Genomic DNA, 57,089 nt, shown 5'->3' on the forward strand with positions numbered 1-57,089 from the left:
ACCGGACGCGCGCAGTGCTGCGCGGAACGCGGCCGCCTCCTGATGACCGGCCACTGGCATGTGCAGTGTGTCGACAACGAGCAGGCGCAGCCGGAACACGGCTTGTTCGCTGCCGGCGAGGAAGCGTAACGAAGCAGCGTAAAACGCCGGCTGGCGCCGGCCACCCGCTCGCGGCGCGGTGCCGACCACCGCGCTTACCCTACGTTTACGTATCGCCGTTGCGCGTCGGATTGAGCAAGAGCACAAAGCACGCGACACCGCCAATCACGGCCGCGACACCGTAGTGGAAGAACTGCGGCGCATCGAACAGCAAACCGCGGATCGACGCAGCAATGCCCGCCAACGCCACGAATACGGCAATGGCCGAAAAAACGATTCTGCTTTCTGAGCGGACCATGATGCCCTCCACGGAGCCTGGACGGAGTGATAAAGACATCATCGCTCTCGCGGGCTGATTTCGCTTGACCGATATCAACATAGTCGGCATGCGCCGGAAAGAACGCGAAACCGGCAGGCCATGGCGTCTCCCCGATGACCTCACGAAGCTCGATGCGATCGTCGCATCGCGGAGCAATTTGCCGGTTTTCCGTGTAAGGCAATCCTGATTCCCATATAGGGAATCCCTGTTTTTTTCATTGCGCCTTTGTATTAATGCAATTGAAAACCGGCGACCGGCCCGATCCAATAAAATAGCGCCCGGCTTTGCTCTTCAGAACCCCTCGTCGTGGCCGTCTACCTTGGATACGCGCTTGGGATACGCGCCTCTTATCGCTCGACAGGATTGGAGCGATATCCGAATTCCATTCATCGCAGCAGCACGAGCCGCGCATTCATGTAAGCGAATGGAAAGCGAATGCCGGCAAATCAGTTTTATACGAATTAACGCGTATGTCGCAAATCGCGAGTCACTAAACCGCAGCACGAATAAGCCACGATGATGTCGTTCGCCGGCGCATGCCGGCAACACGGATCGCGGCCGCAAGAGCAAACGTTTGCCAACCATCGGCGGCCACCGCAAGGGTTCATGAACCCACCCCGGAGCCGTCCTAATCAGGAGCGGAGAAGCGCATGAAGCGGGCGAAATCGAGCAAGGCCGTTGCACCAGAGGCACACATGAATTCAGCTTCGCCTGATCCGTGGTTTGAACCATCGGAGAGCCTCGCCAACGAGGCGGACATCGCCGAAGGCATGTCGCGCCGCACCTTCCTCTACAGCCTCGGCGCGTTGGCGCTGTCCGCCTGCGGCGGCGGCGCGGAAGGCGGCGCGTCCGCGGCGACCTCGGCGCAGTCGTCGACCCAATCATCGGCGCAATCGTCGCCGCGGTCGCTGCAAGCCGTGGCGAACAGCGCGTCATCCGGCGCGTTCGTGCATCCCGGCCTGCTGCATACCCAGGCCGACTTCGACCGGATGAGCCAGAAGGTCGCGGCGCAGGCGTCTCCGTGGGTCGACAGCTGGAACATCCTGATCGCGAACAGTCACGCGAGCCTGTCATGGACGCCGCGTCCGCAAGCGGTGGTCTACCGCGGCGACGACGGCGTTCACCCGCAGAACTACTCGCTGCTGTTCAACGACATCGCGGCGGCCTACGCGTGCGCGCTGCGCTGGAAAGTGACGGGCAACACGGCGTATGCGGACAAGTCGGTGCAGATCATGAACGCGTGGTCCTCGACGTTGACCGGCCTCGGCGGCTCCACGGACGTCGATCTCGCGGCCGGCATCTACGGCTATGAATTCGCCAACGCCGGCGAAATCATGCGCACGTATTCAGGCTGGGCCGCCGCCGACCTCGCGCGCTTCCAGGCGATGATGCGCAACATCTTCTATCCGATCAATCACGACTTCCTCAACCGGCACAACAACACCCAGGCGACCCACTATTGGGCCAACTGGGATCTGTGCAACATGGCGTCGATCATGGCGATCGGCGTGCTATGCGACGACCAGGCCCTGTTCGACGAAGCCGTGTCCTACTTCAAGAGCGGCGCGGGCAACGGCGCGATCTTCAACGCGGTGTACTACGTGCACCCCGGCTATCTCGGGCAATGGCAGGAATCGGGACGCGACCAGGGGCACAACACGCTCGGCATCGCGCTCGGCGGCGCGATCTGCGAGATGGCCTGGAACCAGGGCGTGGACCTCTACGGCTACGACAACAACCGCTTCCTGATGGGCGCGGAATACGTCGCCAAAGGCAACCTGATCGAATCGGGCACGACGTATTACACCGTGCCCTATGTGCGCTACAACAATGTCGACAACGTCAATCAGACGGTGTTCTCGACAGCCTCTCAAGGCACGATCCGGCCCTGCTGGGCGCTCGTTTATAACCACTACGTCAACCGCAAGGGCCTGGCCGCGCCGTACACGCAGAAATTCGCGGCGCTGGTTCAACCGGAAGGCGGCGGCGGCAACTACGGCCCGAACAGCGGCGGTTACGACCAGCTCGGCTACGGCACCCTCACCTGCACGCGCGATCCGATCGCGAGCGGCGCAGCGCCGAGCGGACTCACCGCGACCGTCAGCGCGGGGCAAGTCATCCTGTCGTGGTGGGGAACCGCCTATGCGACGAGCTACAACGTGAAGCGCGGCAGCACGGCGGGCGGTCCGTACACGTCGATCGCGAGCGGCGTCACGGATCTGCTCAGTTACACGGACAGCGCCGTGGCGGCCGGCACCTGGTACTACGTCGTCACGGCCACGACGCCGTCCGGCGAAACGGCCGCGTCGAACGAGGCGGTGGCGGTCACCGCGGTGCAACTGCAAACGTGGCTCGCCTTCGACGAAACGAGCGGCACGAGCGCGGCCGATTCGAGCGGCAACGGCCATGCCGGCACGCTCGTCGGCGGGGCGAGCCGGGTGCCCGGCAAGAAAGGCAATGCCGTTTCGCTCGACGGCAGCACCGGCTATGTCAGCTTGCCCGTCGATCTGGTCGCCGACGTAGCCGACTTCACGATCGCGGCCTGGGTCTACTGGAACGCGGCGCGAACCTGGGAGCGCGTGTTCGATTTCGGCGCCGGCACGGGCCGCTACATGATGCTGACGCCACGCGCCAACAACGGGCTCGCGCGCTTTGCGATCACCTTGAACGGTGGGGCCGGCGAGCAGGATATCAACGGCAATGTGGCCCTGCCCACCGGACAATGGGCGCACGTCGCGGTGACGCTGTCGGGCGGCGTCGGCACGCTGTACCTGAACGGCGCCGCGATCGGCACCAACACGGCGATGTCGTTCGCGCCGTTCCGCCTGGAAAGCACGAGCCAGAACTGGATCGGCCGTTCGCAATTCGCCGATCCGTATTTCAACGGCTCGATCGACGAGTTCCGCGTCTATCGCAACGCGCTCAGCGCCGAGCAGATCACGGCATTGATCTCCGCGTAGCGACGGGCCGGCATCTCGACGGGCACCTCATCGACGCAGCGTTAGCATTGAGCGCCCCGCCTCGGGCGCATTCAATGCGCGCTGCGTTGATTCAGGTCAATCCCTGGGTTGCGTTCAGGAACAACATGCAACGCATGGGCCGCGCATGAACCAGCATTACGCGGCCCAAAAAATCGCGAACTGGCGCGCGATTTGCTTTAAGCGATGTGCCCATACGGTTCTGGCGATCGACCAGACCTGACCAGCAGGAGGAGACAAATGCGCGATGCCGTTCATCACGCCATGACCCCAATCGCCCCGCATGAAGCGGGCTGGCTCACGCCATCCATTCAGAAGTCCCACGAGCGTTCGCAGACGTTCGGCCTCAGTTCCCTGATGCGGCCCGACTACGACGTCCTGCCGGCCGCCGAACTCGCGTTGCGGCTGGAACAGAGCCGCATTCTGTGCGCGCATGCCACGCCGGTGATGGAAACGCTGCATGAGCAGATCGTCAACACGCAAAGCATGATCGTGCTGACCGACGCAGAAGGGCTGATTCTTCATTCGATCGGCGACGACGAGTTTTTGCGCCGCGCGGAGAAAGTGGCGCTGCGCCCCGGCGCGAATTGGGCCGAGGACCGCCAGGGCACCAACGCGATCGGCACCGCGATCGCCGAATGCTCGCCGACCGTCGTGCATGGCGAGCAGCACTATCTGGCGGCCAACCGCTTTCTGACCTGTTCGAGCGTGCCGATCCTCGATCCATATGGCGATCTGATCGGCGTGCTCGACGTGAGCGGCGACCATCGCAGCTACCATCAACACACGATGGCGCTCGCCAAGATGTCCGTGCAGATGATCGAGAATCATCTGTTCACCAATACCTTCCGCGAGACCTTGCGGATCGCCTTTCACGGCCGGCCGGAGTTTCTCGGCACGCTGATGGAAGGCATCGCCGCGTTCACCTGCGATGGCCGCTTCCTGTCCGCCAACCGCAGCGCGCAATTCCAGTTGGGCCTGCCGCTCACCGCCTTGCGCGCGCATACGCTGTTCTCGTTGTTCGGCCTGACGAGTCCGCAGTTGATCGACCGTCTGCGTGCGGGCGGCGACCGGAATCTGTCGTTGAACCTGCATAACGGCGCGGTGGTTTGCGCGCGCGTCGAATTCCGCCGCGCCACGCTCGCCGAGGACGGCGTGCCGCCGCCTGCGCCGCGCGCGGAGAAGCCCGCGCCGCGCCCCGACGCGCCGCCGCCGGCGGTGGCCGCGGGCGCGCTGTCGAGACTGAGCTATCTGGACACCGGCGATCCGCAGATTGCCACGGTCATCACCAAGGTCCGCAAGGTGCTCGGCAAGGACATCCCCATTCTGATCACCGGCGAGACGGGCACCGGCAAGGAACTGCTCGCGCAGGCGATCCACAACGATTCGCCGCGCAGGTCGGGGGCGTTCGTCGCGGTGAACTGCGCTTCGATACCGGAAAGCCTGATCGAATCCGAACTGTTCGGCTATGAAGAAGGCGCCTTCACCGGCGCGCGCCGCAAGGGCGCGGCCGGCAAGCTGCTGCAGGCGAACGGCGGCACGCTGTTTCTCGACGAGATCGGCGACATGCCCTACCCGCTCCAGGTGCGGCTGCTGCGCGTGTTGCAGGAGCGTCTCGTCAATCCGCTCGGCTCGACCAAATCGATTCCCGTGGATATCGCGATCATCTGCGCGACCCATCGCGATCTGCGCGAGATGATCGCGCAGAACTGTTTCCGCGAGGACTTGTACTACCGCCTGAACGGTCTGGTGGTGAAACTGCCGCCGCTGCGCGAGCGCACGGACCTGCTAGCCGTGATCCAGAAGATGCTGCATTGCGCATCGCTCGATGAGCCCGACGGCCGGCGTCTGAGCGTCGCCGCCGACGTGATGGCGCTGTTCGAGCAGTGCGCGTGGCCGGGCAACTTTCGTCAGCTCGGCAATCTTCTGCGCACCGCGGCCGCAATGGTGGACGAGGACGGCGAGATTCGCCGCGAGCACTTGCCCGACGACTTCTTCGACGACTTGCGCAGCGCCCCGTCGCCCAGCGCGCGCCCCGCCGAAGCCGCTCCCTTGCAGGGCGAGCGCTTGCGCGACGTCACCACCAGCGCGATCGCCGCGGCCATCGCGCAGCATCGCGGCAACGTGTCGGCGGCGGCCCGCGCGCTGGGCGTGTCGCGCAATACCATCTACCGCAAATTGCCGGCGCTAGCCAGCACGGACGGCACCGCGGGCGAGGCCTGACAACGGACCGAGCGGTACGGACGTGGCGCGACGGCACGTGTTCAACGGTGTTCCATATTGCAACAGGCGTGTTCTTCGATTGAACAGCGCGCGGTTCAGCGCTGCGCTGTTCGATGCGCCAGATCCGCGCAAGCAGCAGGCAAAAGCGGTTGATGCCGCGTTGATTCCAACGGCCGCGTCATCGCTGCGCGGCTAACCGCTTCGATGCTCCGTTTCGCTCCATCCGGCATGGACATTGCGTTTAATGACGCGGCCGCTTAGCTTCAACCATGCGGTTTTTCCCATCACATGCCATACCCAAGGAGACAGCCATGCAGTGGACCACCCCCGCCTATACCGATCTGCGCTTCGGTTTTGAAGTCACGATGTACATCGCCGTTCGCTGAAGCAACGATGAAGCGCCGCGCGCACGTTGCAAGTCGTCATCGTGCGCGGCGGCGCCCTGCTCATCGTTCAGCCACACCCCGCTTCCCATGACCGCCCCGAACATCCGGCGCTACCTCAGCTTGCGGCCGCGCCTGCGCGCGATATTCCGCCTGCAATGGGAAGCCGGGCAGCATGCCTATGTGTTGCTCCATCCCGAAGGTCGGGTGACGCTCAACCCGAGCGCGGGCGAAATTCTCTCGCGCTGCGATGGCACGCGCGAACTGGACGACATCATCGGTGAACTGGAGGATCTGTTTCGGGCGTCCGATCTGGCCGCCGATATCTATCGTTTCATCGACCATGCACGGCAACGCGGCTGGCTCGATTGACTCGATTGACAGGGGCTGATGCGGGCATCGTGGGAGGGCCGAGCGGTCTTTGCTCTTGCAGGTCGTCATGGCTGTTGATAAGGCTCACCCGACCTCTCGCATCGCGTGTGTTTTCATGCGCCGCGCACGGCATCTTCTCTAACACGCAATCGCTCTTGAACCCGACCCCCGGCGCTCGCCGCACACCCACACGGCGAGCGCCGGGCCTTCGCACTATTGCGCGGCGCGCGCGTTGAGCGGCGTCGTCGACGCTTTCGCGGCGTCGTCGGTCAGCTTCGTCTTGCCGGCTCCATAGCCGTTCGAATACAGCAGGAACGCCATGATGTCGGCGTAATCCTGCGGCTTCATCTTGCCGGGACGATCCGCCGGCATATTGCTCGCCATGTAGCCGTACACCCCGCCGATCGTGAGCTTCGCATTCGCGGCCGGCGCGAACGACGGCCCGCGCAGCGCGGGCGCATTCAGCCCTTGCAGATCGGGACCGTGGCACTTCGCGCACGAACTGGAGTACAGCGTCTTGCCGTGCGCGACCTGGGCGCGGTCGAAGCCGGGCGCCTCGGCGGGTGCGCTCGCATCGACCTTGATGAAGCGGCCTTGCGGCGACTCGCGGCCGCCCGCGCGCATCATCCGCCCGACGTCGTTGCCGCGTGCGGGGCCGTCGCGATAGGCGAACGTGGCCGCCGGTCGCGCGGCGGCCAGCGCCGTTTCCGGCAGACACCATACGCGGGTCAAGGCGGCGAGCCTGCCGTCGGTCGTCATTTTCTCCAGCGCGGCGTCGATACGCGGGCGCAACGCGGCGCCGTTCGTGCCGAACGCGAAGGTCAGATGCCAGTCCGCATACGGCGAGTGCGTGCCGGCGATCTGGAAATGCCGCTCGGGATGCGCGATCGAATAAGCGACGACCGCCGGATACCAGACGATCGCGCGCCGCGCATGTCCGCGTGCCACGGCGTCGACGGTCAGTTCCGCCGTGTTCTCCAGGTCGAGTTCGACACCGGGTTGCTGCACGGCGATCAGTTGCGCGGGACTCGCGTAAGTCGCCGCGACCACCTCGGCGTCGCCGGCCTGCGCCGAGGAGCCGCGCGACGTGACGCTCACATACCCCGACTGTAGATAACCGCGCGAGAACGTGAGCTTGCCGGCGGCGCCGTCCGCGACCTCGGAGCGCGGGAAGCCCGCGATCACGTCGCATTTGCGCGCCAACGCCTTGTCGAGTTCCTTCAGCGACACGCCGTCGTCGTCGCTGCTGGCGAAGCCGCCCGGCGCGAGCGACAGCGCGATGCCCGCGGTGCGGAACGCTTCGCGCGCCACCGCCTCGTCGAGCGCCGTGGAGGGACTGCCGGGGAACGTGCAGACGCGCACGCTGGCCGTCCCGGCAAGAGCGGATTGAGGCGCGAGCGCGCCGGTCGCCAGCAACGCGCTGGCGAGAGCAAACGAATGGAGTGAAGTCTTCATGATCCTGCTTTCCGGAAAAGGCCCGGCCGCCGCGATCGAAGGGCGCACGCAAGCTGCGTGTCGCAAACCGGCGCGGCGGCCATGTGGAGTTCAACCCTTGTTGAGCGCGAACACGTACAGCGTGCCGCCGCGTGGCACCTTGTCCGCCGCCTTGGACATCGGGCCGCCCCAGATCGGATTGGCGCCGCCGTAGCCGGCGAGGATCGCGACGTACTCGCGGCCGTCGACCTCGAACACCGACGGTTGCGCGATGATCCCGCTCGCGAGTTTCGGGCTTTTCCACAGCACCTTGCCCGTCGTCACGTCGAACGCATACAGGTAGCCGTCGAGCGAGCCGCTAAATGCCAGGCCGCCCGCGGTGGTCGCCACGCCGCCGTTCCACGGCAGCTTGCTCCAGTGGCTCCAGAGCTTCTTGCCGGTATCGACGTCGATGGCCTGCAACTCGCCATAACCCTTGCTGCCGGGCTCCGGCTTGATCTCGAAGCCCTCGCCGAGATACGGCAGCCCCTCCATGTAATTGACCGACTTGCCGGACAGCGACATGCACGCATGCAGCGCGGGCACGATCGCGATGTGCTTTTGCGGATCGTATGACACCGACCACCAGTTCTTGCCGCCGAGGAAACTCGGGCAGGTTTCGATCGTCGTGCCGGCCTTCGGATACTTCGACTTGTCCTGGATCGGCGCGCCGTCCTCCGTATAGCCCGTCACCGAGGTCGCCTTGACGAAAGGCTTCGCGTAGATCAGCTTGCCGGTGCCGCGATCGATCGCATGGAAATAGCCGTTGCGGTCGGCGTGGATGATCGCGTCGTAATCCTTGTCCTGATACTTGATATTGGCGAGCACCGGTGTGTTGACGCCGTCGTAGTCCCACGTATCGTTTTTCGTGTACTGGTAGTGCCATTTGAGATCGCCGTTTTTCGGATCGAGCGCGAGCAGCGAGTCGGAGTAGAGGTTGTCGCCCGGACGCAGATCGGCGAGCCACGGCCCAGGATTGCCGACGCCCCAGTAGAGCGTTTTCGATGCGGCGTCGTAAGTGCCCGTCAGCCAGGCCGGCGCGCCGCCATGCTCCTGCATGCCCTTCGGCCACGTGTCGGCGTGCTTCTCGCCGGCTGCGGGGACGGTAAAGCGCTTCCACAGCACCTTGCCGTCGGCGGGATCGAGCGCGGCGATGAAGCCGCGCGCGCCGTATTCGCCGCCTGCGCTGCCGACCACCAGCGCGCCGTCGAGCGCGAGCGGCGCGAGGGAGAACGCGTAGCCGAGGCCCGGCTCGAACATCGACTTGCGCCAGGCGAGCGCGCCGGTTTGCGCGTCGAGCGAGACGACCTCGCCGTTGAGCATCGCGACATAGACGTTCTTGCCGTACAGCGCCACGCCGCGGTTGATCACGTCGCAGCATGCCGTCTTGAACGACTCGGCGCCGAGCTTGGGCTCGAATTTCCAGAGCTGCTTGCCGGTCGCGGCATCGAATGCGTACACGTTGTCTTTCGGCGTGGTCACGAAGAGATAGCCGCCATTGACGATCGGCGTCGCCTCGAAACCTTGCTGCAGATCGGCCGGAAACTTGTAGCTCCAGACCTGCTTGAGTCCCTTCACGTTGGACGTGTCGATCTGCTTGAGCGGCGAATGCGCCTGGCCGTTGTAGGTGCGGTAATACGTGAGCCAGCCGGGGTCGCTCTGCGCCGCCGTCAACCGCTCGTACGTGACCGGCGGATAGTCGGCCGCTCCCGCCGCTGATCCCGCTGCCGAGGCGAGCATCAGACCGATCGTCGTGGCGATGCTCATCGCGAGCGCCGTGGGCCGCGTCGCCGAAATTGGACGTGCTTTCATCCTTGTCTCCTGTGTGGACCGGCGTTCGCGCTTTGGAGCGTGACGCCGGTCCCATGCAGATTGCTGTGGAATTATTCGACGCGAGGCCATGCGGGCGGCGTCATCGTCTAGTGAACGCAGACTGGCTGCTGACCGTTCAAGGCAAGTCGCATGCCATTGGGACGCGGCGTCTCGGGAAGCCTTGACGGCGCGTGAAAAGGAACAGGGGTGCTCGTGTGGCAGCTTGCCGCGGCGTGCCTCGCGGTGTTGCACGCTGGCGCAAGCAAAAGGGGAATGTGTTGCTAAAGAGGACAGTTATCGGCCGCGAATCGGCCGCGAGAAGAAGACCGCGCTGGATCAGCGTCGGCGGGCTGGGAATCGGGGGTGTCGGGTGGAAGGGGAAGCCGCGGTTGACGCGGTTGAGCGGCGGTCCGTCGCAGCGTTAAACCCTGCGACGGACCCCACCGCCTCGCGGCTAAGACTACGCAACGAGGCGGCCTCGACGCACTAGCGCCGCCGGCTTCAATCGACGCTCACGTCGATGCGCCGCGGACGCGCTTCTTCCCTGCGCGGAATCGTCAGCTTGAGCACGCCGTCCTTCAGGCTGGCGTCGATCTGCGCGGTGTCGAAGTCGGCGCTCAGCGTGAACGCGCGCGCGAAACGCGGCTGCTGCATCTCCGTGTGATGCACGCGCAATTCGGCGGGCATGGGCACGGTGGCTTCGGCCTCGATGAAAAGGTTCGGCCCTTCCACGCGCAGGTCGAGCTTTTCTCGCGTGACGCCCGGCAAGTCGGCCCACAGCGTGATGCCGTGCTTGTCCTCCACCACGTCCACCGCGGGCACGACGGCCGGCGTCTTCGACGAGCGCTCGCCCGTGCGTTGAGCGACTGCGCTCGTGTCGCGCTCGGTCACTTGAGTTTTGTCGTTCATGGCAAGCTCCTTGATGAAAATCGCAATGCTCACTGAATCGCAATCGAGCGGGGTTTCGACGATTCGCGCTTACCCACGGTGACGATCAGGCAACCGTTCACGTAGCGCGCCCGCACGTTGTCGGGATCGGCATCGCGCGGCAACTCGACGGCGCGCCGGAAACTGCCCGTGAAACGCTCGCGCGCGTAGCTGCGGCTCTCGCCTTCCGCGTCGGGCGCCGCTTCACGTTCACCGTTGATCGTGAGCAGGCCCTTGTCGACCGTCACTTCGAGTTTCGCGGGATCGATGCCCGGCGCGAAGGCGACGATCTCCACCGAATCGTCCGTGCTGCCCAGGTTGATCGGCGGAAACGCGCCGAAGCGGCCCGCGCGAATGCTGACGGGCGCGCCGGTCAGCAGGTTGGTCATCTGGCGTTGCAGACGCTCGAAATCGTCGAACAGGGGAAGTCCAAAAAAGAAGTCACTCATGGCTTGGGTCCTCCGTAAGCTCCTTAATTAAGGCAAGGCGACGAATGGGCAAACGCGCTCCGGGTTCATCCGCCTTACCGCCGAAAAATAAGTTGAAACACGAGTTGAAACACGAGTCGAAACACGAGTTAAACACGCAGCGCGATTCACGCAACGCAGGACGCGAACGCGAGAAGCGACTGCACGGTGATGACCGGAAAATAGGTCGAGGCCAGGCGGTTTCAAGAGCTCGCCCGGCGAAATTTTTTGAGCGAAAGCGGCCCTCGCCGCCCTTGAAAATCGTTGGCCCATCCCTACACTCTCCCCCGATTCCCTTGCAACCCGATTCACCCCTGGAGGCATCATGAGTTTTGACGCGGAATGGGTCACTTTCGGCAAACACCGGACTCGCTTGCGCGCGACCCGCGGCTTTCCGACCGCCACGCTGCGCACGCTCGCCGAAGTCGCGAAGCTGGCGATCGAGAACAACATGAGCGCGCGCGCCCGGCTCGTCGAGGTTCTGCTGAGAGACGAGGACGGCAGCTTCGAGATCACGGTCGCCACCACCGTCGAGCAGGATCTGGCGAGCGCCGCGCCGATCGAAGTCGCGCTCTCCACGGTCTTCGGCCTGCCGGCGGACAAGGTCACGTTGAGCATTGAACGATTGAGCGAGCAGGAGGTGGAACTGCGCTTCGGCGTCTATGAACGCCTGCTCGCGCAGAAGACCGGCACCGTGCCGCCTATTCAGTGAGCGCGGTGGCCGGCGGCGGTGCCGCAGAGCGGGCGAGCGGCGCCACGCCGCCGGCCGTTCTGGACGCGAGCGCATCGTCGGCCAGCACGGCCAGGCCGATGGCGATCTCGCGAGCCATGCGCGCCGCGATGTCGAGCGCATCGCCTCTCGGCACATGTCCACAGGTTCCTCTCCTTTCGAGAATCGACCGGTGTTCCGGATTCCTTTCCGTGACGAACACGGCCCATAGAAAACCGCCGTCGGAATCGGGCATGGCAGTCGAGGTCACCAGCAGGTTCGCAATGGCTATCGTCTGTACTCGCATGTGAACCTCCTGCCTCGTGGGCCTTTTGACGACAAGGCCGCATTGCCCATGCCCGGTGCGCCAAGCCGCGCGCCGCGCCGCCGCAACGGCGGGCTTGATCGTTGCTCGCAGCCCAGGCACCCTCAATCTCGAAGGAGAGAATCATGGCCACGCAAGCACAAAAGCCCGCTGAACCCAATGAACCCACTGAGCCCGCTGAACCCAATGAACCCAATGAACCAGGCCGTGCATCGCCCGATGTGGAGACCGGTCAACCAGGGCGTGCATCCCCCGATGAAGAGGCCGGCGAACCGGGCACGTTCAAGACCGATGTGTCGGAGACCGACGACGAAGGCACGAGTGTGCGCGAAGCCGAAGTTCGGGACGACGATCTGTCGGAAACCGGGTCCCCGGAGTCGGACGAGGAGGCATGAAGAACCCGTAGCCGCCGTGGCCGCGCGAACATCATGCGGATGGAGGCGCATGACCGGGCCGGCCACGCGGCGGCAACGGCGACAACGGCAGCAAGCGACACGCGACGCAGTTCCTGCCTGCAAGCTTGTAGTTTCTTCCCCGCGTGCGCCGGCTGATCGAACACGCCGGCAACAAGGCCGCGACCACGCAGAGCCCACCGTTTTCGAACGCCGCCAGGCCGCGGTTTCCTCTTCACATACGACGTCTGCTCGCGCGCTCTACGCGACATCATTTCGTCGGCAACGACAGCCCCTCGTTCACCCTGTGCGCTCGCGCACGAAACCCCCGGAATTTTTCACGGCTTCAGCTATATTGATTTGTGGAGGCGGTCAACGAAGTCCGTCTGCCCGCTCGCCGCCAGTTCCCCGACCGTTTGGATAATCGCATGCACGACGATGCCGATGAATTGGCGCGGCGCCCGGCCAGGGCGGCCGACCACGCCAGGGAAAACCTTGCCCTCCTCCGTCTCGCGCGCGCTCAAACCGGCTCGCGCGATGCGCTGCTGCAAGCGATCGCGAACGAAGCGCTGGCATTGTGCAATGCGGGCAGCGCGGGCATCAGCCTGCTGGAAGGGCCGCCTCACAACCGCTCGTTCCGCTGGCTCGCCGTGGCCGGATCGTGCGCGGGCCTGCAAGGCAAAAGCACCGCGTGGAACGAGTGCCCGTGCGGCGTGACGCTCGACGCCGGCCGCCCGCGGCTCTTCGTGCGGCCCGAGGAACAGTTCGGGTGTCTGCGGTTCGCGGGCATCGACGTGCATGAAGGCATCGTCGTTCCGATTCCGTCGGACAGCGGTCAGCTCGGCGCGATCTGGGCGATGTCTCACGACGCGGCCTGCCGCTTCGACGGCGAGCACGCCCGCGTGCTGTCGAGCCTCGCCATCGTCGCAGGCGCCGCGCTGACGATGGCGAACGTGCGCGACGACGGCGCCGAGAGCGATCGCCGACACAACGAGTTCATCGCCATGCTCGGGCACGAACTGAGAAATCCGCTCGCGCCGATCGACGGTGCGATCTCGGCCGCGAAGCGCCTGTGCGCCGCGAACGAAAAAGCCGACGCCGTGTTGACCATCGCGCAACGCCAGATGAAGCATCTGCGCACGCTGGTCGACGATCTGCTGGATGCGGCGCGGCTCAAGCACGGCAAGCTCGCCATCAAGCTGAGCGATACGTCGCTCAACGAGATCACGTTCGACGCGGTCAGCGCGGTCAAGCATCATCTCGAATCGCGCAGGCATACGCTGAAACTGAGCGGCCTCGACGCGCCGGTTCACGTGCGCGCGGATCATGTGCGGCTGAGCCAGGTATTGGGCAATCTGCTGCTGAACGCCGCCAAGTACACGCCGGCGGGCGGCAAGATCGAACTGTCGGTTCGTACCGAGCATGCCGCCGGTTCCGGCGAGCCGGGGTGCGTCGTCATCGAGGTCAGGGACAACGGCATCGGCATCGATCCGTCGATCCAGCCGTACATGTTCGAGCTGTTCGCGCAGTCGACGTGCGGCAGCGCCCGCTCCGAGGGCGGCCTCGGCATCGGGCTCGCGGTGGCGAAACGTCTGGTGGAATTGCACCACGGCAGCATTGCGATTCAAAGCGGAGCGGCCGGCGCGGGCACGCTCGTCACGGTACGCCTGCCGATCCTGCGCAGCGCGCCGGCCCAGAAGCCCGCCATGACGATGCCCCAGGTGCGCCCCACCCGCCTGCTGCTCGCCGACGACAACCGCGACGCGCTGGAAGTGCTCAGCGTCCTGCTCGAACTGGAAGGCCACCACGTGAGCGCGACGGACAATGGACACGATGCGGTGCGCCTGATCGGCGAGACGCATCCCGAAGTCGCGATCATCGACGTGGGCATGCCGGACATGGACGGTTTCGACGTGGCGCGCGCGGTTCGCGCCGACCCGCGCCTCGACGACGTGACGCTCGTCGCGTTGACAGGCTACGCGTCGGAGTCCAACAAATCGCGCGCGCTGGCGGCCGGTTTCGATTACCACCTCACCAAGCCGCTGTCGCTGGAAAAGCTTCAGCACATTCTGGAGAACCGCACCGAGGGGCGGGTTCAGGGGATCGTCTAGCGGCGCGTGTTCATTGCGCGTCATTGCACGTTCATTGCGCGTTCATTACGCGTTCATTGCGCGTTCAGTGCGGATAAACCGCCGCGCCCCGGCTGGGGAACGGTAATTGCTGGCGCTCGGGCACACGATCCAGTCCCCCGCGCGATGAAAACCCGCAACGCATGCACCATCGAGCAATGGCGTCCTCTACTGCAGCGGCGGCTTGTACGCCGGGGTCGGTGGTTCGCCGCGCTCGATTGCGCGCTTGCACGGAAGCCGCGGTTCGTCCGCTCGGGTTCGTGGTTCGCCGCGCTGCTTTGCGCCATTGCCTTTCTCCCGCCCCACGCCAATGGCGAGCCGGCTCAGAATGCGCTGCGTCCCGCCGGCGTGCAGGCCTTCCACATCTTCAACTTGTGGAATCTCACGCTCGCGGTGTGCTCGCTGGTGTTCGCCGCCGTGCTGATTGCGTTATTGATCGCGATGCTGCGCGCGTCGGCCCGCAAGCGGCAGGCGGGTCTTGAACCCACGCCGTGGGAGTGGTCCGAAACGCGGCCTGAGCCGAGCCCTGAAAATAGCCCCGAGGCAGGCCATGAAGCGAGCCAGGAAGCACGCACACGCCGCGTGGTGACCGGCGCGAGCATCGCATCCGTCGTGCTGCTGTTCGGCCTGCTGCTCGCCGACGTGATGACCGACCGCGCGCTGTCGCGGCTGCCCGTCGCCAATGCGCTGCATCTGGAGATGACCGGCCATCAATGGTGGTGGGAAGCGCGCTACGGCGGCGACAGCGCCGGCGACGCCTTCGCGGTCGCCAACGAATTGCACGTGCCGGTCGGCCGGCCCGTCGTCATTTCACTGAAAGCGGACGACGTGATCCACACCTTCTGGGTGCCGAACCTGCACGGCAAGAAAGACATGATCCCCGGCCGCGACGCGACCATCGAATTTCGCGCGGACCGCGCCGGCACCTATCGCGGTCAATGCGCGGAATTCTGCGGCCTCGAACATGCGTTGATGGCGTTCTCGGTGGTGGCCGAGCCGCCCGCGCGGTACGAAGCGTGGGCCGCGCATCAGCGCGAGCCCGCGCCGCAAGCGGTGACCGACATGCACAAACGCGGCGAGCAGCTCTTCACGACCGGCGCCTGCGCCAATTGCCACACGGTGCGCGGCACGTCGGCCGCGGGCCTGCTCGGCCCGGATCTCACGCACCTGATGAGCCGGTCGATGCTCGCGGCCGGCACCTTCGACAATACGCCCGCTAATCTGGCCGCCTGGATCGCGGCGCCCGGCAGCATGAAACCCGGCACGTCGATGCCCGCAAGCCGGTTCTCGCAACAGGACATGGCCGCCCTCGTCGCGTGGCTCGGAACCCTGCAATGAACGACCCTCCATCCGCTTCGGCGACGCCCGAAACACGCCTGTTCGACGGCCCCGGCGCCACGCCCGAGGTGCGCGCCGCGCTCGCGCGCACCTGGAGCGATCGTCCCGGCTGGTTCGGCGCGCTCGCGGCGGTCAATCACAAGACGGTCGCGCGGCGCTTCGTCGTCACCACGTTCGCGTTTTTTCTGCTGGGCGGCCTGCTCGCGCTCACCATGCGGCTGCAACTCGCGCGACCCGGCAATCGCCTCGTCGGCCCCGAGTTGTACAACCAGCTTTTCACGATCCACGGCACGACGATGATGTTCCTGTTCGCCGTGCCCGTCATGCAGGCCGTCGCCATCTGGCTCGTTCCCTTGATGATCGGCGCGCGCAGCGTCGCCTTTCCGCGCATGAACGCCTACGCCTACTGGGTGTTCCTGTTCGGCGGCCTGACGCTGTACGTCGCGTTCGCGCTCGGCGCGGGCGCGAACACCGGCTGGTTCAGCTACGTGCCGCTCGCCGGTCCCGATTACTCGACCGGCAACGGCGTCGACATCTGGGCGCAGATGATCACCTTCACCGAACTCTCCGCGCTGCTCGAAGCCGTCGTGCTGATCGCGACCATCTTCAAGCTGCGCGCGCCGGGCATGTCGCTCAACCGCATGCCGCTGTTCGTGTGGGCGACGCTCGTCACGCAGTTCATGGTGCTGTTCGCGATGCCCGCCGTGATGCTCGGCAGCACCGCGCTGATACTCGATCGCCTCGTCGGCACGCACTTCTACAATCCGGCGCGCGGCGGCGACGTGTTGTTGTGGCAGCACCTGTTCTGGTTCTTCGGCCATCCCGAGGTTTATCTGATCTTCATTCCGCCGCTCGGCTTCATCTCGTCGATCATCGCGACCTTCGCGCGGCGTCCGGTATTCGGCTATCCGGCGATGGTGCTCGCGCTCATCGCCACCGCGTTTCTCGCCTTCGGGCTGTGGGTGCATCACATGTTCGCCACCAGCATTCCGGCGCTCGGCAAGAGCTTTTTTACCGCGGCGAGCCTGATGATCGCGATACCCTCGGGCGTGCAGATCTTCTGCTGGCTCGCCACGCTCTGGCGCGGCCGCCTGAATCTGAAAACGCCGCTGTGGTTCGTGCTCGCGTTCTTCTTCATCCTCGTGCTCGGCGGTCTGACGGGCGTGATGCTCGGTTCCGTATCGCTCGATCTGCAGGTGCACGACACGTATTTCGTGGTCGCGCATCTGCATTACGTGCTGCTGGGCGGCGCGGTGTTTCCGCTCTTCGGCGCGTTCTATTACTGGTTTCCGAAAGCGACCGGCCGGATGCTGGACGAAACGCTCGGGCGCTGGCAGTTCTGGCTGTTCTTCATCGGCTTCAATGTCGCGTTCTTTCCGATGCACGTGCTCGGGCTGCACGGCATGCCGCGCCGTGTGTGGACCTATCCGCACGGCATGGGCTGGGACGGCCTGAATCTGAGCGCGACGCTCGGCGCATCGACCATCGGCGTGAGCGTACTGGTGTTCCTCGTCAACGTGGTGCGCAGCTATCGGCGCGGCGCGCTCGCGGGCGCCGATCCGTGGGGCGCCGGCACGCTCGAATGGAGTACGGCGAGCCCGCCGCCGCCGCATAACTTCGATGCGCTGCCGGTCGTGCACGGACGCGATCCGCTCTGGGAGCCGGGCGCGCAACCGGCCTATGTGAGCGGTCTCGCGGCCGACGCCCGCGAAGTGCTGTCGACCACCGCGCTCGACGCGCTCCCCGATCTGCGGCCGCTGTTTCCGTCGCCGTCGATCTGGCCGTTCGTGAGCGCAGTCGCCACCACCGTGCTGTTCATCGGCTCGGTGTTTACGCCGTGGGCGGTCGTGTGGGGCTCGGTGCCGGTCGCCGTCGCGCTGATCGGCTGGTTCTGGCCGAATCGCGGCGAAAACCGCCGCGCGCTCGAACTGGAGCGGCGGCCATGACGGAGCTTCGCAAGGTGCCAGCGAGTGCCATGAACGCCATGAACGCCGCGCACGCCAACGACACGAGGCACACCACGCGCGATGCGCCCGACACCTTGACGCTCGACGTGCGCCGCTTGCCGAGCTTCGGTTTCAGTCATCGCAGCCTGATGTGGTGGAGCACGGTCTGCCTGATGCTGATCGAAGGCACGGTCTTCGCGATCGGCGCGATGATGTACTTCTATCTGCGCAGCCTCACTGCGATCTGGCCGCTGAACGCCGCGCCGCCCGCGCTCGTGTGGGGCAGCGTCAACACGGCGGTGCTGCTCGTGAGCATGTGGCCGAACCAGCTCACCAAGCGCGCCGCCGAACGCGAGGATCGCGCGGGCGCGCGGCTGTGGCTTTCCGTCTGTCTCGCGTTCGCGGGGGTGTTTCTGGTACTGCGCGGTTTCGAGTTCGCCGCGCTGAACGTGAGCTGGAACACCAATGCGTATGGTTCGGTCGTGTGGCTGCTGCTGGGCCTGCACACCACGCATCTGATCACCGACACGGTGGACACCGCCGTGCTCGGTGTGCTGCTGTTCACCGGACCGTTCGAGGGCAAGCGCCTCGTCGACGTCAGCGAAAACGCGTTGTACTGGTATTTCGTGGTGTTGAGCTGGCTGCCCGTGTATGCGGTGATCTACCTGGCGCCGCGGCTGTGATGGAGACCGACCATGCGAACCTGGCTCGCGCTTCTGGGCACGCCCTCCGCGGTGCTGGCGGCGCTCTCGATCGACTACGCGCTGGTGCCGCCCGCCTGCGCGTGGCGCACGATGCTGCCGCTCGGCGGCGTGACCGGCGCGGCGCTGCTCTTTTCGGTCATCGCGACGCTGCTCGCCTGGCGGCGCTGGCGCGAGGCGAGCCTGATCGCGCCGGCCTCCGCGGTCGCCTTGCCGGCCCGGCCCGCGATGCTCGCGTGCACGGCGACGCTCGTCGGTCTCGTCTCGACGCTCGCACTGGTTGCGATGTGGATTCCGCAATGGCTGATTTCCGCATGCGTGTGATGGACGTCATGGCGGGTTGCGGCGGGGTTGCTGTTGGCTTTGCTGTTGGCTTTGCTGTTGGCTTTGCTGTTGGCTTTGCTGTTGGCTTTGCTGTTGGCTTTGCTGTTGGCTTTGCTGTTGGCTTTGCCGTTGCGGTCGCCTCTGCCGTTGCGGTCGCCTCTGCCGTTGCGGTTGCCTCTGCCGTTGCGGTTGCCTCTGCCGTTGCGGTTGCCTCTGCTGTTGCGGTTGCCTCTGCCGTTGCCAAAGCTGGTGCCACTGCTAAAGCCGCTTCCCCTACTGCTACCGCTACCGCCACCCTTGCGCTATTCGTAAGTCCCTACGTGCAGGCGCATGACCTAAGCGCCGCGGACCGAGCCGCACCGTCCTTCATGCCGCACTGGACCTTCGAGCCGTGGGTCGTCGCCTTGTTGCTCGCGAGCCTCGGCTTATACGGCCTCGGCTACCTGCGCTTGCGCACGCGCGGCCGGCGAGGCCGCGTCGTCCGCGCCCGGCAACTGGCGGCGTTCGGCCTGGGCTGGCTCGCCCTCGTGGTGGCCTTCGCGTCGCCGCTCGATGCGCTGAGCGCCGCGCTGTTTTCCGCGCATATGGTGCAGCACGAACTGCTGATGATCGTCGCCGCGCCGCTCCTCGTTCTCGGACGGCCGCTCGCGCTCTGGCTATGGGCCTTGCCGCCGCGCTCGCGGCATGCAATCGGCGCGGCGGTGCGCACGCGAGCGTGGCGCGGCATCTGGCGTGTGCTGTGCCGGCCGGCCGTCGCCTGGCTGCTGCATGCGGCGGCGCTGTGGGCGTGGCATATGCCGCGTCTGTTCGAGGCCGCGCTCGCCTCGCCCGGCCTGCATGCGCTGCAGCACGCCAGCTTTGTGCTGAGCGCGCTGCTGTTCTGGTGGACCGTGTTCGGCGAAGCGGCCCGGCGCGATGAAAGCGGCTACGCGATGTTGTCGCTCTTCACGACGATGGTTCATACCGGCGCGCTCGGCGCGTTGCTGACGCTCGCGCCGGGGCTCTGGTATCCGGCCTACGTCGAACCGGCCTCGGCGCTCGGCGTCGATCCACTGCTCGATCAGCAACTGGGCGGTCTCGTGATGTGGGTGCCGGGCGGCCTCGCGTATCTGCTCGCCGCACTGGTGACGGGCGCGCGCTGGCTGATGCGGGGCGCGCCCGCCGCGCTCGTTCCGAATGGCGTGGCCGCGCGCCGGGACGGCGCGTCATGAAACGGCGCGAAGCGTTGCCCCAGCGCGGCGCCGGCGACGGCGGCGCCACGCCCGAAAGCGGCACACCGGCGCGCACGCAGGTCAACCCGGCGAACCGCGCGCGACCACGACAGATGACCAAGAAGTCGACCAAGAAGTCGACCAACAAGCGGCGCATCGAATTGCTGGCTGTGTGGCACATCGCGTCGGCGTTGACGTTCGGCTCGCTCGCGGCATCGGCATCGAGCCAACCGGCCCATAGCCCCGACGCCACCCTCATCGCGCGCGGCGAATACGTCGCCAAGGCGGCCGATTGCTCCGGCTGCCACACCTCGGTCGGCGGCGCGGCCTACGCCGGCGGGCTCGGACTCGCCTCGCCGTTCGGCACGATCGTCAGCACGAACATCACGCCGGAGCGCCGCTACGGCATCGGCGCCTACAGTTACGCGGATTTCGAGCGCGCATTACGCAAGGGGGTCGCGCCAGGCAACAAGCGGCTCTATCCGGCGATGCCCTACCCGTCGTTCTCGAAACTGACCGACGACGACGTACAAGCGCTCTACGCGTACTTCATGCATGCGGTGCAGCCGGTCGCGAAGCCCAATCAGCCGACGAAAGTGCCGTTCCCGTTCAACCAGCGCTGGGCGCTCTATTTCTGGCAACTGGTCTTCCTGCCGACGCAGCCGTACCAGCCGAAGCCCGGCCGCGACGCGCAATGGAATCGCGGCGCCTACCTCGTGCAAGGCGCGGGACACTGCGGCACCTGCCACACGCCACGCGGCCTCGGCTACCAGGAAAAAGGCTATGACGAATCGTCGTCGGACTGGCTGACGGGCGGCGTCAACGATCACTGGTTCGCGCCGAATCTGACCGGCGATCCGGGCGCGGGGCTCGGCCGCATCGGCGCGCAAGAGCTGGCCGCGTTTCTCAGGACGGGCCACGGCGCGGGCCTCGCGGCTTTCGGCTCGATGGTCGAGCAGGTCGAGGACAGCACGCAATATCTGACCGACGACGACGCGCTCGCCATCGCCCATTACCTCAAATCCCTGCCGGCGCAAAAACCGGCGGGACGCTACGACCCGTACGCGCGGCCCGATCCGTCCACGCGCAACGGCAACCGCGTCGACCCGCCGCAAACGCTCGGCGCGCGCGTCTATACGTCGTTTTGCGCGCGTTGCCACGGATCGGAGGGGATGGGCGTGACGGAGGTGTTTCCGAGGCTGGCGGGCAACCCCGCCGTGATCGCCGAGGACACCACGTCGCTGATTCGTCTACTGGTGGAAGGCGGCAATAGTCCGAGCACGCTGCACGGACCGCCGCGCCAGTCGATGCCGGGCTTCGCGCACGATCTCACGAACGCGCAGATGGCCGCCGTGCTCACGTGGATTCGCACGTCCTGGGGCAACGACGCGCAGCCGGTCACGGCCAACGACGTGCGCACATTGCGGGAGAAATTGCATAAATGACACGGGCGCGAACGACGCCGCGCCCGGCGTTCGGGAGGGCCGCCGCGCACTGTCATCCCGCGCCGCGCATGCTGATTTCACGTTGATTGCCGGGCGACTGACCATCGAGCCGTTTCTCGAAGCAGCAGACGTTCGCCCTCGTGACGTAGGGTCCAAACGGCGGAATGGGATGAAAACCGTGCTTTTCATAGAACTCGATGGCCCGCCGATTGTTCGCGTGAGTGCCCAGCCACAGCGCCGCATAGCCGAGCCGCCCGGCTTCCTGTTCGAGATGCGCGAGTATCGCGCTGCCCGCGCCGTCCGCGCCGGGGCGCGCATAGAGGCGCTTGAGTTCGGCAATGTGTTCCCGCAGCGGCCTGAACGCGCCGCAGCCGAGCGGCGTGCCGAACGCGCTTCTCGCCACGACGAAACGCGCGGTGTCCACGGCGACGTCGCGCACCGAAAAGCGGCTCTGCCCGCCGTCGCCGGTGAGCACGGCCAGCGTGGCGCTCAGTTCGTCGAGCAGGATGCGCGCGTCGGTCGAGGACGGGTCCTCGCGGCTGACAACGATTGTCGGGAACAGCATCAACCTCGCCTCCTTTACGTTGCGTACCTATGAAGATGAGCAAGCGCTGTACCGATCTTCGCATTGCGGCAATTGGGAGGACGACGCGATACCGGGGCCGGAAAACGGCGCGCCGGCAGAGCGATCCGAAGCGCACCGCAACGGTAGCGCCGCGCCGCCGCAAACGCGCCTTTAGCAATCGCCAGGCACGGTGACGGTGGCGCGCAAGCGCGGGTATCGCGCTTGCTACGCGAGGAAGGAGCGCTTCATCGAGCGCCGTGGAGGACCGGAGAACAATGAACATTCCCCGCAGTGTGGTTGGCTTTCTGGCGTCGCGCGGCCTCGTGATCGCCACCGCGGAATCCTGCACGGCCGGCCTGATCGCCTCGCTGCTCGCCGACGTGCCCGGCAGCGGCGCGTGTCTCGACGTCGGTCTGGTGGTGTATTCGCCTTCGGGCAAATGCGGCTTTCTGAACGTGGAAGCGCGCACGATCGAACGCTTCGGCCTGACGAGCGAAGAAGTCGCGCGGGAAATGGCGGCGGGCCTGCTTGCGCAGCAAGCGTGCCACGCGCACATCGTCGTCGCCAACACGGGGCTCGCCGGGCCGCCGCCGGACGGCTCGGATCTCGCGCCCGGCACGCAATGCTTCGCGTGGCGCTACAAGCAGCGCGAGCGCGAGTATGCGTTCAGCGAAACGCGCGTATTCGACGGCGACCGCGTCACGATCCGCCAATGCGCCGCGCTTTACGCCCTCTCGCGGGTCGAGCATTATTTCAACCAGTTGCCGAACGTCAGGCACGGGCGATCTCTTGCGGCGCTTTGAATGCGAGAGGCCGAACGCGCGCCGATGCGCGGCGCGCTCAATCCGATGAGCCCGCATCGACCCGTCATCCGGCGCTGTCCACAGCACGCACCGCACCTGGCGCGTCCGTGTTTTCCGCCCGCAGTCCTTGAAGGTCTTCCAGAACATGAGCCGATCGTTCTTCAATCTCTACACTCACGATTTCGCCCGCGTCGCGGTGGCGGTGCCGGTGTGCCGCGTCGCCGATCCGCATTTCAACGCCGCGCAAACGCTCGAACTGGCCCGCGAGGCCGCGCAACACGGCGCGCTGCTGGTGGCGTTTCCCGAGCTCGGCGTATCCGCCTACACCTGCGACGACCTGTTCCATCAACGCGCGCTGCTCGATGCCTGCGAAGACGCGATCGGTGAAATCATCGCGGCTTCCGCGAAAATCGCCAGCGTGCTCGTGATCGGCGCGCCGCTCAAGGTCGAGCACAAGCTGTTCAACTGCGCGCTGGTGATTGCGGGCGGCAAGCTTTGCGGCGTGGTGCCCAAGAGCTATCTGCCGAATTACGGCGAGTTCTACGAGGCGCGCCAGTTCAGCGCCGCCGAGAACGCGTCGTGCACGCGAATCGCGTTGTGCGGACAGGAAGCGCCGTTCGGCGCGTCGCTGCTGTTCGACGTGCCCGCCGCGCCGCTGTTGCGCTTTCACGTCGAGATATGCGAGGACGTCTGGGTGCCGGTGCCGCCCTCGTCGTTCGCTGCGCTGGCCGGCGCGACCGTGCTCGTGAACCTCTCGGCGTCGAACATCGTGATCGGCAAGTCGGGATATCGCCATCAGCTCGTCGGCCAGCAATCGGCGCGCTGCCTCGCGGCGTATCTCTACTCGTCCGCGGGACGTGGCGAATCGAGCACCGATCTCGCGTGGGACGGCCAGGCGCTGATCTACGAGAACGGCGAATTGCTCGCTGAATCCGAACGTTTTCTGGACACGTCTCACGTGATCTACGGCGACGTCGATCTCGAACGGCTCTCGCGCGAACGCATGCGGCAAACCACCTTCGGACAGTCCACGCGCCGTCATGCCGAGGAAGTCGGCAAGTTCGAGGTGGTCACGGTTCCGGTATCGCTGCCCGACGCGGAACGCTTGCCGCTCGCGCGCGCCGTCAACCGTTTTCCCTACGTGCCGGCCGACGCGGCGAATCGCGACGAACGTTGCGCGGAGGTCTACAACATCCAGGTGCAGGCGCTGATTCAACGGCTGGGCGCCGCGAAAATTTCGAAGGTGGTGATCGGCGTGTCGGGCGGTCTCGACTCGACCCAGGCGCTGCTCGTCTGCGCGAAGGCGATGGATCGGCTCAAGCTGCCGCGCTCGAACATTCTCGCCTATACGATGCCCGGCTTCGCGACCAGCAGCCGCACCTTGCAGCAGGCGAAGGACTTGATGCAGGCCGTGGGATGCGCGATGGAGGAAATCGATATCCGCCCGAGTTGCCTGCAAATGCTCAAGGACCTGGGGCACCCGTTCGCATCCGGCAAGGAACAGTACGACGTGACCTTCGAGAACGTTCAGGCAGGCGAGCGAACCAGCCATCTGTTCCGGCTCGCCAACTTCCACCAGGCCATCGTGATCGGCACGGGCGATCTGAGCGAACTCGCGCTCGGCTGGTGCACGTATGGCGTGGGCGATCACATGTCGCATTACAGCGTCAACGCGAGCGTGCCGAAAACCCTGATCGCGCATCTGGTGCGCTGGGTGGCCGAGTCGGAGCAGATCGGCGCGGCGGGTTCGCGTGTGCTCGAACAGATCCTGAGCACGGAGATCAGCCCCGAGCTCGTGCCCGGCAAGGTCGAGAAAGTGCTCGACCAGAAAACCGAGAGCGTGATCGGCCCGTATGAATTGCAGGACTTCAATCTGTATCACATTCTGCGTTTCGGCTTTGCGCCGTCGAAGGTCGCGTTTCTCGCGCTCACCGCATGGGGCGAGCGCGAACGCGGCGTGTGGCCCGCCGGGCGGAACATGGTGCGCAACGAGTACGGCCTGGCCGACATCAAACGCAATCTCGCCATTTTCGCGGAGCGGTTTTTCCGCACCAGCCAGTTCAAGCGCTCGTGCATTCCCAACGCGCCGAAGGTCGGCAGCGGCGGCTCGCTGTCGCCACGCGGCGACTGGCGCGCGCCGAGCGACGGCGAGGCGACGGTGTGGCTGGAAGATCTCGGGCGTATTCCGGACTGAGCGTTTGAATGGTGTGTTCGGGGCGGGGTATGCCAGGTGTTCGAGCGGTCCCTTCGCTCGCTGTCCATCACTTCGCTCGCGGCGTCTCCAGATGCTCGTCCGGGTTCGTGCGTCCCGCGCGAACCCGCCGTACCGTCTCGGCCAGCGCCCGCGCGACGTTCTCCACTTCGCGCTGTACGTCGTGGTCCCGGTCGAGCGCGGCGTGGCTCGTCGCATAAGGCTCGTAATAGCCGATGAAGCGATCCAGACGCGACTTCGCGCCCGCTTCGACGAATCCCATCCAGTCGAGCCAGTCGGTCAGCGCGTGCCGCGAGTCCTCGATACCCGCCACGTCGCCATGCACGACGACGCCATACGCGCGGCCCGCCAGATGTTTCGGATAGCCCCAGCCGTCGAGTTCGAGGCGCTTGGCTTCGTCGACGCGCTTGCCGTGCGTGGAGGTCGGGTCCGGGTTGCCGCCGTCCGCGCAGACGAGCCGGTCCATCATCAGCTTCAGCGGACTGCTGACCTGATACCAGTAGACGGGCGTGACGAACAGCACGCCGTGGCAGGCGGCGAAGCGTTCGTAGATGTCGTTCATCCAGTCGTTGACCTGGCCCAGCGAATGGTTCGGATAGCAGCTACACGGCCAGTGACACAGCGGCATCGCGGTCGACACGCAGCCCTTGCACGGATGAATGTGCAGATCGCGATCCGACGCGAGGCGCGAAAGATCCAGCAGATCCACGTCGAATGACTGCTGCTCCAGCGTGGCCTGCGCAAGTTTTGCGAGCCGGAAGCTTTTCGACATTTCGCCGGGACACGTATAGTCGTTTCGCGACGATGCGTTGACCACCAGCACCCGCGCGGGCGATGCCAGATCGCGTTGACGCGCTTGTGCCGCCTTGATGCGCTCGCTGGCCGCGCGCCATTCGACCGAAAGATCGTAGCCGGGGTCCGCGAAACCGGGGCCGGCCTTGTCGGTGACCGGCGACTTGCGCGCTTGCGAGTAGGCGTCCCACGCAATGTTTTCGAGCCGCGCCAAGGCTTCGTCTTCGCCGCGAAACGCGGGGTCGTAAAAGCGCGCCATGAAGCGCGCGCGAAACGCGTCGCGCGACATTTTTTCAGTGACCTGTCCTTTTCTGACGTCGATTTTCATGTCGATCTTCTGTGCGGCAGGCTCGTTGGCGGGCGATGGCGGGGCTTGGGATGGGTCCATGAGTTGGCTGTCTGTCGTCAGAGGGCGTGTTAATCGTGTACCGCGAATCGTGCACCGCGCATCGGGTCGCGCACGGTCACGGCACAGCGAACCGTGCAGCAAAAAACATTCCGCTGCTGCCCCGGACCAACGCGGCGGTCCGCTTCGGACGTGATGGCGGTGCGCCCGGCCAATCGCCGCGAGCAGGTACAGCGCATGCGGGATTCGAGCCGCGCAGGCGAACTTCGGACCCCGGATTCTCCTGCCCATTGCTTGCCGCACGCCATCCGTCCTTGGTCACGCCGCATTGGCGTCGCCCGTCGATGCGCGCGATACCGGCGTCAATCATGGAGAAACGCCATGTCCACCGATACGTCCAGAATGTCCCCGAGCATCACCGCGATGATTCGCCTCGATCACATGCACGCGCTTGCCGCGTTCCATCGTTATCACGCGACGAGCCCCTGGTGGCGCAAGCAGGCGATCGTCAATTCGACTTGTGCGGCGCTGGAGATTCACGCGCAACTGGAGGAAGAGATTTTCTATCCGGCCTTGGCGGCCGTGATGGGCGACGACGAAACGCTCGCCAAAAGCGCTCCGGAACACAACGAAATGCGCGCGACGATCAACCGGCTGCGTGCGATGGGCCCGGAAAACGCGGCCTACGACGCGCTCTTCATGCAACTGATGCGCGAGGTCATCCACCACGCCGCGGACGAAGAAACGGTCCTTTTACCGGCCGCGGAGCGCGCCTTGCAGACGCAGCTTCATTCGCTCGGTGCCAGCATGACGCGGCGCAGGCTGCAACTGCTGGGGCAGCGTCCCGCGGAAATCGCGCTCAATACGATGGGCACGTTCCCGGTGGCGAGCTTTCTGATCGGCGCGATGCTGGTGCTCGGCGTCACGCATTGCCTGCCGAAAGCGCGCGAACCGCGGCGGGCCCGCGAGCATTGAGCGGCATTAAGCGGCACCGAGCGACATACAAGACACCGGCCGGCGGCACGCTCACGCCGTTTCGTGCTGCCGCCCTGTCTCGACGATCCGCACCGGAATGGATTTCGCGCCCGGCACCTTGCTTTCCTTCGCGCAGTGCCAAAGCGGCAGCAGCGGATTGCATTCCGGGTAGTACCCGGCGATGCAGCCCGGCGGAATCTCGTACGTCTTCACGGAAAAGCCGGTCACGCGCCGGTCGACGCCGTCGTCCGCGATGGTCTGCAACGTCACGATGTCGCCTTCCGCGAGGCCGTGCGCGGCCATGTCGGAGGCGTTCATCAGCAGCGTCATGCGGTTGCCCTTCACGCCCCTGAAGCGGTCGTCGTGATGATAGATCGTCGTATTGAACTGACTGTCGGAGCGCAAGGTCATGAGCCGCAGCGCGCCGGGTTCGCGCTCGGGCATGTCGGGGTCCTCGCCCAAGGTTTCGGGCACCGTGAATTCCGCCTTGCCGCTTTCGGTCTGCCATTTGCGCTCGCGCGCGGGCAAGGGCCGCAAGAAACCGCCCGGCGTCCACATGCGCGCGTTGAAGTCGTGAAAAATCTCGGGATAGGTCCTGGCAATTTCTTCCCGCACGATCGAGTAATCGTCTTTCCAGGCGTCCCAATCGACGCTCGAACGCTCTCCCAAGGTCGCCTTCGCCATGCCCGCCACGATGAACGGCTCCGAGCGCACGTCGTCGCCGGCCGGCTCGACCATGCCGCGCGAGCCATGCATGCAGCCGGTGCTGTCCTCCATCGAAACGGCTTGCTCGCCGCTCGCCTGCCGGTCGATTTCGATGCGGCTCAGGCACGGCAGAATGTAGGCGATCTCGCCGTGCACCAGTTGGCTGCGGTTGAGCTTGGTGGCCACGGTCACGGTCAGCCGCAGCTTGCGCCACGCGGGCTCGATCCGCGCGCGGTCGGGCACCGAACGCACCAGATTGCCGCCGAGGTTGAACACCGCGCTCACCTTGCCCGCGATCATCGCCTCGAAAGCCTCCACGGTATTCATGCCCGTTTCGCGCGGCGGCTCGAACGAAAACTGGCTCGCCAATTTGTCGAGCGGCGCCAGTTCCGGCTTCTCCGTCACGCCCACCGTGCGCTGGCCTTGCACGTTCGAATGACCGCGCACCGGCGAGGGGCCCGCGCCCGGCTTGCCGATGTTGCCGCGCAGAAACAGCAGATTGCACAGCATGCGCACGTTCTGCACGCCGAGCCGGTGCTGGGTCAGGCCCATGCCATAGTGAATCATCACGGCGTTGGCCTTCATGTATTCGCTCGCGGCGGCTTCGAGCGCGTCGCGCGGCAAACCGCTGACGGTCTCGATGTCGCGCCATGCCGCGTCGCGCGCGTAACGGGCGAATGCGTCGTAGCCCTGCGTATGTTGCTCGATGAACGGCACGTCGATGATCCGCTCGCGGCCTTGCTCGCGCGCGAGGTCGTCGGCGGCGATCACCGCCTTGCAGATGCCGAGAATCGCGGCCGAGTCGCCGCCGTTCTTCACCTGGTGATATTGCGTGCTGATGAGCGTGTCGTTCGGCGTGAGCATCTGGCGCGGCGACTGCGGGTTGGCGAAGCGGATCAAACCCGGCTCGCGCAGCGGATTGAAGGTGATGATCGGCACGCCCCGCTTGCGCGCGTCCTGCAACTGGTGAAGCATGCGCGGGCTGTTGGTGCCGACGTTCTGGCCGAAAAAGAACACCAGATCGGTCTTCTCGAAGTCGTCGAGCGTGATGGTGCCGACGCCCGCGCCGATCGCCTTTTTCAAGCCGACGCTCGTGCTCTCGTGACACATATTGGAGCTATCCGGCAGATTGTTCGTGCCGTACATGCGCGCGAAAAGCTGGTACATGTATGAGGTTTCGAGCGAGGCGCGCCCCGACGTATAGAACACGACGCTCGCGGGCCGCATGCTGTTGAGCTCGCGGCCGATTTCGTCGAACGCGTCCTGCCAGCTCACCTTGACGTAGCGGTCGGTGGCCGGGTCGTAACGCAGCGGCGCGGTGAGCCGGCCGGCCGCCTCCAGATCGTGGTCGTGCCAGGTGGAAAGCTGGGCGACCGTGTGCAATTCGAAAAAGTCCGGCGTGACCCGTTTCGATGTCGTGTCCCACGCGGTCGCCTTCGCGCCGCTTTCGCAGAACTCGAACAGGTGCGGCTCGGCGGGCTTCGCCCATGAACAACTGACGCACATGAAGCCGTCGGGCTTGTTCTGTTTCGCGAGCACGCGGCCGTCTTTCAACGCGACATGCTCCTGCGTGAGAATCCTCGTCACCGCTTTGAGCGAACCCCATCCGCCGGAGGCGTAGGGATAGGCTTCGGTATTGCGCTTGGTGGTCATCGCTCGCTCCGGTCAACACGCTATCGGCAACACAGCGCAGCAACCGCGATGCCCGCGTCGCGATGTGCGCGCCAGGGATCGCCCCGTTTCCGATGGCACAGCCGATGCTGCTGCAGCGATAACGAGGGTGAAGGCAGCGATAACGCGCACGCCTTGCATCCCTCTGACCTATCGGCCATGACGGCCGTGACCCACCACCGTGGAAAACAACCCTCGCACAGTTCGAAAGCAACGATGAAAATCGCCCAGGTCGCCCCGCTCTATGAAAGCGTCCCGCCGCTCGCCTATGGCGCGACCGAGCGCGTCGTTTCGTATCTCACCGAGGAACTCGTGCGGCGCGGCCATGACGTCACGCTTTTCGCGAGCGCCGATTCGACTACGCGCGCGCGGCTCGTGCCCGTCTGCGAACGCGGACTCTGGCGCGATGCCGGCGTGTGGGACACCCTTACGCATCACGTGAGGCAACTGGCGCGCGTCGCGCATCTCGCGCACGAGTTCGACGTCGTGCATTTTCACGGCGATCCGCTGCACTTCCCGCTGGCCGACTCGTTGCCCATCGCGTCGCTCACGACGCTGCATGGGCAGTTGCTTCCGGTCGACCACGGTCCGCTGTTTCGTGAATTCGCCGCGGCGCCGCTGGTCTCCATCTCCAACGATCAGCGCGGGCCGGTGCCGTGGGCGAACTGGCGCGGCACCGTCTATCACGGCCTGCCGCTCGACGAGTTCGAAGTGCAGCCCGAGCCGGGATCGTATCTGCTGTTTCTCGGCCGCATGATGCCCGGCAAGCGGCCGGATCTCGCGGTGGAAATCGCGCGGCGCGCAGGCTGGCCGCTCAGGATGGCCGCCAAGGTTCATCCCGGCGAGCGCGACTATTTCACTCAGCAAGTCGAACCGCTGCTGAAGCAATCGGCGCATTTCACCGACTATCTCGGCGAGGTCGGCGGCGGCCTTCGCCGGGCGTTGCTCGCGAACGCGCGCGCGTTGCTGTTTCCGGTGGAATGGCCCGAGCCGTTCGGCATGGTGATGATCGAGGCGATGGCGTGCGGCACGCCGGTCATCGCGTTTCGCCGCGGCGCGGTGCCGGAAGTGCTGGAGCACGGCGTCAACGGGTTCATCGTCGACGGCGTGGACGAAGCCGTCGACGCGGTGGCGAACATCGCGCGGATCGATCGCGTTGCGTGCCGCCGATCGTTCGAGGCGCGCTTTACGGCGGAACGCATGGCCGCGGATTATCTGAGCATCTACGAAGGCTTGCTCGAAGACCGGCGCGCGGCGGCGCAGCCTCCGGTCGCACACTATTCGATGTACGGGCGCTGAGCGCTTGCGGCGCTTGCGGCGCTTGCGGCGCTGGCAACGCTTGCCACTGCAACCGCCGCACCGATGCTTCCCTCGCGGCCGGGCCGCTGCCGGCGTTCAAACATCGCATTCGCGCAACTGCGCCGTCGCTCCGGCAGGCGCGGCATGACGAAAGTCGCCTGGGTGCGCGCGCCGCTTCGCAGCGAGCGCACCAGGGCGACGCGCTACGGCAACCTGTACGCGATCACGTAATCGCCCTGCTTCGTGCCGAGCGATCCGTGCCCGCCCGCCGTCACCAGCACGTACTGCTTGCCGTCGCCGCCGGCGTAGGTCATCGGCGTGGCCTGGCCGCCCGCGGGAAGGCGCGCTTGCCACAACTTATCGCCGGTACGCACGTCGTAGGCGCGCACATAGTAGTCGAGCGTGCCGGAGAGGAACGCGACGCCGCCCGCCGTCGTCACCATGCCGCCGAGGCTCGGCACGCCGAGCGGCATCGGAATCGGCAACGGCGCGCTGTCGCGAATCGTGCCGTTCTTGTGCTGCCACACGATCTGGTTGCTGCGCAGATCGACGCCCGCCACGTAACCCCACGGCGGCGCCTGGCAAGGAATGCCGAGCGGCGAAAGAAACGCGTTCAACTCGAAGCCGAACGGCGTGCCCCGCGCCATCTTGATGCCGCTCGTTTCGCTGCCTTTCTTCTCGCCGTTGTCCACGGGAATCTGCGCGCGCGGAATGAGCTTCGACGTGAAGGCCATGTAGCTCGGATTGGCGATCAGGATTTGCCGCACCGGATCGACCGCGACGCCGCCCCAGTCGAACACGCCGAAGTTGCCGGGGAACACCAGCGAACCCTGTTCCGACGGCGGCGTGAACGCGCCGTCGTAGCGCAGCGAACGAAACTTCACGCGGCACCACAGTTGATCGAACGGCGTGGTGCCCCACATGTCGCGCTCGCGCACCTTGGGCGGATTGAAATTGAGCGCGGAAACCGGCTGCGTGGGCGACGTGTGGTCGCCGGTTGCCGCGCCCTGGGGAACCGGGGTTTCCGTGATCGGCACGATCGGCTTGCCGGTTTCGCGATTGAGTACGTACAGACTGCCTTGCTTGGTCGACGCGATCAGCGCCGGCTGCACGCCGCTCGCGGTTTGCAGATCGATCAGGCTCGGCTGGCCGCCTACGTCCATGTCCCACAGATCGTGATGGGTGAACTGGTAATTCCAGCGCATCTTGCCGGTCGCCAGATCGAGCGCGACGACGCCCGCCGCGACTTTCTCGGAAGCCGGCGTGCGCAGGCCGCCCCACTGGTCCGGCGTCTGGTTGCCGAGCGGCAGATACACCATGCCGAGTTTCTCGTCGACGCTGAACACCGACCACATGTTCGGCGAGTTGCGCACGTAGGTCTGGTTCGGCGCGAGCGGTTCGGTGGCGTCGGGCTTGCCGGCGTCCCAGTTCCACACGAGGTGGCCGTCGCGCACGTCGAACGCGCGCGTGACGCCGGACGGCTCGTTGGTCGATTCGTTATCCGTCACATGGCCGCTGATGATGACCAGGTCGCGCGTGACCGCCGGCGGCGACGTCGAATAGTAGCCGCCCGGCGTGAACGGTCCGATGCTGGTGCGCAGATCGATCTGACCGTTGCTGCCGAAGTGCGCGCAGGGCCGGCCGGTGTCGGCGTCGAGCGCGATGAGGCGCGCGTCGGCGGTGGGCAGGAAAATCCGCCGCGGGCATTCGGCGGCGAGGCTCGGCGCGGGCGCGGCGGCGGACGGCGCGGCGGGTTCCGATGAAGCAGCCGGCGCGGCGGATTCCGAGGCGGGCCTGGTCGCGAACGTAGCGGAAGCCTTGGGACCAGGCGCGGCGGCAAGCGCGGAAGACGCCTCGACGCCGGAAGCGGCGGCAGGCGTGGCGGAAGCCGCCGCCGAAGTCTCGGCGCCCGACGCAGCCGCAGCCGTTGGAGGCGCCGAGGCTTCGGAACCGGCAGCCGCTGAAGGCGCCGAAGAAGCCGAACCTTCAGACGCCGAAACCGCCTCCGACGCACCGCCCTGTGCCCCCGCGACAGCAGCCTCGGAAGCCCCCACGTCCGCCTTCGCCGGATAAAGACTGTCGTCGTGATAGGACACGCCGCGGCAGGTCATGTGCTCCCAATGCTTGAAACCCGCCGGACTCTGAATATGCGGATCGAAGCGCCAGATTTCCTTGCCCGCGACCGGATCGAGCGCGATGACGATGCCATGCGGCGTGCACAGAAACAGCTTGTCGCCGACCTTGATCGGCGTGTTCTCGGCCGTGGTCTCGGCGGGGTCGTCCGGGCCGGGCTTGTCGCCGGTCTGGAATTGCCAGGCCACCTTCAATTGACCCGCGTTGGCCGGCGTGATCTGCGCGAGCGGCGAATAGCGCTGACCGAGCGGCGAGCCGCCGTAATCGGTCCAGTCGCCGGCCTGCCGGTTCGCGTCGCCGGCCAGCGGCGCGGCGGGCGGAGCCGAGCCGACCTCGATCGAACCGGCATGGTCGTATGGATGATTGAACGCCGTGCCGATACCCAGCAACACCGTCAGCACGACGGCGGCCGCGAGCGGCAACGCGCCTTGACGATGCGCGCCCGGCGGCCCGAACACCAGCCTGCGGGTCACGGGCGGCAACAGCAGCCATAGGCCCAGCACGAGCCACACCCACAGACGCGGCAGCAACTGCCAGAAGTCGAAGCGCGCCTCCGTCACCGCCCACACGGTCGAGCCGAACAGCACCAGCGCGAACAGCAGCAGCGCCGAACGCCGCCGGATCGCCACCAGCAGCCCCGTCAGCGCGATGCCGATGCCGGTGAGGAGGTAGTACCACGAGCCGCCGAGCGAGATCAGCCAAACGCCCCCGACGGCCACCACCAGGCCGATGAGCATGAACACGATGGCGGGAAGCGCGAGAGCGACGGGAAAGCGGCGCGGCGTCGACATAACGGTGACCTCGGCAAAAGGCATTCGAAGAAAAACTCCGGGCAAGCCGGAGACGTTCGAAAACTCAGGCGGCGCGAACGACGCGCAGCGTCAGACAAATTGCCTTGGAAGTAGCACATGCGGTTCCTGCTCACGGCACGCCGCATGCTTCGGTGCGAGCAAACCCGGCCAGCAAACTCGCTAAACCCTGCCTGCAAACCACGCCATCGCCGCCATGAAACACAGAGCCACCGTTCTCTGCGTCCGCGCCAACCGGATTCTCCTCGTCGCCCGGCCCAACGGACGATGGGCGTTGCCCGGCGGACGCTGCAAGACCGGCGAGCCCGCGCACGCGGCCGCCCTGCGCGAGTTGGCCGAGGAAACGCGCCTGAGCGGGATCGCGCTCGATTATGTGTTCGAGTTCTGGGGCGCGCGGACTCGCCATTACGTGTTCGCCGCGCATCTGCCGCCCACGGCGGTCGCCCTGCCCGACCATGAAATCAGCCGGTGCCGCTGGATTCGCGCAAAGGACGTGGGCGTGACGTGGGTGAGCATCTCGACGCGCGGCATCGTGCAGGTGCTGCTCGGCGAGAACAGTCCGGTCGGTCCGGGGCGCCGTTCGAGCCCGCTGCACGCGTTGCCGGCGCAACGCGGCCGATGAGCGGGCGGAGCGGTTCGATCGCCCGCGTCCCGCTTTGGGTCCCGCTTTTCGTCACGCTTTTCGTCACGCTTTTCGTCACGCTTTTCGTCCCGCTTTTCGTCCCGCTTTTGGTCCCGCTTCCCGCCACGCCTCCGCCCGCTTCACGGTCAGGTGCGTTGCTGCCCCGAGCCCAGGTCCGCGCCGGTAACGGGGTCGGCCGTGACGTCGGATGCGGTGCGCCCCGCCATCGCCCGCAAGGTTTCGGCATCCGGCGCGCTGACGTTCACCGAGGCGAGTCCGTCGCCACCGTCCACCGCGGGTTGCGGCGACTCCACGTAGTCCCAGTTCGGGCCTTCGTTCCACGGCCCGCGCGGCGCGTCGTCGCCCGACGACATGTTGTAGTAGACGCTGGCGTACTCGGCCACGCCCGGCAGCTTGCCTTGCGGGAAATTCGGCTGGATCGAATGGAGCGCTTTTTCAAACGACTTCTGATGCGCGATCTCGCGGGTCATCAGAAAGCCGAGCGCGTCGCGTATGCCGGCGTCGTCCGTGACGTTGATGAGGCGCTCGTAGATGATCTTCGCGCGCGCTTCCGCCGCGATGTTCGAGCGCAGATCGGCGGTGGGCTCGCCGATCGTGTCGATGTACGCCGAGGTCCACGGCACGCCGGCCGAATTGGTCAGCGCGGGGCCGCCGCCGTAGAGCAGCGCCGTGATGTGCGAGTCGTTGCCGCCGCCCGTCAGCGAGCGGTACAACTCGGCCTGCTCGTCGACGCCTTCGGCCAGTTTGCCCTTCCCGCCCTTGTTGAGCATCGCCACGATCGAGCCGATGACCTCCAGGTGGCTGAGCTCTTCGGTTGCGATGTCGAAGAGCATGTCCCTGCGCCCCGGATCGTCCTCGCCGACGGCCTGCGTGAAATACCGGCATGCCGCGGCGAGTTCTCCCTGCGGTCCGCCGAACTGTTCGAGAAGCAGATTCGCGAGGCCCGGATCGGGCTCCGCCACGCGTACTGTGTATTGAAGGCGCTTGTTGTGAACGAACATGATCTCTCCATTGAAAAGTAGAACAATCGCCATTGCCTCGGCGTCGATGGTGGACGTGCCGCAAGCGGGTCAGGCCGGCGGGACATCGCCTGCGGCTATGCGCGTGAGCGGCGCAACGCCCCCGGCTTCGTGCGCTTGCGGCGACCGCTCACGGCCGCCTCGCTTGCCGCATGCGGCATACCTGGCGGTGAGATCACGAGGCGACTTCGTTCGACGGCGACGCCTTTCTCATGCCGATCGAATCGCCCTCGAATCGACCCGCAAACTCGACCGCGCGGACCGTGCACGATCATTGCGAGCCACTTAAGGCATACGCCCGAAAAGCCCGCTCGACGCGCTCCACGGCGCATACGTCTGTTAAAAGTTCAAGCCGTGCATCCACAAATACAATCGCCAGAAGCCGTGGGGAACGCCGTTCGATAGCAAGACCTGGTTCACGAAACTCAGAGGAGGTGCGTCCATGTCCAGTCGACATCCGATCATTGCGTTTCTCGCGGGATTGCCGCAGTTCGAGGCGCTTTTGCATGAGGACGCGGTGCTCGACCTGAGATCCGGCTGCATCGTGTCGCGATGCGAACCCGCGACGACCGAGGCCGGCTTGCGGTTCCGGCTGAACGTGCGCTGGCCGGGCCACGCCGCGCCGAATCCTCATCCGGTCGATGCCTATAAATACGTGGCCTTGCAGGTTCAGGAGGCGTCGCATGTCGGCTTCGATCTGAAGCTGACCGCCGAGAGCGCGGAACTGGCGATGATCGCCGCGAGCGATTGGCCGCACGAGGAGGCGTGAACTCCGATGGGCAAACCCGAGCTGTCCGCGTCGGATTCCTTCGATACGTCCGTGCCCCACGCGCCCGACGCGCCCGACACGCGGAAGGCGCTGCGACGCCCGAAGCAATACGATGCGCACGATGAAGCGCACGAGCCCGCGCCCGCCGACGCCAACGATGAACTGCTGCGGCCTCGCGAGACCTGCGAGTGGCTGGTTCGCGCGCGGCGCGCGGCCGTGCTCATCGACGCGGCGCGCTATTACGCCGTGTTGCGCGAGGTGATTCCGCGTGCGCGCCATTCGATCTTCATCGTCGGCTGGGACATCGACAGCCGCATCGAACTGGTGCCCGGCGGCGCGGGCGACGGACTGCCCGACGGTCTCGCCGACTTCCTGTGCGCGGCGGTCGACGCCAATCCGCACTTGCGCATTCACGTGCTCGGCTGGGACTTCGCGATGCTCTACGCGTTCGAGCGCGAATGGCTGCCCTCGTATCAGCCGAGCTGGCACACGCACCGGCGGCTGTCGTTCAGGCTCGACGGCCGCCATCCGCTGGGCGCATCGCATCATCAGAAGATCGTCGTCATCGACGACTGCCTCGCGTTCACGGGCGGCATCGATCTCACGAGCGCGCGCTGGGACACGCCCGCGCACGCGCCCGACGACCCCGCGCGGCGCAATCCAGGCAAGACCCGCTATCAGCCGATCCACGACGTGCAGATGATGTTCGACGGACCCGCCGCGAGCGCGATGGCGCGGCTCGTGCACGAGCGCTGGCAGCGTTCGCGCCGCTCCCGCACGGCGCCGCGGCCGTTCCAGCCCGGGCCCGTGAACCCGCACCTGTGGCCTTCCAGCGTGACGCCGGACTTCGTCGACATCGACCTCGGCATCGCCCTCACGGAGCCCGCCTACGAGGGACGCGAGGCCGTGCATCAGGTGCGGGCGCTGCACGTCGCGGCGGTGGCCGCGGCGCGCCGCAACATCTACATCGAGAACCAGTATTTCACCGCCGGGGCGATCGGCGCCGCGCTGTGCGAGCGGATCGGCCGCACGCCCGGCCCGGACGTCGCGGTGGTCTGTCCGTTCAAGCAGAGCGGCTGGCTCCAGGAGGCGACCATGGGCGTGCTGCGGGCGCGCCTGCACCGGCTCATCCAGGACGCCGATCCGAACGGCCGCTATGCGATGTACGCCCCGGCGATCGACGCCGGGCGCGGCGTCTTCGTCAACGTGCATAGCAAGGTGATGATCGTCGACGAGCGCGTGCTGCTGATCGGCACGGCGAACCTGAACAACCGCTCGATGGTGCTCGACACCGAGTGCTGCGTGGCGATCGACGCGCGCGGCGATCCCCAGGCGCAGGCGACGATCGCGCGCATCCGCAACGCGTTGCTCGCCGAACATCTCGACACGAGCGAAGCCGAGGTCGCGCAGGCGCTCGAACGGCACGGCCGGCTGAACCCCGCGATCGCGAGCCTGAAGCACGGCGCGCGCACGCTCGTCCCGCTCACCCCCGAGGTCGCCGAGGAGTTTCGCGATTTCGCGGACAAGGTCCACGTTCTGGATGCCGAAGCGCCGATCGCGCCGGACGAACTGATCCGCCAGTTCCTGCCCGAGCCGACCCACCGGTCGCTCACCGCCAGGCTGCTCGTACTGGGCGCGCTCGCGCTCGCGGTGGTCGCGCTGACGATCATCTGGCGCTTCACGCCGGCCGGCCATCCGCTGAGCTTCACGTCGCTCACGCACGGTGTGGAGCAACTCGCGGCCACCCGTCTCGGACCGGCGGCGGTCGTGGCGGGCTATGCGTTGGCGGCGCTGTTGTCGGTGCCCGTGACGCTGCTGATCGCCGTGACCGGCTTCGTGTTCGGCGCGCTCACGGGCGCGGCCTACGCGATGGCGGGCACGCTGATCGCCGCCGCCGCGGGCTGGGCCGTCGGCGCGTGGCTCGGACGCGACGCGGTGCGCGAACTCGCCGGACCGAAACTGAACCGGCTGAGCGAACGCCTGCATCAAAAGGGATTGCTCGCGGTGATCGTGTTGCGGCTCGTGCCGGCCGCGCCGTTTTCGATCGTGAATCTGGCGGCCGGCGCGTCGCGCATCCGCTTTCGCGACTTCTTCGCCGGCACGGCGATCGGCATGGCGCCGGGCGTCGTGCTGGCCACGTCGTTCGCGCATCAACTGGTGTCGGCGGTGCGTCACCCGACGCCGTTCTCGCTGATGGTGGTGGCCGCGATCGGCGTCGCGCTGGTCGGCCTGTCGCTGCTGCTGCGGCGCATTCTGGCGGGGCGGCGATGAGCCGGCGCGAAGCGGACGCGATCGCCCTGGAGCGCCCGCAAGCGCGGTCCGCGCCGGCGCACCAACATGCGAGCGACGTGTTGCGCATCGCCACCTACAACATTCATGCCGCCGTGGGCACGGACGGGCGGCGCTCGGCCGAACGCATCGGCGAAGTGATCGCCGCCCTGAACGCGGACATCGTCGCGTTGCAGGAAGTGCCGCTCGGCGGCACGGGCAGCCTCGACGTGCTGCCTGTGCTGAGCGACATCACCGGCTTGCATGGCGTGCCGGGGCCGACGCTCGACACGCCGCAACGGCGCTACGGCAACGCGGTGCTGACCAATCTGCCGGTGCGCGCGGTGCGCACGCTCGACCTTTCGTTCGGCAGCCGCGAGGCGCGCGGCGCGCTGGACGTCGACGTGGAAACCGGCAGCGGCGTGCTGCGTGTGGTCGCGACCCATCTGGGCCTGTCGTCGCGCGAACGCCGCGCCCAGGTCGATCTGCTGCTCGATACGTTCGACACGCCCGAACTGCCGGTCATCCTGCTCGGCGATCTGAACGAATGGTTCGTCTGGGGCCGTCCGTTGCGCGCGCTGCTGGCGCACTTCCGGCCGGCCGCCGCGCCGCGCACGTTTCCGTCGCGCTTTCCCGCCTTCGCGCTGGATCGCGTGTGGGTGCATCCGGTGCAGCGTCTGGTCGACGTGCAGGTGTTTCGCAGCGATCTGGCGCGGGTCGCGTCGGATCATCTGCCTGTCATCGCGCGCGTGCTGCGCTGAGGTTCATAGGCTCGCCGGGCCGCCGCCGCGCGGCGCGAGTGAACGAACCTCCGGCGAAGATAGCGAAAGCCGTTCCGCGCGTGCGATTTCAGCGGACGAACCGTCTCACGCAAGCGTTTTATCGATTTCGGCGATCCATTTGTGAACCGTTTCCAGCGTCTTCTGAACGTGACGCCGTTGCCGCAACGTTTCCGCGATGTCCCGATCCACGGCGCGAAGCTGGCTGACCGGTATCTCGGGATGAGTTTCACGGCCGAGCTGGCGAACTGTTTTTTCGTCGACGGCGGCCGAGCCGCTTTCGTTCAGTAAACGGCCGAGCGCGGCGGCATGTTGCTGCAACTCGCCGCGCTTGCCTTCGAGGATGGCCCGTTTCTTTTTCGTGCTTGCGAAAAGCGGGATTCTAGGTTGCGTCAATGCGTTTTGCGCCTGCGTGTTCGCGCTCCGAAGCTGCCGCATGATGCCGTCGTAATGCGCCCCGAGGGAGCTGAGCGGGCCGCTGCTATGTTTTTCCTCGTGAATCGTGGCGAGGTCCGGTTTCCAACTGCTGCGGGCGCGCCGCGGTCCGAGCGGTCCATGGCCTGACTGACGGTGCGCGGCGCTTGAAGTGCTGCCCGGTGGCGTTTGCGTCACGGCGGACCGCGGCGCGGGGGCGACCTTGCCGCTTGCCGTATCCAGTTCCATCAGATCGTCGTCATCGTCGAGGTGGATGGAAGACGCCGCGTTGCCGGCTCGCGGAGGCGGCGGCGGTGCGCGCGTCGGCACGGGCTTGCCTGCTGCCAGGGCTTGCTCGCGCGTCAACGCGAGGTGGATGCGAGACGCCGCGCTGCCGGCCCGTTCCGGGCGCGGCGCGGTGATGACCTTGCCGCTTGCCGTGTGCAGTTCCATCAGATCGTCGTCATCGTCGAGAGGCATGGGAGACGCCGCGTTGCCGGCTCGCGGAGGCGGCGGCGGTGCGCGCGTCGGCACGGGCTTGCCTGCTGCCACGGCCTGCTCGCGCGTCAACTCGAGGTGGATGGGAGACGCCGCGTTGCCGGCCCGTTCCGGGCGCGGCGCGGTGATGACCTTGCCGCTTGCCGTGTGCAGTTCCATCAGATCGTCGTCATCGTCGAGTTGGATGGAAGACGCCGCGTTGCCGGCTCGCGGAGGCGGCGGCGGCGCGCGCCTCGGCACGGGCTTGCCTCCTGCCAGCGCTTGCTCGCGCGTCAACTTCGGCGTGCCTTGCGGCCGGGCGGCGGCGCTACGGTTGATCCACTTGACGGTATCGCCGACGAGATCTTCCTGCACGGTCGAGGAAGCCGGCGGCAGGCTGGCGAACGGTGGCCGTTGCGGTTTCACCGATGAAGAGCGCGACCAGCCGGTCATCTGCTTCAGACCTTGCAGCACCGCGCCACTCGCCGAAAGACGCTTCGACCGGCCACGCGCGCCGCTGGTCCCGCGGGTCGCATCCGGTGAATCGGAGCGCCCCTGCACGGCATCGGGCGGCGCGTTGCGACGAATCTGGACGGCCATGGTAGCGACTCCCTCAAAAGGTTTTCCCATTCTGCATACGCGCCACGGCCGGACCGGTGCGTTGCGCCGAACCAACGCGTCTCCAGGCGAAATGAAGAAGCGCGGGCGCCATCGACGGATGAGCCCGGCAAACCGCATCCCGCATGCCGCCGCTAAATGTGAACACCGCACGTGAGCACCGCATGGGAACGGGATTTGCGTCCGCAGAGATGCTCATTCGCGTATTCGCCAAGGAGAGACATTCATGGCTCAAACCGTCAGCGACTTCATCGTCGAGCGACTGCACGCCTGGGGCGTGCGCCGGATTTACGGCTATCCGGGCGACGGCATCAACGGCATGTTCGGCGCGCTCAACCGGTTTCAATCGAAACAGAAGCACGACAGGAACGACAGGACCGGTGATTCGGATCAGGGCATCCAATTCATCCAGGTCCGCCACGAGGAAATGGCCGCGTTCATGGCGGCCGCGCACGCCAAATTCACCGGCGAACTCGGGGTCTGCATCGCCACCTCCGGCCCCGGCGCGTCTCATCTGATCACCGGTCTCTACGACGCCAGAATGGACCACATGCCCGTGCTCGCGATAGCCGGACAGCAGGCGCGCGCCGCGCTCGGCGGCCACTATCAGCAGGAACTGGACCTCGTCTCGATGTTCAAGGACGTCGCGGGCGCTTTCGTCGAGCAGGCCAGCGTCCCCGCGCAGGTCCGCCATCTGGTCGATCGCGCGGTGCGGACCGCGCTCGCCGAACGCAAGGTCACCGCGATCGTGCTGCCCAACGATCTGCAGGACCTGCCGTATGAAGCGCCGGGCCGCAAGCACGGCACGCTGCATTCGGGCGTGGGCTTTCGCGCGCCGCGGCTCGTGCCCTATCCCGACGATCTTCAGCAGGCCGCCGACGTGCTCAACGCCGGCAAGAAAGTGGCGATTCTCGTCGGCGCGGGCGCTTTGCATGCGACCGACGAAGTCATCGCCGTCGCCGAAAAACTCGGCGCGGGCGTCGCCAAGGCGTTGCTCGGCAAGGCCGCGCTGCCGGACGATTTGCCGTGGGTCACCGGCGCGATCGGCCTGCTCGGCACCAAGCCGAGCTACGACCTGATGACGGAATGCGACACCCTGCTGATGATCGGCTCCGGCTTCCCCTATTCGGAGTTTCTGCCGAAGGAAGGCGCCGCCCGCGGCGTGCAGATCGACATCAAGGCGGACATGCTGAGCCTGCGTTATCCGATGGAAGTGAATCTGGTGGGCGATAGCGTGGAGACCTTGCGCGCACTGCTGCCGCTGCTCGAACACAAGCAGGACCGCGCGTGGCGCAGGACCATCGAGGGCTGGACCGAGGACTGGTGGCGAACGCTCGAGCGGCGCGCGCACGAAGCCGGCAACAACGCGGTGAATCCGCAGCGCACCGTGTGGGAGCTGTCGAAGCGCATTCCCGCCGACTCGATCGTGACGAGCGATTCCGGTTCCTGCGCGAACTGGTATGCACGCGATCTGAAGGTGCGGCGCGGCATGATGTGCTCGCTCTCGGGCGGGCTCGCGTCGATGGGCGCGGCCGTGCCGTATGCGATCGCCGGCAAGTTCGCGTTTCCCGAGCGGCCCGTGATCGCGTTGGTGGGCGACGGCGCGATGCAGATGAACAACATGGCCGAACTGATCACCGTCTCGAAGTACTGGCAAGACTGGGCCGATCCGCGCTGGGTCTGCATGGTGCTGAACAACGAGGATCTGAACCAGGTGACGTGGGAGCAGCGCGTGATGAATGGCGATCCGAAGTTCGAGGCGTCGCAGAACATTCCTTCCGTGCCGTATCACCGGTTCGCGGAATTGATCGGCCTGAAAGGCATTTACGTCGACGACGCCGAACAGATGGGCGCGGCCTGGGACGAGGCGCTCGCGGCGGACCGACCGGTCGTCATCGAGGTGAAGGCCGATCCCAACATTGCGCCGTTGCCGCCGCATGTCACGCTCGCCCAGGCCAAGGCATTCGCCACGACGCTGATGAAGGGCGACCCGGAGCAAGGCAACGTGATCGTCGAGACCGCCAGGCAGGTGCTCGGCGCGGTGCTGCCGGGGCATCGCGACAAGTGATGCGGGTTGCCTTACCGCTTGAAGTCGATGACGCTAACGCATGCTCACGTATGCTGACGTGAGCCGACGCGAGACAGGGACTCGCCCGGCCCCGGCGCCGTTGCCGGCGCGAGACTCGCGGTCATCGCGCCGGGCAGATTGTTCAGCATGATGACGAGTCGGTGCAGTTGTTCCATCGGCACCTCGTCGAAATACAGCGTGATCGACTCCGTGCGGTCCTGGAGCTTGACGTGCATGCTCGAACCGCACGCCGGCGTTTCGCACGCGCGCAGACACTTCCAGATTGCGATGACGTGCAAGGCGCCGAGCGCGGCGGACACCGTAATGCGTTGCGTCGTGATCATGGCCGTCGAGAAATGGGGTTGCCGTTGCGGCGGGTCCAATCCAACAGAAGCGCCCGATTACAAGCTTAGTCCACTCCGGCGGAATCGAAACCCCTTCACGTCATACATAACCCTGGCATGGCCCTGGAATATTCGACATTCGAGCCGCCTTGCACGCCAACCCGGCCAATCCGGCCGATCGGCCAAGCGCGCAGCAATCGTGCCCGCTAGTGCTGAACGCCCCATTTGCGCACGGTCACGCGCTCCAGCGTGTCGAACACCAGATGCTCGATCAGCAGGCCGATCACGATCACCGCCGCGAGCCCCGCGAAAACGCGGTCCGTGTAGAGCTCGTTGCGATTCTGGAAGATGTACCAGCCCAGGCCGCCGCTGCCCGAACTCGCTCCGAATACCAGTTCGGCCGCGATCAGCGTGCGCCATGCGAACGCCCAACCGACCCGCAGTCCCGCGAGAATCGACGGCAACGCGGCGGGCACCAGAATCAGCAGGACGTGGCGCATGCCGGTCAAGCCATAGTTGCGCCCCGTCATGCGCAGCGTCGCCGGCACCGATTGAAACCCCGAGTACGTGTTGAGCGCGAGCGGCCACAGCACCGCATGCACCAGCACGAACAGCAGGCTGCCGGTGCCGAGGCCGAACCACAGCAACGCGAGCGGCAGCAGCGCGATCGAGGGCAAGGGGTTGAACATCGCCGTGAGCATCGACAGAAAATCGCGGCCCACGCGCGTCGACACCGCCAGCGACGTCAGCACGAAGGCGAGCGCGGCGCCGAGCAGATAGCCGCGCAGCAGCACCGACATCGACACCGCGGTCTTGCGCAGCAGTTCGCCGGACCACACACCTTGCACGAACGCGCTGAAGGTCGCGCCGAAGGTCGGCAGCAGCAGATCGTTGTCGACCGCGCGCGCGGCGATTTCCCAGATGCCGATCAGCACCAGCGCGATCAGCGTCTTGCGCAGCCAGGCTTGCGCGAGAAGGCGCTTGCCGAACGGCAACGGCGCTTCGAAAACAAGCTCGCCGAGCGGTTCGAGCGGACGTTCGTACTCGTCGCGAATGGGGGGCAAAGCGGGCGGCAACGAGGTGGCGGGAGAACTCATTGCGCGGCCTCCGTCTCTTCGAACAGCAGGTGATGAATGCGCGCGACGCTGCGCTGAAAATCGCCGCGCCCGAAACTGTCCTGCGAATACTGGTGGCTGTTGAGCTCGGCGCGCACGCGGCCCGGATGCGGCGACAGCAGCAGAATGCGGTTGCCGACCACCAGCGCTTCCTCGATCGAATGCGTGACGAACAGCAGCGTGAAGTTCACCTCGTCCCACAGGCGCAGCAGTTCCTCCTGCATCTTGCGGCGCGTGAGCGCGTCGAGCGCGGCGAACGGTTCGTCCATCAGCAGCACGCGCGGCTGCATCGCGAGCGCGCGCGCAATCGCGACCCGCTGCTTCATGCCGCCCGACAAGGTATGCGGATACGCATGAGCGAACGAAGCCAGCCCCACCTTCTCCAGATAATGCAGCGCGCGTTCGTTGGCTTCGGCACGCGAGAGCTTCTTCGCGACACGCAGTGGAAAGGCGACGTTTTGCAGCACCGTCTTCCACGGCGGCAACTGATCGAATTCCTGGAACACGACGATGCGATCGGCGCCGGGCCCGCGCACGCTTTGACCGTCGAGCGAAATGCGGCCCGAGGTCGGTTCGATGAAGCCCGCCACCGCCTTGAGCAAGGTCGACTTGCCGCAGCCCGACGGTCCGAGCAGCACGAAGCGGTCGCCGCCGTAGACGTCGAAACTCACGTCATGGGTCGCGCGAACGATGCGCTCGCGAGTGCGGTATTCGAGGTTGACGTTTTCGACCGCGAGCAAGCGCTCGCTGGTCGCGCCGCGGGTTTGTCCGCTGCGTTCCGGAAATAGAAGCGTGGGATTGGCCACCATCAGAGCGCTCCTTCGAAGCCGGCCACGCGGGCCGATGCATATTCAGCGAGATGAAAAATCAGATGCGTCATGCTCAACTGCCCGCCGCGGTCGCCGGGTCGTCGAAGAAATAATCCTTCCACGACTTCGGCTCGTTTTTGATCACGCCGACGCGATACATGAATTGCGCGAGCCCGAGCGTGTTCTGCGGCGCGACCTTGAATTGCACCTGCGGATTCTTGATTACCTTCAGCAGCAGATCGCGGTCGATCTTCGACTGATTCGTGCGGATGTAGATGTCGGCGGCGGCCTCGGGATTCGCCGCGACGAAGCGCGCGGCGTCGGCGAGCGCGTCGACGAACGCGCGGTACGTCTTGGGATTGTTGTCGCGGAATTTCTCGGTGGCGTAGAGAACCGTGGCCGAACTGGGGCCGCCCAGCACGTCGTAGGAATTCAACACGATGTGCGCTTTCGGATTGCCCGCGAGTTCCTGCTCCTGAAACGGCGGATTGCCGAAATGCCCGGTGATTTCCGTGCCGCCCGCGATGATCGCCGCGGCCGCGTCGGGATGCGGCAACGCCTGGGTGAATTTGTCGAGGCGGTTGTACGCCTTGTCGCCCCAACGTTTCGCGGCGGCATACTGCAACACGCGCGATTGCACCGACACGTTCACGGCCGGCAAGGCGATGCGGTCCTTCTCCGTGAAGTCGGCGATCGTCTTCACGTCGGGATTGTTGCTCACGAGGTAGTACGGCAGATTGCCGAGCGAGGCGACGCCCTTCACGTTCTGCTTGCCGCGCGTGCGGTCCCAGATCGTCAGCAAGGGGCCGACGCCCGCGCCGGCCACGTCCACCGCGCCGGACAGCAGCGCGTCGTTGATGGCCGCGCCGCCCGAGAGCTTCACCCAGTCGACCTTGATGTCGAGCCCCTGCTTGCGGCCTTCCTTCTCGACGAATTGCTGATCGCGCGCCACGTTCAGCAGCAGATAGACGATGCCGAACTGTTCGGCGACGCGGATCTGTCCTTCGGCGTGGGCGGGCATGGCCGTGGTCAATCCCGCGCTGGCGATCGACAAGCCCAGCAGTGTCGTGGCGGTCGCGGCGGCCGTGGTGAAGCGTCGGGCAAAAAACGACCGCGCGGCGGTCGGGCGAAACCTGGCAAGCATCGGAACTCCGGTCAGCGTGTGATTGAGGTCAAGGCGGGCGGCGTTGCCGTCAGAACGGCACGTCGCCTTCGATCGTCGTGCGATAAAGCTTGCGGCGCAGATGGTCGGGCGTGCCGGCCGCGAGATGCATCAGCGAGCGGTTGTCCCAGAACACCATGTCGTGCGCGGACCAGCGATGCCGGTACAGATGCTCGGGGCGCACGCTATGCGCGAAGATCGCTGCGAGCAATGCCGCACTCTCGTCCTCGGGCAAGCCGATGATGCGAGTCGTGAAATGCTCGCTGACGAAGAGCGCGCGGCGCCCGGTCTCGGGATGCGTGCGCACGATCGGCTGCACCACCGGCTTGACCTGCGCGATCTGCTCGGCGGAGAGATTGGGCCGCCACGGGCTGCGTTTTTGCAGTTCCGCGTATTTCGCGAGATACGTGTGTTCGGCGAAGCGCCCTTCCACCGCGCTGCGCAAATGCGCGGGCAACGTGTCCCACGCGAGGTGCATGTTGGCGAACAGCGTGTCGCCGCCTTCCGCGGGCAACTCCTGCGCGTGCAGCAGCGAACCGAGGCTCGGCTTGTCCTTGTACGACAGATCGGAATGCCAGTAATGGCCGGCGTCGCCGAGACCGATCGGCTTGCCGTTCTCGACGATGTTCGACACCACCAGCACCTCGGGATAGCCCGGCAACTGGAATTGATGCAGCACATGAATCTGCAGCGGACCGAAGCGCCGGCTGAAGGCGATCTGCTGATCCGGCGTGATGCGCTGATCGCGAAACACCAGCACGTGATGATCGAGATGCGCGCGATGGATGCGGGCGAAGTCGTCGTCGCTCAGCGGCTCGTCGAGGTCGAGGCCGAGTACTTCAGCGCCGAGCGGGCCGTCGAAGGCGCGAATCTCGATGCGCCGGGAGGGATGGAGCGTGTTGGCGGCGCTGGCCGCGTCGAGGTCGGGTGCAAAGGCAGTCGTCACAGGAAACTCTTCGTCGAATCTGTTCGGAGGACGCCGTCGAAGGCGTAGTCAGAAGAATTTACTGGCGCGAAGGCCGGGGCACAACGAAGGAAATCCGATACGGTTATCTGCTGAAGTGATAAACCCGTTGCTTTAACGCGAGGCGGACCGCGATAGCACGTTCGATGCCTCCGCGGCCGCGGCCCCAATGCGCGGGTCCGTGGGTCCGCCGTCACGCGTCACAGTCGCCCAGGCCGCGGATCGGGCACGAAGCCGTCGCGATTGGGCATGACCACGCGCGGCAGCGACGCCGCATCGAGCCGCGTGTTCGCCGGCACGATGCCGTTCTGATTCAGCAGGAACGCGCTCACCGCATACACCTCGTCGGCGGACAGCGATTCGGGCGCGTTATACGGCATCGCGCGGCGGATATAGTCGAACAGCGTGGTCGCGTAGGGCCAGTAGCTGCCGACCGTGCGCTTCGGCTTCGCGCTCGCGAGCGTGCCGTGGCCGCCCACCAGCGGGTCGCCGAGACCGCCCTCGCCTCGCGCGCCGTGGCATGCCGCGCATTGGGCGGCGAAGACCCGTGCGCCCGTCGCGACGTCGCCGCTGCCGGCCGGCAAGCCGCGACCATCCGGCGCGACGTCGATGTTCCACGCGGCGAGCTGCGAGTCGGTGAGCGGCGTGCCGATGTCGTGGGTCGGGGTTGAATTGCGCGCGTCGGGCGTGATCGACGCACAGGACGCAAGCGCCAAAAGCGCTAGCGATGCGGCGAGCGGAACGCGCGCCCTCGTTCGCAAGCCCGTTCGCACCCGCATCCGCAACACACCGTTCGCGCCGAACCGCTTCTCAGGCATTGCGCACCTCGCCGTTTTCGCCGACGCGCCATTGCTGGATCGCGTTGTAGTGGTACTGCGAATTCAGGCCGCGCGCGGCGACGAGTTCGGCGCGCGTGGGCTGCACGTAGCCGGTCGAATCGGTGGCGCGCGAAAGCAGCGCGGCGGGGCCGCCGTTCCAGCGCCAGTCGGCCTGAAAGCGCGTGAGCGCGCGATCGGCTACGGGGCCCTGCAGACGCGCCAACTGCCAGGTCGCGCCGCCGTCGGTGGAGACCTCGACCTTGCGGATCGTGCCGCGCCCGGACCACGCGAGCCCCGTGATCGGGTAATAGCCGTGCGTGCTGAGCCGATGTCCCGGCGAAGGCCGCGTGATGACCGACTTCGCATCCATCTCGAACGCGAACTGACGCGCGCTGCCGTTCGCGAGCAGGCTCGTGTACTTCGACGTTTCCTCGCGCGTTTGCAACGGCGCGTCGACCACCTTCAGCCGGCGCAGCCACTTCACATTCGTGTTGCCCTCGAAGCCGGGAACGATCAGGCGCAACGGATAACCGTTTTCCGGGCGCAAGCGCTCGCCGTTTTGCGCATACACCACCAATGCGCTATCGAGTATCCGTTCGAGCGGCAAACTGCGTGTCATCGCGGCGGCGTCCGCGCCTTCCGCCAGGAGCCAGCCGCTTTCGGGCTTGAGCGGGTTCGAGAGGCCGCCCGCTTCTTCGAGCAGCGTCGACAAACGCACGCCGGTCCATTCGCAGCACGACAGCAAGCCATGCGTGAGTTGCACGGGCAAACCGCTCGGCCCATTCCACTCGCTGCCGGTATTGCCCGAACATTCGAGAAAGTGAATCCGCGATTCGGACGGCAGGCGCAGCAGGTCGTCCATCGTGAACAGCTTCGGTGCGCGCACGAAGCCGTGAAGCGCCAGCCGATGCTGCTCGGGATCGATGTCGGGCACGCCGCCGTGATGCCGCTCGTAGACGAGTCCGTTGGGCGTGAGCGTGCCGTGCAGGTCGGCGAGCGGCGTCATCGACGACGCCGCGCCCGGCAGCGGCCATGCGCGCGCGCTGCGCCGCACGACGTTCGCCTCGCGCGGCGACGGCACGCCATACGGATGTTCGAGTGTCGGCGCGCCGGGCGTGCGGCTCCACGGCGCGACGTCGAGCGGCCGCAGCAGTTCAGCGGCCGCCGTCGCCTGCGAAGCGGCGAGACCGCCGACCGCGAGACCGCCGAGCAGGCGACGACGGCCGCGCGACGGCGGCGGATCCGGCTGGGGCTTGCGCGAGTTCATCATGGCGGCGGCGCGTGGTGGGCAAGCGGGCTATCGTAGCGATGCGCGAAGCGCGGGCCAAACGATGAATTTTCATATCGATTGGAGTAAAGCTATTGAAGTAAAGCGGGCTGAAAGCGGGGCTGGCCGTGCGCGCGCCGGCGCGCGAAAAGCGCTTCACGTCATGGGTAATCGCTGAAGCGCGACACCGGCTCGGTCACGGTCGTGGCGGGCGTATAACCCGGTACATTCGCGCGGAACTGATTGAGCAAGCCGTTATCGACCTGCGACAAGCCCTTGAGCTGAAGCTGCATCATCACGCGCGTGCCGGTGCTGGGCGATGCGCCCGAACCGGTCGCATTCGTGTACTTCTCGAACGCCACGCCTAGCGACCAGCAGTCCGCGTCGTACTGAAGCCCCAGCAGGCCCGCGATCAGCCGATGCGCGCTCATGTCGTAATTCACCCGCGCCACGCTCACCACGTTGCGCGCGAGCGGCCATTGCCCCGAGACGATGAACTGATTGACCGGCTGATAATCGAGCGTGCTGTTGGCGCGCGTATAGCGATACGCGACGTTCAGCACCTGGCGCGCGCCCGGCGCCCAGCCGAACCCGGCTTCCGCGTGGGTGAGGTAGTGATTGGCCTGGCTGTACTCCACCGCCTGTTCCGCCGAGAAGCCCGGACCCAGCTTGTACGACGCGCCGGCAATCACGCTCGTGCGCGCGACGGTGGCGATCCGGTCGCCGGTGCCGAGCGTCACGTGCGGCGTGGTGAAATCGTACTGCTGCGCGAGGATGAAGCGCGCGCGCTCGTCGCCGCTCGCGGGGTCGATGAAACGCGTGGTCAATGCCGCCGTGGCGCGGTTCGCGTCGGACACGCGGTCATTGCCGACGAAACTGTTGGGCATGAACAGTTCCGCGAGCCCGAAATCGGCTGTGGCGGTATCGAACAGCGGCACGAACGACTGATCGCGGTAAGGCGTATAGACGTAGAAAAGCCGCGGTTCGAGCGTCTGGATATACGACTGCCCGAACAGCCGCACGCTTCGTTCAAAGCGCATGCCCGAGTCGAGGCTGAAGGTCGGCACGTTCACGCTGAACGACTTCGGCTCGCCCGCGGGCACGTCCGATCCGATCGACGTCACGTCGTAGGCGGCGAAATGCCAGGCGAGTTTCGGCGTGAGGAACCAGCCCGGACGCTCGATCGGATAGCTCACGTAAGGGTTGAAAACGAAACGGTTGCCTTGCGTCATGTCGGACGACGCGATCGTGAAGCGCGTGGCGTCCGCTTCGGCGCCGAAGTCGAAACCGCCGACGTCGTAGCGCGCATAACGGACATTGACCTGCGGCTCGCGGTTATAGGTGGAATCGTTCGAGAAAGCCTGCCAGCGCTGCTCGCGCGCGAGCACGCTCCACGGCCCGTTCGAGTAGGTGAGCCCCGCTTCCTGCTGATACAGCGTGGTGGAACTGGTCGGAAACGCCACGCCCGAGGCGAGATCGGTCGCCACCGTCGAATCCGACACGCGGTTGTAGTTCACGTAGGCGCCCCACCCCGAGTCCAGCTTCCAGTTCTGATTCACCGCGATCGAGTAACGATCCGTTCCGGTGATCGCATCGTGCGGCAGCCACGCGAGCGAGATCGAACCCAAAGCGTTCGGCTGGAGATAACGATAGTCCGCCGTCAACATCGCGCCCCGGTTCGACATGACGCGAGGCGTCAGCGTCAGATCGTAGTTCGGCGCGAGGTTGAAGTAATACGGCAATGCGACGTCGACACCGTTGGTCGAGCTGACCGAAAACGTCGGCGGCAGAAAACCGCTGCGCCGCGCGCCGGACAACGGAAACGACAGCCACGGACTCGCCAGCAGCGGCACGCCCTGGAAAAACAGCACGCCGTTGTGGGCGATGCCTTCGTCGTTGCCGCTGTCGACGTCGAACTCGGATGCCTTCAGATACCAGGCCGGAACCGATTCGCACGGACAGGTGCTATAGGTGCCGTGATGAACGACGGTGCGCTCGCGATCGAGCAGATCGATGCGTTGCGCGCTGCCCCAGCCGCCCGTCAGGTGAAACCGGTACTTCGGCACGCTGATGTAGCCTTCGTTCGCTTCGACGTAAAAGTGCGCGTCCGGCCCGTCGAAGACGTTGCCGTTGTTGACCAGCCGCGCGTGGCCGTAGGCGTCGGCCTTGTCGCTATCGAGGTCGTAATGCAGCGCATCGCCCGCGACGCTGGAGCCGTAACGCCGCAACTGTGCCTGCCCTTTCAGCGAGAGGTCCGTGCCGGTGGTGGCGGTCGCCGAATCGGCCATCGCCGAGATGGCGGGTTCGTCGCCCGGCCGCAGCGGCTGCTCGCTCAATTGCGGCGCGAGCCGCAGACCCCAGACGCCGTCGAGCGATTCGGCAAGCGCGGCGCCGCCCGTCAGTTGCGCGTGGCTGGCAAGCGGCGCGTATCCCGCCGCGCACAGCATGAATGAAACGAGCGGCCTCAACCGCGGACGTTGACGCTGAAAAACACGGCGTAATATCAAAACAGGCAAGTATCGGAAAGAATGATGGACGCAACGCCGCGGGAAGAAGCCGGGACCGAAGCCTGGCCGGAAGTCGGGGTGCGCGCACGATTTACTGCAACGTGGCGTCGTTGGAACGAAACTCGCCCACGCCCGCCGCGCCGCCGAGCGCTTGCAATAAATAAGGAATCTGCTCGGACGGCAACGAAAACGACAGCCCCGCGTTGCCCGATAGCCGGAAGCGGATCACCACCATTTCCATGCCGTTGAGCCGGCCGACTTCCCAGCCCTGGCAGTGCAGCGCGAAGCCCATCTCCTGATTGTTGTGAATCACGCGGTCGGCGTGCTCGATCGCATTGGGCAGCGCCACCAGCAGATCGTTGAGGACCGATCGGTGCAACGCCGCCGTGGGTTGATTGCCGTGAATCAGCAGGTATTGACCGTCCGCCGTCAACTGCATGTCGCTGATCGAATTCAGCATGAAGGTCGGCGTATCAGACACGGCCCGTGCCCTCGTGCGCGGCGCGGGGCCGGCTCGCGCGGCTTGAGCGGCGACGCCGTGGCGAGGCGTACCGAAAAGATCGGCGACGAACTGACGCGCAAGACCGCCGCCAGCACGGCGGGTGAAAAGAATTCAATCATGACCGTTTCTCCAGATCGCGTTACGCGGGTAGCGGAATCGACGATTTGACGATAGCAGTGCAAGCACGCCGCTGGGTTACGCGCGCCCTACGCTTCATTAGCTTCTGTAACGCAGTATTTCGATGGCTAGCGCCGCCACGCGCGGCCACGTGGTCATCGACGGATTACCCACCTCGTTACCGCTAAGGCGCCGAAAGTTTTGAGTAACGCCGCGCGGCAGGCACGTCCCTATACTTCGCGGTTTCCAGAGGCATGGACCCTCGTTCGAATGCATCGCTTGCGTTCGTGCGTTCTCATCCGCGCTGCGCGCGCTGCATCAGGACTGAAAGCCCAAGATGAATCTTCAAGCTTTAACGAGCCGTATCGCGGGCGCGCTGTCGCTCGCCGGCATTTCGCTTTCGAGCGCGCCGGCCCATGCCGTGCAGCCGCTCGTGGTGCAGGACATCCGCATCGAGGGACTGAAGCGCGTCGAACCCGGCACCCTGTTCGCGTACCTGCCGATCAAGAAAGGCGAGATGTTCAATGACGACAAGGCTTCCGAAGCCATTCGCGCACTGTATGCCACGGGCTTCTTCAACGACGTGCGGATCTCGACCGAGGGCGGCGTCGTCATCGTTTATGTTCAGGAGCGTCCGGCGTTCGGCACGATCGACTTCGCCGGCATTCACGAGTTCGACAAGGAAAATCTGACCAAGGCGCTGGGCGCGGTCGGTTTGTCGCAAGGCCGCTATTACGACAAGGCGCTGGTCGAGAAGGCCGAACAGGAACTGAAGCGCCAGTACCTGACGCGCGGCTTCTACGCCGCCGAAGTCGTCACCACCATCACGCCGATCGACCGCAACCGGGTCGCGGTGCTGTTCTCGGTAGCCGAGGGCCCGAGCGCGAAGATCCGCCAGATCAACTTCATCGGCAATACGGTATTCAGCACCGATGCGCTGCGCGACGAGATGCAGCTCTCCACGCCGAACTGGTTCTCGTGGTACACGAAGAACGACCTGTACGCGAAAGACAAACTCACAGGCGACCTGGAGCACGTTCGCTCGTATTACCTGAATCGCGGCTACCTGGAATTCAATATCGAGTCGACCCAGGTGTCGCTCACGCCGGACAAGAAGGACATGTATCTCACGGTGACGCTGCACGAGGGCGAGCCGTATACGATTTCCTCGATCAAGCTGGCGGGCAACCTGCTCGATCGCGAAGCCGAACTGATGAAACTGGTGAACATCAAGGCGGGCGAGCGTTTTTCGGCGGAAAAACTTCAGGCCGCCACCAAGGCCGTGGTCGACAGACTGGGCGAATACGGCTACGCGTTTGCCACCGTCAATGCGCTGCCGAAGATCGACCAGCAGCATCACACGGTCGACCTGACGCTGCAGGTGGACCCGAGCCGCCGCGTGTACGTGCGCCATGTCAACGTGGTCGGCAACACGCGTACCCGCGACGAAGTGGTGCGCCGCGAGATGCGGCAATTCGAAAGCTCATGGTTCGATTCCAACCGTCTCACGCTCTCGAAGGAACGCGTCAACCGCCTGGGCTATTTCACCGACGTCGACGTGACCACCATTCCGGTGGAAGGCTCGCCCGATCAGGTGGACGTGGACGTCAAGGTGAGCGAGAAGCCGACCGGCTCGATCACGCTCGGCGCGGGCTTCTCGTCGTCGGACAAGGTGGTGCTCTCGGCGGGCGTCTCGCAGGAGAACGTGTTCGGTTCGGGCACGAGTCTCGGCGTGAGCATCAACACCGCGAAGACCTACCGCACCTTGTCCGTCACGCAAACTGATCCGTACTTCACGGTGGACGGCATCAAGCGGATCTCCGACATCTATTACCGCACCAGCTATCCGCTCTACAACTACTCCGACACGAGTTTCCGCATCATCTCGGTGGGCACGGACCTCAAGTTCGGCATTCCTTTTTCGGAAGCCGACACCGTCTATTTCGGCGTCGGTTTCGAGCAGGACCGCTTCAACATCGATTCGGATACGCCCCAGAGCTACAAGGATTACGTCAACGAATTCGGCCGCGTGGTCAACAACGTGCCCGTCACGGTGGGCTGGGCGCGCGACAATCGCGACAGCGCGCTGGTGCCGAGCCGCGGGTACTTCGTGCAGAGCAACGGCGAGGTCGGCACACCGGCGGGCGGCACGCAGTACTACAAGGCGGACGTGCAGGCGCAGTATTACTACTCGTTCTCGCGCGGCTTCATTTTCGGGCTCAATTTGCAGGGCGGCTACGGCAACGGCTTCGCCGGCAAGGCGTATCCGATCTTCAAGAATTACTACTCGGGCGGCATCGGCTCGGTGCGCGGTTACGAATCAGGCTCGCTGGGTCCGCGAGACAAGACGACCGACGACCCGATCGGCGGCTCGCGCATGGTGGTGGCCAACGTCGAGATGACGTTCCCGTTGCCGGGCAGCGGATGGGACCGGACACTGCGTGTCTTCACGTTCCTCGATGCGGGCAACGTGTGGGGCAACGAAGGCAACAGCACCGGCGCCAACGGCTTGCGCTACAGCTACGGCGCCGGCCTCGAATGGATCTCGCCGATCGGCCCGCTCAAGCTGTCGATGGGGTTCCCGATCGTCAAGCATGCGAACGACAAGTATCAGCGGTTCCAGTTCCAGATCGGCACGTCGTTCTGAGCGGGACAGCCGGGCGCCTGTGCTTCGATCAATGCCGCCACGACCCATGCGGCAACTCCACCTCCCGCTGCGCCGCCGCCAGCCCTTCGAGCAGCCCCGCGCGGTCCAGCGCGATGCAGTACACCGGCTTCGCGCGCTCCAAGCGCCAACTGTCCGCGAGCGCTCCGGCATCCACCGGATCGAAGCCGAACTGATCGACTAGCGCGCTCACCGCGCGCTTCGAAGGAAACAGCGGTGAGTCTCGCTGAACGGTACCCGCAATGCGACGCATGGCCCGTTGATAACAGGCCATGCGGGCTTTACCGCGTCGAAGCCTATACCCGATTCGACAATTTCCATTTCCAAGTTAAAGGCAATGCAATACGCATTGTTAGTGCCCTTTTTCGTACTTCGCTGATATACGGCCAGGCATGCCTCCACCCAGGATTTTGGAACAGCGGAGGACCGGGACTTACGAGGTTCGCGACGTGATGCAACGGGCGGCCCGTGTCGGCGATCTTATCGACTACGCAGACGGCACGCGCGCGCGAATCATTAGGCATCGATATGCCGGGCCGTCCCGATATGGCATATGCGATCGCCGGCAGTCTGCTGGATAACAGCGATGTGATTAACGATAGCTCGCACCGCGACGTGCGCACGTCAACCTCGTTGGTCCCCGTGGACGAACGAGGAGTCGAACTTTCGCGCCCGTAAGGGACAGGCCTGCGCGTCGTTATCTATTCGCCGATATGAACGTGGGCCGGCCCCCGCGAAAACCGGACACGAGGTAACGCTTAAACTTTGAGGTAGTCTTACGCCTATGTTTAAGCCCAGCTCCAACGTGGAACCGATTGAAATTCTGACCCAGCCCGAACAGCGCCGCCGGCGCTCTGTCGAGGAGAAGCTCGCGATAGTGCGCGAGACCTTCGAACCCGGAGCGAGCGTTTCCGGAGTTGCCCGTCGTCATCAGGTGAATGCAAACCAGGTGTTCGCCTGGCGCAAGCTCTATCAGGACGGAAGCCTGTCAGCAGTCAGTGCTGGCGAGCAGGTGGTGCCGGCGTCCGACCTGGCCGAAGCGATGAAGCAGATTCGTGAACTCCAGCGACTGCTGGGCAAGAAGACGATGGAAGTGGAAATCCTCCGCGAAGCAGTGGAGTACGGCCGGGCAAAAAAATTGATTGCGCGCTCACCATTGCTGCCGGGGGACGACCGATGAAGACGGTCTGCGAAGTCCTGGGTGTGTCGCGCTCGAATCTCGCGGTGAAATCAAAGCGCGACGCTGAATGGGTCGACAGGCGTAAGACGCCCGCCCGTGACGACATGCCGCTCGTCGCGGAGCTCCAGGAGTTGGTCGCTGATTTGCCAACTTACGGCTACCGGCGCGCCTGGGCCCTGCTACGGCGAAACCGGGACGCACAGGGACAGCCTCGCGTTAATGCAAAACGGGTTTATCGGGTTATGCATACCCACGGTCTGCTGCTCGAACGCCGCCCGCGCCATACCCAGTCAACGCGCCGACACGACGGCAGGGTCGCGGTGGACCGGAGCAATGCGCGCTGGTGCTCGGACGGCTTCGAATTCCGTTGTGATGACGGCTCGCCGCTGCGCGTCATCTTTGCACTCGACTGCTGCGACCGGGAGGCCATGAGCTGGGCTGCGACCACTGGAGGCTACACCGGAGACATGGTGCGTGATGTGATGCTTCAGGCTGTAGAAAACCGTTTCGATGGTGCGCTGAAAGCCGACAACGAAATCGAATGGCTCAGCGACAACGGTTCCTGCTACATTGCCGAGGACACGCTGACGTTCTCGAAAAAAGTGGGCCTGAAACCCATCACGACGCCGGTCAGAAGTCCGCAGAGCAACGGCATGGCCGAGAGCTTCGTCAAAACGATGAAGAGAGACTACGTCTCGTGG

General features: G+C 65.7%; 48 protein-coding genes (2 of these 48 running past the window's edge). 26 read left to right on the top strand and 22 right to left on the bottom strand.

Features of this window, described 5'->3' with window-relative positions:
- Positions 1 to 129: the final stretch of a DUF3564 domain-containing protein gene (locus CUJ90_RS09010; RefSeq protein ID WP_114162474.1), read on the top strand. It extends 246 nt beyond the left edge of the window; only the last 129 of its 375 coding nucleotides appear in the window; its start codon lies off the left edge, out of view; the stop codon is at positions 127 to 129.
- A 76-nt stretch (positions 130 to 205) separates the two neighbouring features.
- On the opposite strand, the gene CUJ90_RS09015 is transcribed toward CUJ90_RS09010, so the two are convergent.
- Positions 206 to 397 carry a DUF2964 family protein gene (locus CUJ90_RS09015; protein WP_073431493.1) on the bottom strand — a complete coding sequence of 64 codons (192 nt, stop codon included), beginning with the start codon at positions 395 to 397 and terminating at the stop codon, positions 206 to 208.
- Between the two features lie 716 nt (positions 398 to 1,113).
- Here CUJ90_RS09015 and CUJ90_RS09020 point away from each other — a divergent pair.
- The 4 genes from CUJ90_RS09020 (at position 1,114) to pqqD (ending at position 6,374) form a co-directional block, all read left to right on the top strand.
- Positions 1,114 to 3,378, top strand: a complete 2,265-nt coding sequence (locus tag CUJ90_RS09020; RefSeq protein ID WP_422879698.1) for a LamG-like jellyroll fold domain-containing protein — start codon at positions 1,114 to 1,116, stop codon at positions 3,376 to 3,378.
- Positions 3,379 to 3,636: 258 nt separating this feature from the next.
- Positions 3,637 to 5,619, top strand: coding sequence for a sigma-54-dependent Fis family transcriptional regulator (locus tag CUJ90_RS09025; protein ID WP_114162475.1), 1,983 nt, complete (start codon positions 3,637 to 3,639; stop codon positions 5,617 to 5,619).
- A 311-nt stretch (positions 5,620 to 5,930) separates the two neighbouring features.
- Entirely contained in the window at positions 5,931 to 6,005 is a 75-nt protein-coding gene (pqqA, locus tag CUJ90_RS09030; protein ID WP_073431525.1) for a pyrroloquinoline quinone precursor peptide PqqA, read from the top strand.
- Between the two features lie 87 nt (positions 6,006 to 6,092).
- Entirely contained in the window at positions 6,093 to 6,374 is a 282-nt protein-coding gene (gene pqqD / locus CUJ90_RS09035) for a pyrroloquinoline quinone biosynthesis peptide chaperone PqqD (protein ID WP_073431495.1), read from the top strand.
- Positions 6,375 to 6,587: 213 nt separating this feature from the next.
- On the opposite strand, the gene CUJ90_RS09040 is transcribed toward pqqD, so the two are convergent.
- The 4 genes from CUJ90_RS09040 to CUJ90_RS09055 all read right to left on the bottom strand — a co-directional run bounded on the left by CUJ90_RS09040 (position 6,588) and on the right by CUJ90_RS09055 (position 11,035).
- Positions 6,588 to 7,829, bottom strand: a complete 1,242-nt coding sequence (locus CUJ90_RS09040; RefSeq protein WP_114162476.1) for a c-type cytochrome — start codon at positions 7,827 to 7,829, stop codon at positions 6,588 to 6,590.
- A gap of 90 nt (positions 7,830 to 7,919) precedes the next feature.
- Positions 7,920 to 9,659, bottom strand: coding sequence for a methanol/ethanol family PQQ-dependent dehydrogenase (locus CUJ90_RS09045; protein WP_114162477.1), 1,740 nt, complete (start codon positions 9,657 to 9,659; stop codon positions 7,920 to 7,922).
- Positions 9,660 to 10,160: 501 nt separating this feature from the next.
- Positions 10,161 to 10,568: an Hsp20/alpha crystallin family protein gene (locus CUJ90_RS09050; protein WP_114163495.1), complete on the bottom strand. Its 408-nt coding sequence runs from the start codon at positions 10,566 to 10,568 to the stop codon at positions 10,161 to 10,163.
- A 29-nt stretch (positions 10,569 to 10,597) separates the two neighbouring features.
- Entirely contained in the window at positions 10,598 to 11,035 is a 438-nt protein-coding gene (locus CUJ90_RS09055) for an Hsp20/alpha crystallin family protein (protein WP_073431498.1), read from the bottom strand.
- Between the two features lie 343 nt (positions 11,036 to 11,378).
- On the opposite strand from CUJ90_RS09055, the gene CUJ90_RS09060 reads away from it, so the two are divergent.
- Positions 11,379 to 11,765 (top strand): hypothetical protein, encoded by a 387-nt coding sequence (locus CUJ90_RS09060; protein ID WP_073431499.1) that lies wholly within the window; start codon positions 11,379 to 11,381, stop codon positions 11,763 to 11,765.
- On the opposite strand, the gene CUJ90_RS09065 is transcribed toward CUJ90_RS09060, so the two are convergent.
- Complete coding sequence (locus CUJ90_RS09065) at positions 11,755 to 12,069, bottom strand: hypothetical protein (protein ID WP_114162478.1); 315 nt, start codon at positions 12,067 to 12,069, stop codon at positions 11,755 to 11,757. The two genes, CUJ90_RS09060 and CUJ90_RS09065, sit on opposite strands and share 11 nt — an antisense overlap.
- Positions 12,070 to 12,212: 143 nt before the next feature.
- Between CUJ90_RS09065 and CUJ90_RS32330 the strand changes: the two genes are divergently transcribed.
- The 8 genes from CUJ90_RS32330 (at position 12,213) to CUJ90_RS09105 (ending at position 21,573) form a co-directional block, all read left to right on the top strand.
- The gene (locus tag CUJ90_RS32330; RefSeq protein WP_152035338.1) at positions 12,213 to 12,482 is read left to right on the top strand and encodes a hypothetical protein; all 270 of its coding nucleotides are present in this window, start codon (positions 12,213 to 12,215) and stop codon (positions 12,480 to 12,482) included.
- Between the two features lie 425 nt (positions 12,483 to 12,907).
- On the top strand, positions 12,908 to 14,590 hold the full coding sequence (locus CUJ90_RS09070; protein ID WP_114162479.1) for a hybrid sensor histidine kinase/response regulator: 1,683 nt from the start codon (positions 12,908 to 12,910) through the stop codon (positions 14,588 to 14,590).
- A 144-nt stretch (positions 14,591 to 14,734) separates the two neighbouring features.
- A complete protein-coding gene (gene coxB, locus CUJ90_RS09075; protein WP_114162480.1) occupies positions 14,735 to 15,946 on the top strand; it encodes a cytochrome c oxidase subunit II in 1,212 nt (403 codons plus the stop codon).
- The gene (ctaD, locus tag CUJ90_RS09080) at positions 15,943 to 17,892 is read left to right on the top strand and encodes a cytochrome c oxidase subunit I (RefSeq protein WP_114162481.1); all 1,950 of its coding nucleotides are present in this window, start codon (positions 15,943 to 15,945) and stop codon (positions 17,890 to 17,892) included. The genes coxB and ctaD overlap by 4 nt, the downstream gene beginning before the upstream one ends.
- Positions 17,889 to 18,575, top strand: a complete 687-nt coding sequence (locus tag CUJ90_RS09085) for a cytochrome c oxidase subunit 3 (protein WP_114162482.1) — start codon at positions 17,889 to 17,891, stop codon at positions 18,573 to 18,575. Before ctaD ends, CUJ90_RS09085 begins: the two co-directional genes overlap by 4 nt.
- 12 nt (positions 18,576 to 18,587) lie before the next feature.
- A complete protein-coding gene (locus CUJ90_RS09090; RefSeq protein ID WP_114162483.1) occupies positions 18,588 to 18,917 on the top strand; it encodes a hypothetical protein in 330 nt (109 codons plus the stop codon).
- Between the two features lie 320 nt (positions 18,918 to 19,237).
- Positions 19,238 to 20,128, top strand: coding sequence for a cytochrome c oxidase assembly protein (locus CUJ90_RS09100; RefSeq protein ID WP_244220001.1), 891 nt, complete (start codon positions 19,238 to 19,240; stop codon positions 20,126 to 20,128).
- A 113-nt stretch (positions 20,129 to 20,241) separates the two neighbouring features.
- Complete coding sequence (locus CUJ90_RS09105) at positions 20,242 to 21,573, top strand: cytochrome c (protein WP_114163496.1); 1,332 nt, start codon at positions 20,242 to 20,244, stop codon at positions 21,571 to 21,573.
- Between the two features lie 52 nt (positions 21,574 to 21,625).
- Here the strand turns inward: CUJ90_RS09105 and CUJ90_RS09110 are convergent, their stop codons facing one another.
- Positions 21,626 to 22,138, bottom strand: a complete 513-nt coding sequence (locus CUJ90_RS09110) for a GNAT family N-acetyltransferase (protein WP_114162485.1) — start codon at positions 22,136 to 22,138, stop codon at positions 21,626 to 21,628.
- A gap of 275 nt (positions 22,139 to 22,413) precedes the next feature.
- Here CUJ90_RS09110 and CUJ90_RS09115 point away from each other — a divergent pair, with 275 nt between their 5' ends.
- A complete protein-coding gene (locus tag CUJ90_RS09115; protein WP_114162486.1) occupies positions 22,414 to 22,941 on the top strand; it encodes a CinA family protein in 528 nt (175 codons plus the stop codon).
- Positions 22,942 to 23,086: 145 nt separating this feature from the next.
- Entirely contained in the window at positions 23,087 to 25,135 is a 2,049-nt protein-coding gene (locus CUJ90_RS09120; RefSeq protein ID WP_114163497.1) for an NAD(+) synthase, read from the top strand.
- Positions 25,136 to 25,202: 67 nt separating this feature from the next.
- Here the strand turns inward: CUJ90_RS09120 and CUJ90_RS09125 are convergent, their stop codons facing one another.
- Positions 25,203 to 26,234: a flavodoxin family protein gene (locus CUJ90_RS09125; protein ID WP_114163498.1), complete on the bottom strand. Its 1,032-nt coding sequence runs from the start codon at positions 26,232 to 26,234 to the stop codon at positions 25,203 to 25,205.
- A gap of 438 nt (positions 26,235 to 26,672) precedes the next feature.
- Here CUJ90_RS09125 and CUJ90_RS09130 point away from each other — a divergent pair, with 438 nt between their 5' ends.
- A complete protein-coding gene (locus tag CUJ90_RS09130; RefSeq protein WP_167449650.1) occupies positions 26,673 to 27,266 on the top strand; it encodes a hemerythrin domain-containing protein in 594 nt (197 codons plus the stop codon).
- A gap of 51 nt (positions 27,267 to 27,317) precedes the next feature.
- Here CUJ90_RS09130 and CUJ90_RS09135 read toward each other — a convergent pair whose 3' ends face one another.
- Positions 27,318 to 29,624, bottom strand: coding sequence for an FdhF/YdeP family oxidoreductase (locus CUJ90_RS09135; protein WP_114162488.1), 2,307 nt, complete (start codon positions 29,622 to 29,624; stop codon positions 27,318 to 27,320).
- 234 nt (positions 29,625 to 29,858) lie between these two features.
- Here CUJ90_RS09135 and CUJ90_RS09140 point away from each other — a divergent pair, with 234 nt between their 5' ends.
- The gene (locus tag CUJ90_RS09140) at positions 29,859 to 30,941 is read left to right on the top strand and encodes a glycosyltransferase family 4 protein (RefSeq protein ID WP_114162489.1); all 1,083 of its coding nucleotides are present in this window, start codon (positions 29,859 to 29,861) and stop codon (positions 30,939 to 30,941) included.
- Between the two features lie 203 nt (positions 30,942 to 31,144).
- On the opposite strand, the gene CUJ90_RS09145 is transcribed toward CUJ90_RS09140, so the two are convergent.
- Positions 31,145 to 33,865, bottom strand: a complete 2,721-nt coding sequence (locus CUJ90_RS09145) for an outer membrane protein assembly factor BamB family protein (protein WP_114163499.1) — start codon at positions 33,863 to 33,865, stop codon at positions 31,145 to 31,147.
- A gap of 214 nt (positions 33,866 to 34,079) precedes the next feature.
- Here CUJ90_RS09145 and CUJ90_RS09150 point away from each other — a divergent pair, with 214 nt between their 5' ends.
- On the top strand, positions 34,080 to 34,505 hold the full coding sequence (locus CUJ90_RS09150; RefSeq protein ID WP_073431511.1) for an NUDIX hydrolase: 426 nt from the start codon (positions 34,080 to 34,082) through the stop codon (positions 34,503 to 34,505).
- Between the two features lie 146 nt (positions 34,506 to 34,651).
- Here CUJ90_RS09150 and CUJ90_RS09155 read toward each other — a convergent pair whose 3' ends face one another.
- Entirely contained in the window at positions 34,652 to 35,527 is an 876-nt protein-coding gene (locus tag CUJ90_RS09155) for a manganese catalase family protein (protein ID WP_073431512.1), read from the bottom strand.
- Positions 35,528 to 35,987: 460 nt separating this feature from the next.
- On the opposite strand from CUJ90_RS09155, the gene CUJ90_RS09160 reads away from it, so the two are divergent.
- Genes CUJ90_RS09160 through CUJ90_RS09170 form a run of 3 tightly spaced genes read left to right on the top strand, consistent with a single transcriptional unit; the run spans position 35,988 to position 39,343 of the window.
- Positions 35,988 to 36,314 (top strand): hypothetical protein, encoded by a 327-nt coding sequence (locus tag CUJ90_RS09160; protein WP_073431513.1) that lies wholly within the window; start codon positions 35,988 to 35,990, stop codon positions 36,312 to 36,314.
- Positions 36,315 to 36,320: 6 nt separating this feature from the next.
- Positions 36,321 to 38,585, top strand: coding sequence for a VTT domain-containing protein (locus CUJ90_RS09165; protein WP_114162490.1), 2,265 nt, complete (start codon positions 36,321 to 36,323; stop codon positions 38,583 to 38,585).
- On the top strand, positions 38,582 to 39,343 hold the full coding sequence (locus tag CUJ90_RS09170; RefSeq protein ID WP_073431514.1) for an endonuclease/exonuclease/phosphatase family protein: 762 nt from the start codon (positions 38,582 to 38,584) through the stop codon (positions 39,341 to 39,343). Before CUJ90_RS09165 ends, CUJ90_RS09170 begins: the two co-directional genes overlap by 4 nt.
- Positions 39,344 to 39,448: 105 nt before the next feature.
- On the opposite strand, the gene CUJ90_RS09175 is transcribed toward CUJ90_RS09170, so the two are convergent.
- Positions 39,449 to 40,852, bottom strand: a complete 1,404-nt coding sequence (locus tag CUJ90_RS09175; protein ID WP_114162491.1) for a hypothetical protein — start codon at positions 40,850 to 40,852, stop codon at positions 39,449 to 39,451.
- Between the two features lie 244 nt (positions 40,853 to 41,096).
- On the opposite strand from CUJ90_RS09175, the gene CUJ90_RS09180 reads away from it, so the two are divergent.
- On the top strand, positions 41,097 to 42,938 hold the full coding sequence (locus CUJ90_RS09180; RefSeq protein WP_114162492.1) for a thiamine pyrophosphate-requiring protein: 1,842 nt from the start codon (positions 41,097 to 41,099) through the stop codon (positions 42,936 to 42,938).
- 44 nt (positions 42,939 to 42,982) lie between these two features.
- Here CUJ90_RS09180 and CUJ90_RS09185 read toward each other — a convergent pair whose 3' ends face one another.
- The 9 genes from CUJ90_RS09185 to CUJ90_RS09225 form a co-directional block, all read right to left on the bottom strand.
- Entirely contained in the window at positions 42,983 to 43,282 is a 300-nt protein-coding gene (locus CUJ90_RS09185) for a hypothetical protein (protein WP_114162493.1), read from the bottom strand.
- Between the two features lie 206 nt (positions 43,283 to 43,488).
- Positions 43,489 to 44,379, bottom strand: coding sequence for an ABC transporter permease (locus CUJ90_RS09190; RefSeq protein WP_114162494.1), 891 nt, complete (start codon positions 44,377 to 44,379; stop codon positions 43,489 to 43,491).
- Positions 44,376 to 45,206, bottom strand: coding sequence for an ABC transporter ATP-binding protein (locus tag CUJ90_RS09195; RefSeq protein ID WP_114162495.1), 831 nt, complete (start codon positions 45,204 to 45,206; stop codon positions 44,376 to 44,378). Before CUJ90_RS09195 ends, CUJ90_RS09190 begins: the two co-directional genes overlap by 4 nt.
- A gap of 73 nt (positions 45,207 to 45,279) precedes the next feature.
- Positions 45,280 to 46,350, bottom strand: a complete 1,071-nt coding sequence (locus tag CUJ90_RS09200; protein ID WP_114162496.1) for an ABC transporter substrate-binding protein — start codon at positions 46,348 to 46,350, stop codon at positions 45,280 to 45,282.
- Between the two features lie 49 nt (positions 46,351 to 46,399).
- A complete protein-coding gene (locus tag CUJ90_RS09205) occupies positions 46,400 to 47,314 on the bottom strand; it encodes a TauD/TfdA dioxygenase family protein (protein ID WP_114162497.1) in 915 nt (304 codons plus the stop codon).
- 218 nt (positions 47,315 to 47,532) lie between these two features.
- Positions 47,533 to 48,111, bottom strand: coding sequence for a c-type cytochrome (locus CUJ90_RS09210; protein ID WP_114163500.1), 579 nt, complete (start codon positions 48,109 to 48,111; stop codon positions 47,533 to 47,535).
- A 31-nt stretch (positions 48,112 to 48,142) separates the two neighbouring features.
- Positions 48,143 to 49,417, bottom strand: a complete 1,275-nt coding sequence (gene soxC / locus CUJ90_RS09215) for a sulfite dehydrogenase (RefSeq protein WP_114163501.1) — start codon at positions 49,415 to 49,417, stop codon at positions 48,143 to 48,145.
- 161 nt (positions 49,418 to 49,578) lie between these two features.
- Positions 49,579 to 51,864 (bottom strand): LPS-assembly protein LptD, encoded by a 2,286-nt coding sequence (locus tag CUJ90_RS09220; protein ID WP_114162498.1) that lies wholly within the window; start codon positions 51,862 to 51,864, stop codon positions 49,579 to 49,581.
- A 151-nt stretch (positions 51,865 to 52,015) separates the two neighbouring features.
- Positions 52,016 to 52,405: a hypothetical protein gene (locus CUJ90_RS09225; RefSeq protein ID WP_073432511.1), complete on the bottom strand. Its 390-nt coding sequence runs from the start codon at positions 52,403 to 52,405 to the stop codon at positions 52,016 to 52,018.
- 42 nt (positions 52,406 to 52,447) lie between these two features.
- Between CUJ90_RS09225 and CUJ90_RS32625 the strand changes: the two genes are divergently transcribed.
- Positions 52,448 to 52,594 (top strand): hypothetical protein, encoded by a 147-nt coding sequence (locus tag CUJ90_RS32625; protein ID WP_161553687.1) that lies wholly within the window; start codon positions 52,448 to 52,450, stop codon positions 52,592 to 52,594.
- 286 nt (positions 52,595 to 52,880) lie between these two features.
- Positions 52,881 to 55,190, top strand: coding sequence for an outer membrane protein assembly factor BamA (gene bamA / locus CUJ90_RS09230; RefSeq protein WP_083083766.1), 2,310 nt, complete (start codon positions 52,881 to 52,883; stop codon positions 55,188 to 55,190).
- Positions 55,191 to 55,218: 28 nt separating this feature from the next.
- Here the strand turns inward: bamA and CUJ90_RS09235 are convergent, their stop codons facing one another.
- Positions 55,219 to 55,401 (bottom strand): hypothetical protein, encoded by a 183-nt coding sequence (locus CUJ90_RS09235; RefSeq protein WP_244219893.1) that lies wholly within the window; start codon positions 55,399 to 55,401, stop codon positions 55,219 to 55,221.
- 621 nt (positions 55,402 to 56,022) lie between these two features.
- On the opposite strand from CUJ90_RS09235, the gene CUJ90_RS09245 reads away from it, so the two are divergent.
- Positions 56,023 to 57,089 (top strand): IS3 family transposase gene (locus CUJ90_RS09245; RefSeq protein WP_114163475.1). Its coding sequence is split into 2 segments (ribosomal slippage): positions 56,023 to 56,347 and positions 56,347 to 57,089, totalling 1,206 coding nucleotides; it runs 138 nt beyond the window's last position; the frame shifts between segments, so codons are not numbered across the junction.

This window comes from Paraburkholderia terricola (assembly GCF_003330825.1).
GTDB classification, from domain to species: Bacteria; Pseudomonadota; Gammaproteobacteria; order Burkholderiales; family Burkholderiaceae; genus Paraburkholderia; species Paraburkholderia terricola.

What these genes read in the sequence shown, in the direction of transcription:
- CUJ90_RS09015 (WP_073431493.1), bottom strand. Translation starts at nt 397, where the DNA reads ATGGTCCGCTCAGAAAGCAGAATCGTTTTTTCGGCCATTGCCGTATTC.
- CUJ90_RS09020 (WP_422879698.1), top strand. Translation starts at nt 1,114, where the DNA reads ATGAATTCAGCTTCGCCTGATCCGTGGTTTGAACCATCGGAGAGCCTC.
- CUJ90_RS09025 (WP_114162475.1), top strand. Translation starts at nt 3,637, where the DNA reads ATGCGCGATGCCGTTCATCACGCCATGACCCCAATCGCCCCGCATGAA.
- pqqD (WP_073431495.1), top strand. Translation starts at nt 6,093, where the DNA reads ATGACCGCCCCGAACATCCGGCGCTACCTCAGCTTGCGGCCGCGCCTG.
- CUJ90_RS09040 (WP_114162476.1), bottom strand. Translation starts at nt 7,829, where the DNA reads ATGAAGACTTCACTCCATTCGTTTGCTCTCGCCAGCGCGTTGCTGGCG.
- CUJ90_RS09045 (WP_114162477.1), bottom strand. Translation starts at nt 9,659, where the DNA reads ATGAAAGCACGTCCAATTTCGGCGACGCGGCCCACGGCGCTCGCGATG.
- CUJ90_RS09050 (WP_114163495.1), bottom strand. Translation starts at nt 10,568, where the DNA reads ATGAACGACAAAACTCAAGTGACCGAGCGCGACACGAGCGCAGTCGCT.
- CUJ90_RS09055 (WP_073431498.1), bottom strand. Translation starts at nt 11,035, where the DNA reads ATGAGTGACTTCTTTTTTGGACTTCCCCTGTTCGACGATTTCGAGCGT.
- CUJ90_RS09060 (WP_073431499.1), top strand. Translation starts at nt 11,379, where the DNA reads ATGAGTTTTGACGCGGAATGGGTCACTTTCGGCAAACACCGGACTCGC.
- CUJ90_RS09065 (WP_114162478.1), bottom strand. Translation starts at nt 12,069, where the DNA reads ATGCGAGTACAGACGATAGCCATTGCGAACCTGCTGGTGACCTCGACT.
- CUJ90_RS32330 (WP_152035338.1), top strand. Translation starts at nt 12,213, where the DNA reads ATGGCCACGCAAGCACAAAAGCCCGCTGAACCCAATGAACCCACTGAG.
- CUJ90_RS09070 (WP_114162479.1), top strand. Translation starts at nt 12,908, where the DNA reads ATGCACGACGATGCCGATGAATTGGCGCGGCGCCCGGCCAGGGCGGCC.
- coxB (WP_114162480.1), top strand. Translation starts at nt 14,735, where the DNA reads ATGAAAACCCGCAACGCATGCACCATCGAGCAATGGCGTCCTCTACTG.
- ctaD (WP_114162481.1), top strand. Translation starts at nt 15,943, where the DNA reads ATGAACGACCCTCCATCCGCTTCGGCGACGCCCGAAACACGCCTGTTC.
- CUJ90_RS09085 (WP_114162482.1), top strand. Translation starts at nt 17,889, where the DNA reads ATGACGGAGCTTCGCAAGGTGCCAGCGAGTGCCATGAACGCCATGAAC.
- CUJ90_RS09090 (WP_114162483.1), top strand. Translation starts at nt 18,588, where the DNA reads ATGCGAACCTGGCTCGCGCTTCTGGGCACGCCCTCCGCGGTGCTGGCG.
- CUJ90_RS09105 (WP_114163496.1), top strand. Translation starts at nt 20,242, where the DNA reads ATGACCAAGAAGTCGACCAAGAAGTCGACCAACAAGCGGCGCATCGAA.
- CUJ90_RS09110 (WP_114162485.1), bottom strand. Translation starts at nt 22,138, where the DNA reads ATGCTGTTCCCGACAATCGTTGTCAGCCGCGAGGACCCGTCCTCGACC.
- CUJ90_RS09115 (WP_114162486.1), top strand. Translation starts at nt 22,414, where the DNA reads ATGAACATTCCCCGCAGTGTGGTTGGCTTTCTGGCGTCGCGCGGCCTC.
- CUJ90_RS09120 (WP_114163497.1), top strand. Translation starts at nt 23,087, where the DNA reads ATGAGCCGATCGTTCTTCAATCTCTACACTCACGATTTCGCCCGCGTC.
- CUJ90_RS09125 (WP_114163498.1), bottom strand. Translation starts at nt 26,234, where the DNA reads ATGTCGCGCGACGCGTTTCGCGCGCGCTTCATGGCGCGCTTTTACGAC.
- CUJ90_RS09130 (WP_167449650.1), top strand. Translation starts at nt 26,673, where the DNA reads ATGTCCACCGATACGTCCAGAATGTCCCCGAGCATCACCGCGATGATT.
- CUJ90_RS09135 (WP_114162488.1), bottom strand. Translation starts at nt 29,624, where the DNA reads ATGACCACCAAGCGCAATACCGAAGCCTATCCCTACGCCTCCGGCGGA.
- CUJ90_RS09140 (WP_114162489.1), top strand. Translation starts at nt 29,859, where the DNA reads ATGAAAATCGCCCAGGTCGCCCCGCTCTATGAAAGCGTCCCGCCGCTC.
- CUJ90_RS09145 (WP_114163499.1), bottom strand. Translation starts at nt 33,865, where the DNA reads ATGTCGACGCCGCGCCGCTTTCCCGTCGCTCTCGCGCTTCCCGCCATC.
- CUJ90_RS09150 (WP_073431511.1), top strand. Translation starts at nt 34,080, where the DNA reads ATGAAACACAGAGCCACCGTTCTCTGCGTCCGCGCCAACCGGATTCTC.
- CUJ90_RS09155 (WP_073431512.1), bottom strand. Translation starts at nt 35,527, where the DNA reads ATGTTCGTTCACAACAAGCGCCTTCAATACACAGTACGCGTGGCGGAG.
- CUJ90_RS09160 (WP_073431513.1), top strand. Translation starts at nt 35,988, where the DNA reads ATGTCCAGTCGACATCCGATCATTGCGTTTCTCGCGGGATTGCCGCAG.
- CUJ90_RS09165 (WP_114162490.1), top strand. Translation starts at nt 36,321, where the DNA reads ATGGGCAAACCCGAGCTGTCCGCGTCGGATTCCTTCGATACGTCCGTG.
- CUJ90_RS09170 (WP_073431514.1), top strand. Translation starts at nt 38,582, where the DNA reads ATGAGCCGGCGCGAAGCGGACGCGATCGCCCTGGAGCGCCCGCAAGCG.
- CUJ90_RS09175 (WP_114162491.1), bottom strand. Translation starts at nt 40,852, where the DNA reads ATGGCCGTCCAGATTCGTCGCAACGCGCCGCCCGATGCCGTGCAGGGG.
- CUJ90_RS09180 (WP_114162492.1), top strand. Translation starts at nt 41,097, where the DNA reads ATGGCTCAAACCGTCAGCGACTTCATCGTCGAGCGACTGCACGCCTGG.
- CUJ90_RS09185 (WP_114162493.1), bottom strand. Translation starts at nt 43,282, where the DNA reads ATGATCACGACGCAACGCATTACGGTGTCCGCCGCGCTCGGCGCCTTG.
- CUJ90_RS09190 (WP_114162494.1), bottom strand. Translation starts at nt 44,379, where the DNA reads ATGAGTTCTCCCGCCACCTCGTTGCCGCCCGCTTTGCCCCCCATTCGC.
- CUJ90_RS09195 (WP_114162495.1), bottom strand. Translation starts at nt 45,206, where the DNA reads ATGGTGGCCAATCCCACGCTTCTATTTCCGGAACGCAGCGGACAAACC.
- CUJ90_RS09200 (WP_114162496.1), bottom strand. Translation starts at nt 46,350, where the DNA reads ATGCTTGCCAGGTTTCGCCCGACCGCCGCGCGGTCGTTTTTTGCCCGA.
- CUJ90_RS09210 (WP_114163500.1), bottom strand. Translation starts at nt 48,111, where the DNA reads ATGCGGGTGCGAACGGGCTTGCGAACGAGGGCGCGCGTTCCGCTCGCC.
- soxC (WP_114163501.1), bottom strand. Translation starts at nt 49,417, where the DNA reads ATGAACTCGCGCAAGCCCCAGCCGGATCCGCCGCCGTCGCGCGGCCGT.
- CUJ90_RS09220 (WP_114162498.1), bottom strand. Translation starts at nt 51,864, where the DNA reads ATGCTGTGCGCGGCGGGATACGCGCCGCTTGCCAGCCACGCGCAACTG.
- bamA (WP_083083766.1), top strand. Translation starts at nt 52,881, where the DNA reads ATGAATCTTCAAGCTTTAACGAGCCGTATCGCGGGCGCGCTGTCGCTC.